This is a genomic window from Burkholderia sp. BKH01 (assembly GCF_025685725.1).
Taxonomy (GTDB): Bacteria; Pseudomonadota; Gammaproteobacteria; order Burkholderiales; family Burkholderiaceae; genus Burkholderia; species Burkholderia pyrrocinia_C.
Map to the genome: position 1 here is coordinate 1 of NZ_JAOTQT010000010.1, position 57514 is coordinate 57514.

The following is a 57514-nucleotide window of genomic DNA, read 5'->3' on the forward strand; positions in this document are numbered from 1 at the left end:
GGCACGGCGCGCCGCTGCCGCGCGACCACCGCGAGCGCGGCGAGGCCGCACACGGCGCCGCCCGCGCCGACGATCGTCAACACGGGGAACGCCAGCGTCGGCCCGGCCCACAGGAAGACCGCCGCCGCCAGCTTGACGTCGCCGCCGCCGATCCAGCCCGCGTGGCGCAAGACGCCGAACAGCAGCAGCATCGCCGCGGCGGTCGCGACGTGGCCGGCCAGCGGCGCGGGCCCTTCGCGCGCGAGCGCCGCCGCGACGAAATACAGCATCGCGAACGCCAGCACCGCGCGATTGGACAGGCGCCGGTCGCGCAGATCCTGCGCCGCGAGCGACGCCAGCACGACCGTGGCCACCGACTGCACGAGAGTGAGCATGGGAGAGCCATCCGTTGGCGGTTGGCGCACCCCCGGCTGGACACGTTCTACCGCTGCGGATCCGTGAGTGCGTCGGCGGCGCGCGGGTTCAGGGCATCAGATCAGGCTCGTCACCTTCGTGATCAGCGCCGTAAACACGCTCGGCAAGCCACCGCTAGTGCTGCTGAGGATCACGCCGACCGCCGCCAGCGCGACCACGACGATGCCGGCCAGCACCGCATATTCGAGCGAGCTGACGCCACGTTCATCACGCAGCAGGGACTTGACGTATTGCAGCATGGCAACCTCCGTGTGACGGGGTCGATGATCGACCGTTGAACGTAAAAACGCTGCATGGGTCCGGTGGCTGCATATGGCATTCGTCCATTGCGACTCATGCGGACGGCCCTGGCATGAGTCCGTTCGCATCCCCCGAAGTCCTCTCGATCGCTGCGACGCTCGGCATGCAACGACGACATCGATCGTTTCATTCGAATACTTGTTGTGCGGCCGCGCCGGCACGACGCCGACCACACCGATTCGTCTAGGGTATAGACAATTTTTTGGACGATTTCAAATTATTTGGCGTCGGATTGTATTTATGGATAGCACCCTGCAAGGATGAAATTCATACAGGTTGCCTGCCGCAATTCTTTCGCATGGCATTCCGCGTGATTCAGACGCCGAAGTAAGAATGTTAACTGTCGCGATGCGTCATTTCCCGTCCGGCGGATAACCCATTTCCGTGCGATTTTCCGGTATGCCGGATGGGGGCCGTGCGCACCGTTTCGCGCGGCGCTTCGCGTGTGCCGGCCGGTTATTCTTTCGCGCTCCGCCCGGCCGAACCGGCAAATATGACAGGTTCGGATCGTTTTTGTTGAATCGACCGATGCCGATTTAATTTCGCGAATTCGCATGCCGATCAGACGGCAAATCCGCGATTTCGCCATTTCAGGCATTTTCCAGTCGGCGTTTTCCTGATCGGCACGCGACGCCAACCGACATGATCGGAATCCTGAACGATTTACCGATACATGCGACTCCGCTGCCTGTCGGCGGAAAACCGCGCGCCCGGCCCCGCAACCCGCCAGGCGGCGATAAGCATAGTTCAAATCGTTGTTTGTCCCGCGCCGGAAGCGTCCACCAGAATGGCGCGACGCCTCCCGGCCCGACTTCATTTTCTCGCTACCCGACGCACCATGACCGATCGACTCCCGTTTCCCCTGCGCCTGCTGCGAGCGCTGCTGGCGGCCACGCTGATGACGCTGGCGGCCGCCGCGCACGCCGACAGGCCCGCCACCGTCCGCATCGGCGTCGCCCAGCAAGGCGCCGGCGATCCGCCGACCTTCGGCGGCTCGAGCGCGGCGACCGTGCAACTCCAGCAATTGTTCGAAAAGGAATTCGCGGCCGACGGCATCAAGGTGCAGTGGCTGTTCTTCAAGGGCGCGGGGCCGGCCGTCAACGAGGCGATCGCCAACAAGGCGCTCGACTTCGCGTACCAGGGCGACCTGCCCGCCGTGCTAGCGCGCGCGAACGGGATCAAGACGCACCTGCTGCTTGCCGCAAGCGTGCGCTCGGGCGTGAAGATCGCGGTGCCGCCCGACTCCGGCATCCGTTCGATCACCGACCTGAAGGACCGCCGCGTGTCGATCTTCCGCGGCACGAACCTGCAGCTCGTCGCCGACAACGCGCTCGCGAAGAACGGCCTCGGCGAACGCGACCTGCGCGTGATCAACCTCGACGCCGCGAGCTCGCTCGCCGCGCTCGCGTCGAAAGGCATCGACGCATCGGTGGGCGACTACCAGCTTTACAAGCTGCGCGACGCGGGGCTCGCGAAGATCATCTACGAATCGCAGAACGACGGCCCGCAGTACACGCGCCAGACCCACCTGCTCGTGCTCGACGATTTCGAACGCGCGCATCCGGACATCGTGCAGCGCGTCGTCAACGCGTTCGTGAAGGGCGCGCAATGGTCGTCCGACGAGGCGAACCGCGATGCGCTGTTCAAGCTGTGGGCGAAAAGCGGCGTCCCGTATTCGTCGTGGCAGGCCGATTATGCGAACCAGCGCCTGAAGGATCGCCTGTCGCCGCTGATCGATCCGTTCCTCGTCGCGCGCTACAAGGCCGTCGCGCAGGATGCGCTGAAGCTGAAGCTGATCCGCCAGCCGGTCGACGTCGACGGCTGGTTCGAGCCGAAGTATCTCGACAACGCGCTGCGCACGCTGAAGCTCGAAAACTACTGGCCGCGCTACGACGCGGCCGGCAAGCCCCTCTCCTGACCCGGACCGGCCCCGATGAGCGACACCGCGATCCCGATTCCGTCGTCCAAGCCGCACGCACTCGCCGCGCAGCCGCGCCGCGCGGCGGGCGTGAAGCGGCTGACGTGGCAGCTCGCGCCGTGGGTACTGCCCGCGCTGCTGTTCGCGCTGTGGAGCGTCGGCAGCGCGCGCGGCTGGATCGCGCCGCAGATCCTGCCGCCGCCCGAACGCGTGTACGACGCGCTCGCCGAGCTGGCGACGAGCGGCGATCTCGCGCGCCACACGCTGATCAGCCTGCAGCGCGTGCTGGTCGGCTTCGCGGCCGGCTCGCTGCTCGGTTTCGCGATCGGCGTCGCGCTCGGCCTGTCGCGCACGCTGGAAGCCTATGTGCTGCCGAGCTTCAACGCGCTCGTGCAGATCCCGGTGCTCGGCTGGCTGCCGTTCCTGCTGCTGCTCGTCGGCGTCGGCGAACCGCTCAAGTACCTGCTGATCGCGCATGCGGCACTCGTCCCCGTCACGATGAGCACGCTGCAGGGGTTTCGCCAGACGCCGCCCGCGCTCGACGAAGTCGCGCGCGGGTTCGGCTATACGCGCCGGCAACGCATCGTCCACGTCGTGCTGCCGGCCGCGATCCCGACGCTCGCGACCGGCGTGCGGCTCGCGTTCACGAAGTCGTGGCTCGCGCTCGTCGTCGTCGAGCTCGTCGCGTCCTCCGAAGGGCTCGGCTACCTGATCGTGTACGGGCGGCAACTGTTCCAGCTCGACCTCGTGATGGCGGCCGTGGTCGTGGTCGGCGCGGTCGGCCTGCTGATCAACCGGCTGCTCGACGCACTCGAAGCGCGCCTGCGCCGCGGCGTGCCGCCCGCGTTCCGCGGCTGAACCGGCCCGTCCGCGCAATCGAAGGAGACTATCCGATGCCGCACTCCATCACGCCGTCGCCCGTCGCAGCCGCCCGCCGCCTGCATGCGCCCGACTGGCGCGGCTTCGTGCTGCCGCTCGTCGCGTTCGCACTCTGGTGGGCGATCGCTTCCGCGCACGTCGTGAAAAGCGGGCTGCTCGTCGCCCCGGCCGACGTGCTGCACACCGCGTGGTCGCAGGTCACGAGCGGTGCGCTCGGCCGCGCACTGTCCGCGTCGCTCGCGCGCGAAGCCTGCGGTTTCGCGATCGGCGCGACGGGCGGGCTGCTGCTCGGCACCGCGCTCGGGCTGTCGCGCATCGCCGCGCGAATGGTCGGCCCGAGCTTCGACACGTTCAAGCAGATCTCGCTGTTCGCGTGGATTCCGCTGATCTCCGTATGGTTCGGCCTCGGCGACGTCGCCAAGGTCGTGTTCCTGTCGCTCGCCGCGCTGCTGCCCGTCGCCGCGCACACCTGCGACGGCATTCATGCGGTGCCGCGCGCGTATGTCGACGTCGCCCGCGCGCTGCGCTATTCGCGGCTCCAGCTCGTCCGCTACGTGATCCTGCCGGCCGCACTGCCGTCGATCTTCACCGGGCTGTACCTCGGCCTGATCTATTCGTGGCTCGCAACGCTCGGCGCCGAATACCTGCTCGTTGCCGGGAGCGGGATCGGCAACACGCTGATCGACGGCAGCGAGCAGTTCCGGATGGATCTCGTGCTGTTCGGGATCATCGTGGTCGGCGTGACCGGCTGGGCGCTGAACGCGGTCGCGCGTGCGATCGAACGCAAGGTGCTGGCCCGGCGCGGCGACCTGCCGCGATGAGCAGCGCCCCCCTTCCCCGTCGCATCCTTCCTCGCTCCGCCATGACGACCCTCACCTCCGACTCGCTCGACATCCTCCATGTAAGCAAGCAATACGCACAACGCGGCGCGGCGCTTGCCGTGCTCGACGACGTGTCGCTGCACGTGCGCGCCGGCGAATTCGTCACGATCGTCGGCGCGAGCGGCTGCGGCAAGTCGACTTTGCTGCGGCTGATCGCCGGGCTCGATAGCGACTATGCGGGCGAGATCCGTGCCGGCGACGAACGCATACGCGACACGTCGCTGCAGCGCGGGATCGTGTTCCAGGACCACCGGCTGTTCCCGTGGCTCACCGTCGAGCAGAACATCGGCGCCGCGCTGCGCAACGCACCGCTCGACGCGGCAGCGAAGCGGCGAGCGGTAGCGGACCACATCGCGCTCGTCGGGCTGAACGGCTTCGAGCACGCGTTTCCGAACCAGTTGTCGGGCGGGATGGCGCAGCGCGTCGCGATCGCGCGCGGCCTCGTGAACCGGCCGCGCGTGCTGCTGCTCGACGAGCCGTTCGGCGCGCTCGATGCGCAGACGCGCGCGCGGATGCAGAACGAACTGCTGCGCATCTGGGAACAGGAGCGCATCACGATGATGCTCGTCACGCACGACGTCGACGAAGCCGTCTATCTCGGCGACCGCGTCGTCACGATGGCACCGCGCCCGGGTCGCATCGAACGCATCGTCGATGTCGCGCTGCCGCGGCCGCGCCGGCGCGATTCGCCGGAATTCGCACGGTTGCGCGATACGGTGCTCGCGGATTTCGACGATAGCGACCCGCCGCGCGACGACGGCGCGGGCGGCAAGCGCATCGACACGCCACATGCGCACCGGATCGGTGAATGGCGGCTCGCGTGGTAGGCGTAAGTCGCGGCCGTATTGCTCAGCATGACGACACATATCGATCATCGCGGCACGCACGCTAAGGTTGTGACGATTCATCGGTTCCGGTTCCGTGCGGTCCCTGCTTGAATGGAGACTCGACCGACCCGACTCCAGGAGACTCCCGATGTCCGAAGTCCAGCACGCCGCCCACCCGTCTTCGCATGCCTCGCACGCCGCGCCGCGCACGGCTGCCGCCCCGCTCCAGCTTCGCCAGGTTGCCGGCCGGATCGGCGCCGAGATCGCCGGCGTCCGGCTATCGGCCACGCTCGACGACGCGATATTCGACGCGATCCAGGCCGCGCTGCTGCGCCACAAGGTGCTGTTCTTCCGTGGCCAGCACCATCTCGACGACACCGCGCAGGAAGCATTCGCGCGCCGCTTCGGCGACACGGTCGCGCATCCGACCGTGCCGTCCGTCGACGGCAGCGCGCATCTGCTCGAACTCGATTCCGCGCACGGCGCCCGGGCGAATTCGTGGCACACCGACGTGACGTTCGTCGATGCGTACCCGAAGATCTCGATCCTGCGCGCGGTCGTGATTCCGCCGTTCGGCGGCGATACGGTATGGGCCAACACGGCCGCCGCGTACACGCATCTTCCCAACCCGCTGCGTGCGCTCGCCGACACGCTGTGGGCGATCCATACGAACGCCTACGACTACGCGTCGACGCACGTGCATGCCGACGACACGCAACTGAAGCGCTACCGCGAGGTGTTCACGTCGACCGTCTACGAAACCGAGCACCCGGTCGTGCGCGTGCATCCGGAAACCGGCGAACGCACGCTCGTGCTCGGGCACTTCGTGCAGCGGCTCAAAGGGCTGTCCGCGCAGGATTCCGCACACCTGCTGCAGGTCTTCCACGAGCACGTGACGCGTCTCGAGAACACCGTGCGCTGGAACTGGCAGGAAGGCGACGTCGCGATCTGGGACAACCGCGCGACGCAGCATTACGCGATCAACGACTACGGCGATGCACGCCGCGTCGTGCGCCGCGCGACCGTTCACGGCGATGTGCCGGTCGGCATCGACGGCCGCCAAAGCGTCGTGCTGAAGGGGCCGGGCGCGACGCTGCAATAACGTCCGAGTACCGCGGCGGCGCCGTTCCATGCGCGCCGCCGCGTGTTCCCCGCCATTCGCCACCGGACACACCACCATGAACCTCCCGCCACATGACCGACGCTTGCACGCGCAACGATGTCGGCCATCCGCCCCGTTCACTTCCGCCAGGAGCGTCGCATGAGCGCCCTACCCGAACCCGCTGCCCAGCCGGTCGACGTGATCCCGCTGTCCGCCCATATCGGTGCGGAAATTCGCGGCGTCGATCTCACGCAACCGTTGACCACGCCGCAGATCGCGGCCATCCGCACCGCGCTGCTGAAATGGCGCGTCGTCTTCTTCCGCGAACAATTCCTCACGCACGACCAGCACGTCGCGTTCTCCGCGCAGTTCGGCGAGCCGACGGTCGGCCACCCGGTGTTCGGGCATGTCGACGGTCATCCGGCCGTCTATTCGATCGCGAAGCATCGCAAGGCGACGCGCTTCGAGGGCGAACCGGTGCGTCGGCCGTGGACGGGCTGGCATACCGACGTGACGGCCGCCGTGAACCCGCCGTGGGCGTCGATCCTGCGCGGCGTGACGATCCCGCCGTACGGCGGCGACACGCACTGGACCAATCTCGTACGCGCGTATGAAACGCTGTCCGCGCCGCTGCGCGGTTTCGTCGACGGCTTGCGCGGCATCCACCGCTTCACGCCGCCGGCCGGTGCGCGCGCCACCGGTGTGTTCGACGACGCGGTCGAGCGCCGCCCGCTCGTGACCGAGCATCCGCTCGTCCGCGTGCATCCGGAGACCGGCGAACGCGCGCTGTACGTGAGCCCGAGCTTCCTGAAATCGATCGTCGGGCTGACGCCGCGCGAGAGCCAGGCGCTGCTCGAACTGCTGTGGGAACACGTGACGCGGCCGGAATTCACGATCCGCTTCAAGTGGGAACCGCGCAGCATCGCGTTCTGGGACAACCGCGCGACCGCGCATCTCGCGCCCGTCGACATCTTCGATCTCGACTTCGACCGCCAGCTCTATCGCACGACGCTCACCGGCGACGTGCCGGTCGGCCCCGACGGCAGGCCATCGGTCGCGCTCGAAGGCTCGCCGGTCGAAACGGCGGCGGCCGTCGCGCTCGACTGACCGCCATCGGCACCGGCGCGCGCGAGCGCGCCGGCGCTTCGTCCATCGATCTCCGTCAATCCAGCCACACGCCGTCGAACCGGTGCCCGCCGAGCGGCGAGAACGTCAGCCCGTGTACACGCTTGGACACCGGCAGCGACACGATCGACGTCGCGATCGGCGTGAACGGCACCTGATCCTTGAACACCACCTGCGCCTGTTCGTACAGCGCCGTACGCTTCGCGACGTCCGCATTCGAGCGCGCCGCGCTCACCAGCTTTTCGAAATCCCGATTGCACCACTTCGCGAGGTTGCTGCCGTGCACCGCGTCGCAGCCGAGCAGCGTGCCAAGCCAGTTGTCGGGATCGCCGTTGTCGCCCGACCAGCCGTACAGGATCGCGTCGTGCTGCCCGTCGTGCTTCGCGCGGCGGTTGTATTCGCCCCATTCGTAGCTGACGATCTTCGCGCGCACGCCGATCTTCGCCCAGTCCTGCTGGATCAGTTGCGCCATCAACTGCGCATTCGGGTTGTACGGGCGCTGCACGGGCATCGCCCACAGCGTCAGGTCGAAGCCGTTCGGAAAGCCGGCCTGCGCGAGCAGCGCCTTCGCGGCGGCCGGATCGCGCGGCGCATCCTTCAGGCGCGGGTTGTACGACCATTGCGCGGGCGGCATCGGGTTCGTCGCGATCTTCGCGTCGCCGTTGAAGACGGTCTTCACGATCGCCGTCTTGTCGATCGCGATGTCGAGCGCGCGCCGCACGTCGACGCGATCGAGCGGCGCATGCTGCGTGTTGTACGCGACGAAACCGACGTTGAAGCCCATTCCCGAGAACAGTTCCAGCTTCGGGTCGCGCCGCACCGTGTCGAGATCTGCCGGCCGCGGGAACGCCGATACCTGGCACTCGCCGGCCACCAGCTTCTGCAGGCGCGCGGCCGGATCGGGCGTGATCGCGAACACGAGCCGCGCGAGCTTCACGTCGTCCGGCTTCCAGTAGTCGGGGTTCGCTTCGTAGCGGATCAGCGCATCCTTCTGGTACGTGCGAAGCAGGAACGGCCCGGTGCCGACCGGGAACTGGTTGATGTCGGCCTCGCGATGGCGTGCCGCGAGCTGCGACGCATATTCGGCGGACAGGACCGACGCGAACGCCATCGCGAGGTTGCGCACGAACACGACGTCGGGCGTCTTCAGCACGAAGCGCACCGTGTAGTCGTCGGCCTTCTCGATGCGCTCGACGTTGCGGTCGAAGCCGAGATCGCTGAAGTACGGGAAGGTGACCGGGTAGGCCTTGCGGAACGGATCGTCGGGGTCGAGCATCCGGCGGAACGTGAACACGACGTCGTCGGCCTGGAACGGCCGCGTCGGCTTGAACCATGCGGTCGTCTGGAATTTCACGCCACGCCGCAGGTGGAACGTGATCGTGCGCTGGTCGGGCGACACGTCCCAGCTCGTCGCGAGCGACGGTTCGAGATCGAGCGTGCCGCGCCTGAACTGCACGAGCCCGTTGTAGATCGTGTACGTGCTTGCGTCGAAATCGGTGCTCGTCGTGTGCTGGCCCGGATCGAAGCCGGCCGGGCTGCCTTCGGTGCAGTACACGAGCGTCTTGCCGGCCGGCGCGGCGAGCGCCTGCGTGGCCGCGCCGGCGAGCAGCAGCGACGCGGCCACGCAACGAAGTGCGACAACGGCATGCGGTGCGCGACGCACACGACGTGCGGCTGACGAAACGAAAGAATGCTTCATGGCGGCGGAGAGAAGGAATGAGTCATGCGAATGACGACTGCCGATCTTCGCGCGCCTCCCGCCGTTCGCTTACCAATTTATTCGGCGTTGCTTATCGTCGCAGGTGCATCCCGCTGCCAGTGCATGAATATGTCCGCACGAGCGCCGGGGCATCGCCCGGCAGCCTTGCCGCACCGCCGCCTTCCGGCCCCCTGCAAATTCTCCGGAATTGGCGCATCGTATCGGCTGGCAAACGCCGGCACGGGCGCGCCGGGACCCTCCCGGCGCCGCCGCGCCGCCGCTTCCTGGAGGACCCACGATGTCGACCAGCTCCGATACGCCCTCTCGTCCCGTGAAGTCGCCGGGCCCCGATCATCCGATCACGATCGAGCCGCATCCGTGGCGCGTGGTGGTCACGGTGGCCGGCAAGGTCATCGCCGATACGCGCCGCGCGCTGGCGCTGCGCGAGGCCAGCTATCCGGCCGTGCTCTACATCCCGCGCGAAGACGCCGACATGTCGCTGCTGCGCCGCACCGACCACGCGACGTACTGCCCGTACAAGGGCGACTGCGCGTATTACTCGATCCCGGCCGGCGGCGAACGCGCGACCAACGCGGTGTGGACCTACGAGCATCCGTATCCGGCCGTCGAAGCGATTCGCGGGCATCTCGCGTTCTATCCGGACCGAGTGGATTCGATCGACGAAAGCGCCGCCGACGCAGCCTGAGCGCCGCTGATTTGCATATGCGCATTCATTGGTTGGCCGCCGGCCCGCGCGGCCGTATCGTCCTGAATCCGGCGCGGGCCGGCCCGTTGCGAGCATCGCCCGCATCCGGCCCCGTCCTGCGCCGGCCGCGCCCCCTTTGCGCGCGCCCCGTGAACCCGCACGCAGGACACCCCAATGAGCGACACACAGCACGCAGACGTTGAAACGACCCCGGCGAACCCGCGCCGCCGCCAATGGCTGCACGGCGCGGCCGCCGGGCTTGCCGGGCTCGCGCTCGGGCCGCTCGCGACCCTGCCCGCGCAGGCCCAGGGCAACGGCACGCGGCTGCGCATCGGGTTCCAGAAATACGGCAACTTCGTCGTGCTGAAGGCACGCGGCACGCTCGAGAAACGTCTCGCGAGCCAGGGCGTCGCGGTGCAATGGCTCGAATTCCCGGCCGGCCCGCAACTGCTCGAAGGGCTGAACGCCGGCGCGATCGACGTCGGCACGGTCGGCGAAACGCCGCCGATCTTCGCGCAGGCGGCCGGCGTCGATTTCGTCTATATCGGCAACGAGCCGCCCGCGCCGCAGGGCGAAGCGATCGTCGTGCTGCCCGATTCGCCGATCCGCAACGTCGCGCAGTTGCGCGGCAAGAAGGTCGCGTTCAACAAGGGCTCCAACGTCCACTATCTGCTGGTGAAGGCGCTCGAACACGCGGGCCTCGCGTATGCGGACATCCAGCCGATCTACCTGACGCCCGCCGACGCGCGCGCCGCGTTCGTGCAGCGCAGCGTCGATGCGTGGGTGATCTGGGATCCGTATCTGGCGGCCGCCGAACGGCAGCTCGGCGCGCGCGTGATCGCGAACGGCGAAGGGCTCGTGCGCAACACGCAGTACTATCTCGCCGCGCGCAAGTACGCGGCGGCTCACCCGCAGGTGCTGCGCGCGCTGCTCGACGAAGTCGACGCGGTCGATCGCTGGGCGCGCGACCACGCGCCCGACGTCGCCGCGCAACTGTCGCCGCTCGTCGGCCTCGACGCGCCGACGCTCGAAGTCGCGCTCAAGCGCGCCGGCTACGGCGTGCAGCCCGTCACCGACGCGACGGTCGCGTATCAGCAGAACATCGCCGACACGTTCAGCACGCTGAAGCTGATTCCCGGAAAGCTGACGGTCGCCAGCGCGCGCTGATGCGCCGCCGATTCACGATGCGACGCGTTACGGCGCAGGCGCCGCGCCGATGCGCCGCCATTCGTCGTAGTCGGTGACGAGGCCGGCTTCGTCGATCGCGATGTCGGCCGCATACGTGCCGCTCTCGTAGCGATACACGTGTGGCGCCGTATGCGTATAACGCTGCTCGCCGCGCACGATGGCGAAATCCGGAAAGCGCAGCCATGCGGTATGGATCACCGCAGCGTCGCCGACGGCCAGCGCCAGCCGCCGGATCGGCAGCGTATTGGTCGACGGGCTGAAACCGAGATCGATATCGGTCGCGCCCGCGAGCGCTGGCGCGTCGACACCGTCGATCGTCCAGCGCCCTCCGTCGCATGCGAGGTCCAGTCGTTGCGGTGGCAACGTGCCGATCCAGCGTGTCACGCGCGCCGAGCGCGTAAGCCAGTCGGCGCCGCATGCGATCGCATAGTCGATGCGAAACGGCGTGCCGTCGATCGCGCCCGACACCGAACCCGACAGATCGATTCCCGCTCGCGTCTCGACGAGCCGGCACCATTCGGCCGCCTGCCACGTCTGCACGATCTGCCACGCGACGCATCGCGTGCGCACCGCTTCATCCTGTTGCGTCATGTCGCCGTCTCCCGTCGGTCGCGCGAATGCCGATTTTCGCTCATCGCGTCGATGAACGCGCGCGGCTTCGGCGACAGGATACGCCGGCGCCAGTCGTCCGCAGGACGTCAGGATTCTTCCGCGGAACGGGCTCCCCCGGCTTCGCGCTCGACGCGCCCGTGCATGCGCAGCGGCCGCTGCCGCCGCGTGCGCGTGCCGTCGTCGACCTGCGGCAGAAGAAAATCCCGCCGCTGTCGACGCCGCGTATCGGCCGGCAACGGCGGGCGTCGCCCTCACGCCTGCAGCGACTTCCCCGGCTCCTTCACGTGCGCGTCGACTTCCATCTGGTAGAAGCGCGCGCTGACGAAGCCGAACAGCGTCCAGCCCAGGAACACGCACAGGCCGCCGAGCATCAGCGCCTGCTCGCCCGAGCTGACGAGCGCATAGAAGCTGTACGCGGTGGCGACCATCGCAATCACGTTCGTCAGCAGCGCCTTGGCCGGCGGCACCTTCGCGACCTTCTGGATCGTGATCAGCGCGGCCATCGACATCACGTACGGCACGAGGTTCGTGACGACCGCGAGATCGACGATCTTCTGGAACTGGCTGCTCAGCTCCGGGCTGATCGTCATCAGCGCCAGCGCGACCTGCGCGACGAGCAGGATCACCATGCCGACGATCGGCGTGCCCGTGCGCGTCGCACGCGCGAACACCGGCAGGAAGTAGCCGACGTCCGCCGAGCTCTTGAACACCTGCGCGACCGTGAACTGCCAGCCGAGCAGCGAGCCAATGCACGCGATCACCATCAGCGCGGTGACGATCGTGCCCACCGTCGGCGTGAACATCGTCGCGAACGCGATGCCGAACGGCGCGTTCGATTTCGCGAGGATCGCGTTGGGCACGATCCCCGCGATCACGTTGGTCGACACGATGTAGAAGATCGCCGATGCGATCGTGCCGCCGAGCACGGCGATCGGCACGTTGCGCTCCGGGTTCTCCACCGCGTCCGAGTTCGCGCACGCCGATTCGAGCCCGAGGAACGCCCACAGCGTCACCGCGATCGAACTGCCGACGGCCGGCCCGAACGGCATGTCGTGCGGATTCCATGCGGCGCCCCAGGTCGCGCCGCTGAACCAGAACCAGCCGATCAGCGACACGATGACGACCGGAATGATCACGCCCCACACGGTCACCGCGCCGATCCGGCCGGTGATGCGCGAGCCGCCGAAGTTCGCGACCGTCGTGAGCACGAGCAGGAAGATCGTCCACAGGCCCGTCTGCAGCGGCGACAGCGTCGCGCCGAACAGCACGGTGCCGTAGCCGACCGCCGTGACGCCGATCGCGACGTTGGCGATCACGAGCGACAGCCCGTACGTGTAGTTCGCCATGTAGTTGCCGGCCTTGCCGAACGCGTATTCCGCGTAGCCGCCCATCCCGCCCGGCTTGCGGCTCAGCATCCCGCAGCGCGCGAACGCATAGGCCAGCGCGAGCGAGCCGCCGGCCGTGACGATCCACGACAGCAGCGAGATCGTGCCGACCTGCGCGAGCTTCGCCGGCAGCAGGATGATGCCGGAGCCCATCATGTTGACCGCCGTGAGGATGGTGAGCTGCCAGACATTCATCCGGTTCTTCGCCGCGGCCGCCGGGGCCGCGTCGGATATGCGCGCTGCGCTTTCCATGATGTCGATTCCTTCGATGTGATGCCGCCGCGCGGCCGGTCGCTCGTTCAGGCCGTCAGGCAGTACACGCGGTACGTGCCGTCCTCGACTTCCACGCCGTGCGTATCGTGCGCGAAGCCCGGAAAACGGCGGTCGTACGCTTCGAGCGCCTTCAGGTAGCCGAGCACCGGGCCGCCTGCCGGCCCCGCGTTCTCGCCCGGCATCAGCAGCGGAATGCCCGGCGGATACGGCACGACGCCGGTGGCGACCGTGCGCCCGGCCAGCTCGTCGAGCGTGACCTGCTCGACGCGGCCCTGCACGAGATGCTCGTATGCGCGCACCGGGCTCATCTCCGGCTTCGGCAGGATCGAGAACGCCTCCGACATCAGCCGCGTCGTGCCGAGCTGCTCCATCGCCGCGAACATCGTGTCGGCCAGGTCCTTCAGCCCCATGCCGGCGTAACGCGCGCCGTGTTCCTTCGCGAGCGACGGAATCGCCATGTCGAGCGGCAGGTTCGCGTCGTAGTCGCGCTTGAAGTCGCACAGCGCGCTGACGAGCGAGCCCCACTTGCCCTTCGTGATGCCGATCGAGAACAGGAACAGGATCGTGAAGTCGGTCGTCTTTTCGACGACGATCCCGCGCGCATCGAGATAGGCCGTGACGACGCTCGCCGGAATGCCGACCGGCATCAGGCCGCCGGCCGGCGCGACGCCCGGCGTGACGATCGACACCTTGATCGGATCGAGCATGCAGTAGCCGTCCTCGATATTGCCGAAGCCGTGCCATTGCGCGCCGGGGCGCAGCACCCAGCACGACGGATCGCTCGCGAGCAACTCGGGCGGCGCTTCGTGGAACGGCAGCGTGCGGCCCGTGCGTGCCTCGAGCACGGTGTCGGGCTGCCAGCATTCGAAGAACCAGTCGCCCTTCGCGTCGAACTCGTTGTTCATCCGCGCGATCATCTGCCGGAACGCGACGGCCTCCTCGATCGACTCATGCGTCAGCGCTTCGCCGCCGGGACCGTCCATCATCGCGGCCGCGACGTCGTTCGACGCGATGATCGCGTAGTTCGGCGACGTCGACGCGTGCATCATGAACGTTTCGTTAAACTGACCATGCGGAATCGGGCTGCGGCCGTCGCGCACGTGGATATACGACGCTTGCGACAGTGCGGTCAGCAGCTTGTGCGTCGACTGCGTCGCGAACACCGTGGGCCGGTCCGCACGATGGTCGCGCGGGTCGCCGTGCATCGCATGGCGGTCGCGGTAGATCGGGTTGAAGCGCGCGTAGCCGTACCATGCTTCGTCGAAGTGCAGGCGGTCGACGCTCGCGCCGAGCAGTTCTTCGACGCGCGCGACGTTGTAGCAGAGGCCGTCGTAGGTCGAGTTCGTGACGATCGCGTGTTTCGGCTGGCGATCGGCAAGCCCGGCCGCGAGCGGGTTCGATGAGATCGCCTCGCGGATCGCCGCCTGCGTGAGGCGCTCGGACGCGATCGGCCCGATGATCCCGTAGCGGTTGCGCGTCGGCACCAGGTAAGTCGGGATCGCGCCCGACATTGTCATCGCATGCTCGGCCGACTTGTGGCAGTTGCGGTCGCACAGCGCGATCTGGTCGCGGCTCACGCTCGCCATCAGGATGATGCGGTTCGACGTCGACGAGCCGTTCGTCACGTGATACGTGCGATGCGCGCCGAACACGCGCGCCGCGTAGCGCTCGCTTTCGCCGATCGGGCCCGAGTGGTCGAGCAGCGAGCCGAGTTCGCCGACCGAGATCGACAGGTCGGAGCGGAACAGCGATTCGCCGAAGTATTCGAAGAACGCGCGGCCGACCGGCGACTTCAGGAAACCCGTGCCGCCCGTGTGGCCGGGCGTATGCCACGAGTATTCGTAGACGCGCGAGAACTTCGCGAGCGCGCCGAACATCGGCGGCAGCACGGTCGCACGATAGCGTTCGATCGCCGCGTGGATGCGCCCGCCGATGAAATCGGCCGTGTCCTCGAGCAGCCACACGAAATCGTCGACGTGGCCCATGACCGTGGCCGGCACCGACGACGCGACGCTGCGGTCGGCCAGCAGGAAGATCGGCACGTTGGCATTGCGATGCCGAATCGCTTCGACCACGGCCTCGGACGGCCCATGGCCGTCCACGCCGAGATCCCAGTCGAGCAGCACGCACTGGATCGACGGATCGGAACGGATCAGCACGATCGCATCGTCGGCGGAGGTCGCCGTGAGCACGTCGATGTCGCGTTGCACGAGCTCCGCGCTCAGCGTGCGGACCGCGCGCCCGGCTGCCGTTTCCTGCGCGATTTCGTCGTCGACCAGCAGCGCGCGCATGCCGAGACGACGAACGCCTCCGGTGGATGTATTCATGATGTTGCCCTCGCTGTTCCGATGCTTCGTTGGTGTTGTTCGTCTCACGAGCACGCGGACAGCAGGCCACGGTCGGCGACATGAGACGCTCGCAATTCCGGTTTGATTCGCCATCCAATTCGGATGCCGACTATGCCATGGATGCCTTTCGATGAAAAGCCGACGATTCGGCGAAACCGTCTGCCCCTTTCAAATCGGATTTCATAATTGGATCATTTTTATGTGCATTGCAGCACGCCGATTCCAGATTATTTGATCCTACTCATATTTCAATGACATTGATGTTTCCGGTCGATTGAATTCGCCGGATTTTGTTGCTACGATCGGCTGCGTCGCGCACTGACTGGCGGCAGCCGTGCCCCGCTGCGCAAGGCTGCTTCGTGCGGTGCGCATTCGGCATTCAGCATTCGCGGGAGCGTTTCAATCGGCTGCAGCGCGTATCGGATTACGCGGATTGTGCGCCGGCGTGAATGCGGCTCCCGTTTCCGCACCTTTACGGGAGAATTCGCGTGAGCCTGTTGAAAATCGCAGTCGAGCCGGCGCTGATTGGCGCCTTCCTCACCACGCACGAACAGGTCGACGTATTTCAGACCGATTTCACGAATATCGCGGCAATCGTGGTCGGAATCGATTCGGCGCAAAAAATCCTGAAAGTCGTCGAAAGAACCGGCTTCGCGATTCCGTTCTTCGTCGCGGTCGAGCCCGACCAGGAAGTGCCGCCGTCGGTCCTGCCGAGCGCGAGCGGCGTGATCCAGCTCGGGCACGGCAGCCGCCACTATTACGGCCGGCAGATTTCAGCCGCCGCCGATATCTACAGCGAGAACCTGCTGCCGCCGTTCTTCAAGGTCATGCGCGAATACGTGCAGCGCGGCTACGTCGAGTTCGACTGCCCCGGCCACCAGGGCGGCCAGTTCTTCTCGAATCATCCGCTCGGCCGGATGTTCGTCGACTTTTTCGGCGAGACGCTGTTTCGCGCCGACCTCTGCAACGCGGACGTCCGGCTCGGCGACCTGCTGATCCACGAAGGCCCCGCGCTGGAAGCGCAGCGCAACGCCGCGCGGATCTATAACGCCGACAAGACCTGGTTCGTGCTGAACGGCACGTCGACGTCGAACAAAGTCGTCACGAGCGCGCTGCTCGCGCCCGACGACCTCGTGCTGTTCGATCGCAACAACCACAAGTCGGTGCACCTCGGCGCGCTCGTGGTGTCCGGCGCGAGGCCCGTCTACCTCGAGACCGCGCGCAACGCATGGGGCCTCATCGGCGGCGTCGACAGCGCGGCGCTCGACGAAATGCGCATTCGCGACGCGATCCGCGACGTCGCGCCCGAGCGCGCCGACCTGCCGCGCCCGTTCCGGCTCGCGGTGATCCAGCTCGGCACCTATGACGGCACGATCTACAACGCACGCGAGATCGTCGACCGGATCGGGCATCTGTGCGACTACATCCTGTTCGATTCGGCGTGGGTCGGCTACGAACAGTTCATCCCGATGATGCAGGACTGCTCGCCGCTGATGCTGACGCTCGGCCCCGACGATCCCGGCATCTTCGTCACGCAGTCGGTACACAAGCAGCAGGCCGGCTTCTCGCAGACGTCGCAGATCCACAAGAAGGACAGCCACATCGAAGGCCAGAAGCGTTTCTGCGATCATCGGCGCTTCAACAACGCGTACATGATCCATGCGTCGACGAGCCCGTTCTACCCGATGTTCGCGGCGCTCGACGTCAATGCGCAGATGCACGCGGGCCCGGCCGGCAAGCGCCTGTGGCGCGACTGCGTCGCGCACGGCGTCGATGCGCGCAAGCTGCTGCTGAAGACCTGCCGCCAGATCCGCCCGTTCGTTCCGCAGCATGTCGATGGCCGCCCGTGGGCCGACTACCCGACCGAGCAGATCGTCGACGACCTGCGCTTCTTCCGCTTCCATCCGGCCGACACGTGGCACGGTTTCGAAGGCTATGCGAACGACCAGTACTTCGTCGATCCGTGCAAGCTGCTGCTGACGACGCCCGGCATCGATCGCGACACGCACGAGTACGCACCGTTCGGCGCGCCGGCGCCGATCCTCGCGCGCTACCTGCGCGAGCACGGCGTCGTGCCCGAGAAGGCCGACCTGTATACGATCCTGTTCCTGCTCACGCCGTCGGAAAGCTTCGGCAAGCTGCAGCATCTGGTCGCGCACCTCGCGCAGTTCGAACGCCATCTCGACCAGGACACGCCGCTGCGCGAAGCGATCCCGTCGTTGTGCGAAGCGTATCCGGAGCTGTACGGCAACATGCGCCTGCGGCAGTTGTGCCAGCGCATGCACGATTTCTACCGCAGCCACGACATGAAGCATCTGCAGAAGCAGATGTTCCGGCGCGCGCAGTTCCCGAAGCAGGCGATGCTGCCGCACGCCGCGAATGCCGAGCTGATCCGCAACAACGTCGAGCTCGTCACGCTCGATCGCATCGAAGGCCGGATCGCGACCGAAGGCGCGCTGCCCTATCCGCCCGGCATCTTCTGCGTGGTGCCCGGCGAAGCGTGGGGCGGCCCGGCGCTCGACTACTTCCGCGCGCTCGAAGCCGGGATCAACGCGCTGCCGGGTTTCGAGCCGGAAATCCAGGGCGTTTATCTGCAGACGAAGCCGGACGGCACGAAGCAGGCATCGGCGTACGTGGTGGCCGGCGACACGCGCGCGTCGCTGGCCTGAGCGCGTCGGGGCCCGGCCCGCACTGGAAAACGCACGAGCATCGTGACGGTCGCCGCAGCGCTCCGGCCGGTCGAGCGCTTACGCCTGCCGCATCACCACGCCTGCCGATAGATCGCCAGCGCGTCGGCCGCCGTCACCTCGCGCGGATTGTTCACGAGCAGGCGCGTCTGCAGCATCGCGTCCGACGCCATCCTCGGCAGGTCGCCCTCGCCGATGCCGACTTCGCGCAGCGTGCGCGGGATGCCCGTCGCGACGATCAGCCGGTCGATCTCCGCGATCAGCGCATGCGTCCTCGCTTCGTCGCTGCCCGTCGCCGACGGCGCGACGATCGCCGCGAGTTCCGCATACAGCGGCGCGGCGGCCGGCGCGTTGAAGCGCAGCACGTGCGGCAGCACGAGCGCATTCGACAGCCCGTGCGGCACGTGGAAGATCCCGCCGACCGGATAGGCCAGCGCATGCACGGCCGCGACCGGCGCGTTCGCGAACGCCTGCCCGGCGAACATCGCACCGACCAGCATCGACTCGCGCGCGTGTCGGTTGTGGCCGTCGTCGCAGGCCGCGAGCAGGTTGCGCGACAGCAGCGTCAGCGCGTGCACGGCCAGCATGTCGGACACCGGATTCTTCAGCCGTGCGGACGTATAGGCTTCGATCGCGTGCACCATCGCGTCGATGCCCGTCGCGGCGGTCGCCACGCGCGGCAGGCCGAGCGTCAGCTCGGCGTCGAGGATCGCGACGTCCGCGAACAGGTGCGGCGACACGACGCCCATCTTGCGCGCCTCGCCGACCGTGACGATCGAAACGGCCGTCACCTCGGAGCCCGTGCCGGCCGTCGTCGGCATCTGCACGAGCGGCAGCCGCGCGCTCGCGACCTTGTCGACGCCATACATGTCGGCCAGCGCCTGCTGCCCCGGCGCAAGCACCGCGATCAGCTTCGCGACGTCCATCGACGAACCGCCGCCCAGGCCGAGCACGATCTCGGCATCGGCCGCGACGGCCCGCGCGGTCGCTTCGAGCACCACGTGCTCGGGCGGATCGGCGATCACGTCGTCGAGCACGGTGACCTGCCAGCCGTGCGCGGCGAGGCTCTCCAGCGCGGGTGCGAGCACGCCGCTGCGATGCAGGAACGCGTCGGTGACGACGCACAGCCGCACGAGCGCCGGAAAGCGATCGCGCAACAGCGCGCCGAGCCGGCGCGCGGCGCCGAATTCGACGATCTGCGTCGGAACGGTACGGAATTGAAACGGGTTCATCGGGTGCCTCCCGGAGGCGTCGCCGTGCCGGTGTCCGGCTGCACCATGTAGCGTGACACGTCGCGGCGATCGAGCAGCGGAAAGATTGCCCCGATCCCGATCCGCTGGAAATGCGGCGTTTCCCGATGCATGTCGAGGCCGCCCGCGTCGCTGTAACGCTCGAGGATCACGATGTGGTCGGGATCGACCGGCGAGCGGAAATACGCGTAGTCGAGATTCATCGGCTCGGCGCGCGTCGCGGGCGCGAGTTCCGCGAGCAGCTCGATCACGCGGTCGCCGTTGCCCGGCTTCGCGTAAAAATGTGCGATGACCTGCAGGTAAGGTTCATTCATGCGGGGCTCCGTGTTCGACAAACACCCGTCACGACGACGCACGCAATGCGCAGCGAACCGGATGGTTTCGAACGCGATGGCCCGACGCCGTGTCACTGACTCGGCGTCCATTGTATTGAATCGGCCATGCGTTCGCAGTGCCGCGCCCGGATCGCTGAAAACCGGTCGAATCCCGCCACACCGTCAGGGCGAGCCGGCGCACAACCGGCCGCGCCCCTCCACCCGCCGATACGCCGACGTCTACCACGGCACCGTCCGCCCCAGATAGTCGAGGTATTCGAGCCCGCGGCGCGCACGCTTTGCGATCAGCACGTCGACGAGGCTCGGCACGCTCTCGTCGATGGTCAGGCGCGCATCGGGTCCGCCCAGCTCCGTGCGGACCCAGCCGGGCGCCATCAGCGCCAGCGCACGCGGCGTGTCGGCCTGCCGCGCCGCGAAGCTGCGCATGAACTGGTTCAGCGCGGCCTTGCTGCCGCGATAGACCTCGCGCATCCCGCTGACGTTGTTCGCGACGCTGCCCTGCCCCGACGACATCGCGCCGATCAATCCGTCGGCGGTCACAAGATCCTGCAGCGCGTCGATCACGCGCATCGGTGCAAGCGCGTTCGTGATCATCACGCGCACGAACTCGTCGGTCGTCACTTCGCCGATCGTTTCGTTCGGGTCGTTGGTCGTCCCCGCATTCACGAACAGCATGTCGAAGCATCTGCCCGACAGGCGCTCGCGCAGCGCGGCCAGTTGCGCCGGCTCGCAGATGTCGAGCGTGTCGATCCCGAGCCGGCCGTCGAACCGGTCCGCCAGGTCGTGCAGCTTCGTGCGTCCCGATCCTTCACGCACGGTGCCCGTTACGTTCCAGCCCTTGTTCAGGAATTGCTCCGCCATCGCAAGCCCGAGGCCGCGCGAAGCCGCGACGAGCAGGATCGAGGGTGCGTTCGGGTTCGATACGGTCGATTGCATGGTTGCTGCCTTTGCCGGATTTCATGATGCGCCCACTATAGGCGTACACCGGACCATGCACCAGACGCACCGGATGCAATCGATAGTTGCATTGAACGACATGCCAAACCACGCAGTGGCGTATCCTGTCCGCATGGAAGACATCGACCTGAATCTCGTTACCGCGCTCGACGCGCTGCTGTCGGAAGGCAGCGTGACGGGCGCGGCGCGCCGGCTTGGCCTGAGCACGTCCGCCATGAGCCGCACGCTCACACGGCTGCGGCTCTCCACCGGCGACCCGTTGCTCGTGCGCGCCGGGCGCAAGCTCGTGCCGACGCCGCACGCGGCTGCATTGCGCGACCGCGTGCATGCGATCGCGAGCGACGCGCGCGCCGTGCTGCGGCCGGCGACGGCCGACGTTGACATGGCGACGCTCGCATCCACGTTCACCATTCGCGCGTCGGCGTCGTTCATGGAAATGCTGTCCGGCCCGGTGGTCGCCGCGATCGGCGAAGTCGCGCCGCACGTGCGCATCCGCTTCGTGCCCAAGCCCGACCGCGATCCGCAAGCGCTGCGCGACGGCACCGTCGATCTGGAAATCGGCAAGCGCGGCGACGACGCGCCGGAGCTGCACACGCGCATGCTCGGTCACGACTGGCACGTCGCGGTGGCGCGCGCCGGACACCCGCTGTTCGCGTCGGCCAGGATCACGCCTGCGCGCTATGCGGCCTGCCGTCACGTGATCGCATCGCAGCTCGGCGATTTCAGCGGACCGACCGACGCACCGACCGGCCCGTCCGGCCCGAGCCAGGCCGTGCACGTCGTCGTCCCCGGCTACCCCGATGCGATGCGTGTCGCGGCCAGCACCGACCTGATCGCACTGGTGCCGCGCTCGAGCCTCGGCAACGCGTTCTCGCCGGGGCTCGCGGAAGCCCTCGGGCTGCGCAGCTTCGAGATCCCGGTCCGCCTGCCCGCGATCCTCGTCTCCGCGCTATGGCATCCGCGCATGCACGCCGACCCCGTCCACCGCCGCCTGCGCGACGCGGTCATTGCGGTCTGCCAGCGCGCGTATCCCGATTCCCGCGCGCCACGCGCACCGGCGCGCAGCACGAAAACACGCACGGCCGGCTGACGCCGCGCGTACCCGAAGCCGGCCCGCACGACGCGCACGGCTCAGACCAGCCGGCCACCGCCGTCGATGTGCAGGATTTCGGCATTCATGAAACCGTTGCCCAGCAGGAACGCGATCGCCTCCCCGACTTCGTCGGCACGGCCGACACGGCCGCCCGGCAGCGCCGATGCGGCTCCCGCGAGGATCGCATCGCGCGCTTCCGGGCCGAACGCGTCGTACAGCGGCGTCTCGACGAAACCGGGCGCGACGACGTTGACGCGAATCGGCTTCAGTTCCAGCGCGAGCGATTGCGCCAGCGCTTCGACGCCCCGCACGGCGGCAGCAATCACGGACGTGCCTTGCGCGGACGGACGATCCGACAGTTGCCCGCCCGTCAGCACGATCGAGCCGGTCGCGGGCATCAGCGGCAACGCGGCCCGGATCGCGTAGACCGGCCCGGCGATGCGCTCCTGTACCGCGGCGAGCAGATGATCGGGATCGGTCTCGCTCAGCTTGCCGGCGATGAACCGGCCGGCCGTGACGACCAGGTGATCGACGCGCGTCATCGTATCGAATACGGCCTGCACCGCGTGCCTGTCCGCGATATCGGCCACCGCGAAACGCGCGCCGCCGATCGCTTGCGCGGCGGCCTCGAGCTTCGCGCGGGTCCGGCCGACCAGCGTGACGCCGGCGCCTCTCGCCTTCGCGGCCGCCGCGGCCGCGAGGCCAATTCCGGAGCTCGCGCCGAATATCACCACGTGCGCGCCGTCCAGTGTCGAAGATTGCAGTGCCTCGTTCATCTCGGTTCCTCATCAGGGAGTGAAGGTTTGCGAACGTTAGGTCATTCTCTATTACACGGGAACGTGGGACACTTGAATATGGTTCATTCCATAAGGGAATAAGATGGATTCGCTGCGATCCATGCGCGTGTTCGTCCGCGCCATCGAGCTGGGCAATTTTTCGGCGGTCGCTCGCGAGGAAGGCACCGGCCAGCCGACGATCAGCAAGATCGTCGCCGCGTTCGAACAGGAACTGGGCGTTCGCCTGCTCGAACGCTCGACAACCAGCCTCGCGCCGACCGACGAAGGCCGGCGATTCTACGATCGCTGCAAGCGCGTGCTCGACGAATACGAAAGCGCGGTGGCCGACGTGCGCGGGCAAACGCTGCGGCCGGTCGGCAAGCTGGTCGTCAACGCGCCGCTGGGGCTGGGCGAGTTGAGGCTGAACGCGCTCGTGCTCGAATTCCTCGCCGCGTGGCCGGAAATCGACGTCGAGCTTCATTTGACCGATCGCGTGATCGATCTGGTCGAGGAAGGCGTCGATGTCGCCATTCGCCTCGGCCACTTGCTGCCGCCGGATGTCGTCGCACGCAACATCGCGTCGTCGCCGCGCCTGCTGGTGGCCGCGCCGGCGTATCTGTCGCGGGCGCCGAGGATCCGCCGGCCGGAAGACCTGGCGAAGCACGAGTATGTCGGATACGCGCGCGCGGACATCATCGGCAGCGAACTGGAATTCGCGCGAGGCGACGAGAAGATCGCCGTTCCGGTACACGGCCGGTATCGCGTGAATAGCTCGATCGCGCTGCGGGAATGCTTCCTGGCCGGGAACGCGGTGGGCAGCGCGCCGGCGTGGCTCGTTCAGGACCTGATCGACACCGGGCAACTCGTCCGCTTGCTGCCGAAGTGGGACATGGTTCCGCCGCATGCGCTGCACCTCGTGTATGCGTCGCGCCGGTATCTGCCGCTCAGGACCCGCACGTTCCTGCAATTCATGGAGCAGCGGATTCCGGAATTGCCCGGGTTCAGCGCGACGACGACAGCCGCAATCGCATCGCGGCAAACCCGCTGACCGACGGCCGCCACGATCACGGCCGGCCGGGCGCCGATCCGTCGCCGTTTCCCCGCTCCGTCGAATCCCCGCTATTGCGGCGCGCACCGGCGGCGCCGGCGGGCCCTTCGGATAAAATGCCGCACTTTCCACCTTGTCCGGCCCGCTCGCCATGCAACCCGCCTCCCACGCCCAACCCGCCTCCCACGGCGCAGACGCCGCAGAATCGGCCCGCGACCTCGTCTACGGCCCGAACGACCGGCCGGCGCCGATGGTCGCCTTCGTCGCCGCGCTGCAGCACCTGCTGGCGATCATCGTTCCGATCGTCACGCCCGGCCTGCTGATCTGCCAGGCGCTCGGCGTGTCCAGCCGCGATACGACCCTGATCGTATCGATGTCGCTGGTGATTTCCGGCATCGCCACCTTCGTCCAGTGCAAGCGCTTCGGCCCGCTGGGCGCCGGCCTGCTGATCGTCCAGGGCACCAGCTTCAACTTCGTCGGCCCGCTGATCGCGGGCGGCAGCCTGATGGTCAAGCAGGGCACGCCGGTCGAGACCGTGATGGCCGCGATCTTCGGCGTCGTGATTGCCGGTTCGTTCGTCGAGATGAGCGTGTCGCGCATCCTGCCGTTCGTGAAGCGCCTGATCACGCCGCTCGTCACCGGCATCGTCGTGCTGCTGATCGGCCTCACGCTGATCAAGGTCGGCCTCGTCAGCATGGGCGGCGGCTATGGCGCGATGGCCAAGGGCACGTTCGCGAGCGCGGAGAACCTGACGCTGTCCGGCCTCGTGCTCGGCACGATCATCCTGCTGAACCGCGTGCCGATCGTCTGGGTGCGCAGCACCGCGCTCGTCATCGCGCTCGCGATCGGCTACCTCGCGGCCGCGTTCCTCGGCCGCCTCGACTTCACCGGCATGCAGCAGGCCGCGCTGTTCCAGGTTCCGACGCCGCTGCACTTCGGCATCGGCTTCTCGTGGTCGCTGTTCGTGCCGATGCTGATCATCTACCTCGTCACGTCGCTCGAAGCGATCGGCGACGTCACCGCCACCAGCAAGATCTCGAACGAGCCGGTCGAGGGGCCGGTGTGGATGCAACGAATCAAGGGCGGCGTGCTCGTCAACGGCGCGAACTCGCTGCTGGCCGGCGTGTTCAATACGTTCCCGAGCTCCGTGTTCGCGCAGAACAACGGCGTGATCCAGATCACCGGCGTCGCGAGCCGCCATGTCGGCATCTGGATCGCGGGGATGCTCGTGGTGCTCGGCCTGTTCCCGGTCGTCGCCGGCGTGCTGCAGGCCGTTCCGGAGCCGGTGCTGGGCGGCGCGGCGATGGTGATGTTCGGCGCGGTGGCCGCATCGGGCATCAACATTCTCGCGGGCGTGCAGCTCGACCGCCGCGCGCTGCTGATCATCGCGGTGTCGCTGGCGCTCGGCCTCGGCGTGTCGCAGGTGCCGGACATTCTGAACAGCCTGCCGCATGCGCTGAAGAACGTGCTGGAATCGGGTGTCGCAACGGGCGGCATCTGCGCGCTCGTGATGAACTGGTTCCTGCCGGAACAGAAGTAAGGACCGGACGCGTGGCAACCACGCGGTGTTTCAGGCACCGCGTCGGCCAGCCCGAACGCCGGTTCAACCCGACCGCGCCAGACAGCCACAGCCTCGCACCGGAGGCATTCCGCGTCGCCCGAAATAAGATGGCCACCCGAAGGGCGACGCGCGTATGATGAACTCATCCGGGCATTCGTGAGCCGTTCGACTGCTCGCCCTCCGTCTCCCTTCTTGCTGCATCGCGCTCACGTTCGCACGCAGCATTACGCTTTACGCCCCACCCCGTCGCGCCACACTGGCGATACTGGCCGGACGCGTTCGTCCCGCGAGTCGTCGCGACCGAACGTTCAGAAGCTCGTCATGAGCGTGCGTCTCCGTCTTGGATTCGAACGTTGCCCGCTCATGTTCCGTCATGTGCCGGCGCAGAACGACCGCGCGCGTGACGACGGCGCCGGCTTCGACGCAGCGGTCGGGATTTTGCCCGTGGGGCACTGAGAACAACATCGCTCGAAATTTGCCCGCGCGGCGGCTGTCGAGTGAAGTCAGACGCACTCGCCGTGCAGCAAGCCAAGAATCGAACCATAACCGGGAGTCGGCAAACATGAGCTGGTACTGCGATGTGGAGCGCGAACTGGCTCACATTAGGGGAGCGATCGGACTGCTCGAGCAAACACATGACGCCTTCATCAACCGATCGCCAGTGAGCGATCCGGCGTATTGGCGTGTCAAGCTCGACACACTCCGGACACGATTTGAGCGCAATAAGGTACTCGAACGCCAAATCAATGAACTGTTCGCTCGCCTCGATCGAATCCGGGATCCGAACTTCCGCAAATAAGAATCTGCCACGCGTGTCCGAGCATTCGATTGCGCTCGATTCGGGACCAGGCACATCTTGAATGCCGAATTGCAGGCTGCAGTATCGGCTCGGCGAACGCAGTATCAGCGGCGGCGGCCGTCGCGCGAGTCGCTTCAACCCGGCCACACTCGCGAATCGGTCCGTCATCCTTATCGATTTTTCCGGCATGTACGCAGCCCGGGAAGCAGCCAGACCGGGACCATGCCGGACTTCGGAGCAATATCATGACTGATGCCACCCCAAACAGCACCTTTCGGCACCTTCCACTGACACCCGAACAGGATGCGGAGATCCGCCACTACATCAAGAAAAAGGAACAACGCGGCGAACCGTGGGACACCCCGGAACTGGCGACGATGCTCAGAGACATGCTCGATCCTCCCCCCACCGACGATGAAGAGCCCGTCGCCGACGTCGAGGAAACGAAGCTGGCCTGCGAGTATGCATTGGCCTCGATCGACGAGGCCATGGAACCCGTTTCCGCGAGTGAGGAACGAAACGCGGCAATGGAAGCCGAGGAGATGAAACACCCCAGGGGGTAGTGCGCCCGTGGCCCGATACTCGAGCCGAAGCTGCAACGCCGCCCTGATCCTGATCGCCTTTGTATCGCCCTTCTGTATCGTTGCCGCTTGCGAAAGGTGGACCGAATGCCGTGCGCACGATCCTGACGCCGCAAGCTGCGTCGACATCGTGCCCGAAGACGGGTGATGTCGCGCAAGGCCCGGTTGACGAAAACGAACTCCGTGGAGACTCACCCCAGGCAAGCTTTGCGTTCGACCTGGACTGTCCAGCCGTGCGCCCACTTAGTCGCGTATGCAGCCGCATCGTCACGCACATCGAAGCCGGCCAGATCGCCGCCGGCGTGCGCTTGTCCCTGACTTCAGCCGGAAGAACCAGAATGATCCCCGCACTGGTTGATCGACCCCGCCCGCCTCGTTCGACAGGAAGATGCGATCGCTGCTTGCTTCCGACCTGATCGCAGGCATTGCACCCGAGTCGAGTGCGTCTCGCCATCCCGGCCGAATCCCGTTTCCACCAAACCGCGGCAGCGCAGGCCCTGTGCCGACGGCCGCTCAGAAGAAGTTCAGTGCGCCCATGGCTGGCCACGCCGCGCGATCGAGGCCACGACGATATTCAACACATGGCGGACGACGCCCTCATCCGTCATGCCCGCATCGAGGTACTGGCGCACCTTCATGATCCGTGGCTGATGGGAGCCGTCGTCATTGTCCATCACGAAAATACTGGCCGTTCCGGCATCGGTCATCAGCGCTACCTGAATGGTCTTGCCGCAAACGATCGTTTGCATGCTTAGGGTAGTCATTGCCGTGCCCGGTCTGGTTATTGGGGTCTCAAGTATGCGCCCCTATAGCCGGGCGAATCCTCCTGTAAACGCTCCCTTTCCAGCCGATTCGCCGGTAATTCGCACGCTGCGGGCAGCTTTGCCTTCCTGGCCCGATTGCGGTGCCGATCGGGCGAGCTTGTTTTGCGTCCAGCCCCGACGGTTCCGGGTGCTCGCATACGTCATCCTGCACATGACCCGTTTCCGCATGATTGAGCGGTTCCGGCCGATGCTGCCTTGGCACCGCGATCAACGGTGGCTAGAATCTCGCCAGTGCCTATGCCCTTGAGCCCATGAGTTCCCCACAATCGACCGCGGTACCCATCAAAGAACGGTCGACGATCGTCTGCTACCGCGACAGCCGGGTGTTGCTCGTCGCGCGCGCGTCGTCGCGCTGGGCCCTTCCGGGCGGCACGATCAAGCGCGGGGAAACACCGCTCGAAGCCGCGCATCGCGAGTTGTGCGAAGAAACCGGCATAACCGGCCAGAATCTCGTTTACTCGATGCATTTCACCGGGCTCGCGAAGGCACATCACGTGTTCTTCGCGGAAGTCGGCCCGGACCAGACACCGCAAGCGAACAACGAGATCGAGAAATGCAGGTGGTTTCCCATCAACGGCGTCGACGAATTGCGCGCGAGCATCCCGACGAAGCGAATCGTCGAACTCGTCTATAACCACGAAATCCGCAAGTCGTAGCCCGCACGAAACCCCGCGCGGCTCGCGCAGAGCGCACGCCCGAGCCGTCGCCGGCTCGAGTTGCTTTTCACGGGTCGGCGCCGCGCGATCGCTCAGTGCGCGCGCTTTCTTCGTAACTCGTGCGTGGAATAAACGACGAGGAAGATGCCCAGCATCGCGGCACCGGACGCCATGAAGTCGTTTGCGGTTCCCGATCCGTGCAGGGACGTCGGGAAGATGCCGAGACTCAGTCCTGCGGCGGCAAGAAGCAATCCTGCAGCCACACCCCAGATCGGTCCGGCGGTCTTTTCGATTTTATTTTTCATGCAGCACCCGTCTACAGTCATTACCTGGTCGGTATCGGCAAAAGGCGCCGCGCCTACCTCCAGTAATTTCACTATAGCCGGGAAATAATTCGCAAACTTTCAGTGCTTTTCCCGATCAAGTTTTCTCGTTTACGGCCGCTGTGCAGCGCCGGCGCCACGGCGAAAGTGCGCGCCGTCAAGCACGCCGATTCGCAAGAAAACGGGATGGCGGAAGGCAGCAGGAGTCGAACCTACCCGGGAGTGTCTGACACCCCCAACCGGATTTGAAGTCCAGCCGTACCACCGGATACGAATGCCTTCCGTGACGAGAAAAACCAAAAGAACAACGAGCGCCTACGCCTGAATACCCACCCAACCGCTGTCAGGCCGCAGGAAGTGAAGATCGCGGCGGAAGCGAGTATACCCAACCCGATCGAAGAACTCGAGAATCTGGATCGCGCGCTTGCGGCCGAGCCCCGTCGCGTCGCGAAACGTCGCGGCATCGAGCCCGCCTCCCTGCGAAGGCGCGAGATGCGCGACCAGTTCCGCCAGCTCGCGTACGACATCCGCGTGATAGAACAGGTCGCGCACGACCTGGTGCACGTCGCCGCGCCGCGCGAGCTTGCGCAGCAGCGTGCGCACCGCGTCCTCGGCCGCGCCCGTGTCGCGGGCCAGGTCGCGTACCCACGGCGGATCGAAGCGCCTCGCATGAATCAGCGGCAACAGTTGCCGCGCCAGCGCTTCCTCGCGCGAATCGAGGTTCACCGAATGCGACGGCAGATGCAGCCACGGACCGCTTCGCGCGACTTCGCCGCCGCCCACCAGCGCATCGACGAGCGCGCGCCACAGCGCATCGCCGGCGAGCGGCGCCGCCATCCGCCGCAGGCGCGCGGCGTCGAGCCCCTGCTCGTCGGGCATGCGCTCGTGATACGCGCGCAGCGTCTCGATCGCCCGCGTCTGCAGCGCGCGCCAGTGCGCATGCGAAATCACCGCGCCGTCGTTCGACGCGGCATCGCGCTGCCCGATCGCCAGCGCGTCGTCGGGCAACGCGAGCGCGCCCGACGCAAAACCGGTGAGATGCGTGAGCATCGCGCGCGGGATGCCGAGCGGCGCCTGCGCGAGCAGCGCATCGAGGCGCCCCGCGTCGAGCCACTCGGCGAGCGCATCGAGCCACGCGCGGCGCGCGGGCGTGCGGCGCTTGCGCGCCGGCCCGAACGGATCGAGCACGCGACCGCCGCCGACGGTGCGCGTCGCCTGCGGATTGCGGACGATGAACCGGTCGCCCGGCAGCGCGAACACCGGTTCGTCGAATACCAGTTGCACGCGCATGCGCTGGCCGGCCGCGAGCGTGTCGCCGTCGAGCAGCGCGACATGCGCGACGCGATGCAGCGTGCCGAGATGCACGTGCAGCGGCGCCCAGTGCGTCAGCGTCAGCCCCGCGTCCGCGAGCAGCGTCAACTCGACGTCCACGCGCGGCGACGTCGCGGCGAGCCGCGCATCGGCGACGGTATCGCCGCGCTCGACGTCGGCCTTGTCGACGCTGGCCAGGTTCAGTGCGCAACGCTCGCCCGCGCGGCCGGACTCGACCGGCCGGTTCTGCGCATGGATGCTGCGCACGCGCGCCGCGCCGCCCGTGCGCACGATCGCGAGCGTGTCGCCCGTCGCGACGCGGCCCGCGAACGCGGTGCCCGTCACGACGGTCCCCTGCCCCGCGAGCGTAAACACGCGATCGACCGCGAGCCGGAACAGGCCGTCGTCGCGGCGCGCGCGCCATGCGATCGCCGCGTCGGCCAGGTGACGCTTCAACGCGGCGACGCCCGGATCGTCCACGGCCGTCGCACGGGTTTCGAAGATCGGCGCGTCGGCCAGCGTCGAGTCGTGCAGCCATGCGGCGATCTCGTCGCGCACCTGGGCGACCCGCGCGGCGTCGACACGATCGCACTTCGTCAGCGCGACCGCGCCGTGCGTGACGCCGAGCAATTGCAGGATCGCGAGATGCTCGCGCGTCTGCGGCATCACGCCGTCGTCGGCGGCGATCACGAGCAGCGCGAAGTCGATCCCGCACGCGCCGGCCGCCATCGTGTGAATCAGCTTCTCGTGGCCCGGCACGTCGATCAGGCCGAGCACGTCGCCGTTCTCGAGCGGCGTATACGCGTAGCCGAGCTCGATCGAGATGCCGCGCGCCTTCTCTTCCTTCAGCCGGTCGGTATCGACGCCCGTCAGCGCGCGCACAAGCGTCGTCTTGCCGTGGTCGATGTGCCCCGCGGTACCGACGATCATGCGGCGGGCTCCGCGGGCGGCACGCATTGCGCGACGAATGCCGCTTCGTCGGCGGCTTCGAGGCAGCGCAGGTCGAGCCGCAGCGCGTTGTCAGCGATGCGGCCGATCACCGGGCGCGGCCATTCGCGCAGCCGCTTCTCGAGCTGCGCAAGCGCGCGGCCGCCGCGCTTACCGTCCGGCGTGCGCACGACGAGCCCCGCGCTCGGCAACTGGTCGACCGGCAGCGCGCCGCTGCCGATCTGGCTGAACATCGGTTCGACCGTCACGTCGAAACCATTGCCGAGCGCGGCCTGCAGCGCCGGGCGCACGCGCTCGGCGGCCTCGGCGATCTCGCGCTGCGGACGCGTCAGCAGGCGCAGCGTCGTGAGCCGCTCCCGCAGGAACTCGGGTGCCTGGTAGAGCCGCAGCACGGGCTCGAGCGCCGCGAGCGTCAGCTTGCCGACGCGCAGCGCGCGCTTGAGCGGATGTTTCTTGATCTTCGCGATCAGTGCGCGATCGCCGACGATCAGGCCGGCCTGCGGCCCGCCGAGCAGCTTGTCGCCGCTGAATGTGACAACGTTTGCGCCGGCGGCGACGGTTTCCTGCACGGTCGTCTCGTGCGGCAGCCCCCATAACGACAGGTCGGCGAGCGTGCCGCTGCCGAGGTCGACTGCGACCGGCAGCCCGTGCTCGCGCGCGAGCGCCGCGAGTTCGGCGAGCGTCGTCTCCTTCGTGAAGCCGCTGATCGCATAGTTGCTGCAGTGCACCTTCATCAGCAGCGCGGTGCGGGGGCCGATCGCGTCCGCGTAGTCGCGCAGATGGGTGCGGTTGGTCGTGCCGACCTCGCGCAACCTGGCGCCGGCGCGACTCATGATGTCGGGAATCCTGAAGGCGCCGCCGATCTCGACCAGCTCGCCGCGCGACACGACGACTTCGCGCTTCGTCGCGAGCGCCGACAGCGTCAGCAGCACCGCCGCCGCATTGTTGTTGACGACGGTCGCCGCTTCCGCCCCCGTCAGTTCGCACAACAGATCGTCGATCAGGTCGTCGCGATCGCCGCGACGGCCGGTGGCGAGATCGAATTCGAGGTTGACGGGCCGCGTAAGCACGTCGATCACCGTGCGCACCGCGTCGTCGGGCAACAGCGCGCGCCCGAGGTTCGTATGCAGCACGGTGCCGGTCAGGTTGAACACCGTGCGCACGGCGCCGGCGCTCTGCGTGGCCAGCGTGCGCGCGACGGCCGCGGCGATGCGCGGCTCGTCGAGCGGCTCGGCCGCCGCCGGATCGTGCTGCGCGGCGGTACGCCAGCGTTCGAGTTCGGCGCGCACGGCGTTCAGCACGCGCGTGCGGCCATGGTCAGCAAGCAGCGGTTGCAGCGGTGCCGACGACAGCACGCGCTCGACCGACGGCACACGCGCCAGTACTGCATTCAGTTCATTCACACCCGGTTCGGTCACGTGGTAGTGGCTCCAGTCTCAGCTTCGCAGTCGGCCGAGGCCGGCGCTCGCGCACCGCCCCCGGCTCCGGCCCCGTGCCGTCAATCCGCTTCCCGCGAGACATCCGGCCACAGCAGCGGGTTCGGCGAACTGCGCTGGTATCCGGCCTCGTTCATCAGCAGGTCGAGCGTGAGACTCGCGAGATCGTCCGCCAGCGGCTCGAACTCGTAGTCCTTCTCCTGATAGCCGATCTTGCGGTAGGTCTTGCACTCGTCGCACGATTCGGCCTTGACGGCTTCGCTGCCGCCCTCGATCCCGTGGTATGCGATGCCCTTCGTCGAATCGCAGTGCGTGCACTTGGTGCGCACCATGTGCCACTCGGTCGTGCACAGCCCGCACTGCAGGAAGCGGTAGCCCTGGAACTGGCCGCCCACCCGCACGACGCTCGCGACCGGATACGAGCCGCACACCGGGCACAGCCCCGGCTGGTCGAGATACGGAACGTCGGCCGGCGTCACGCGGCTGGCGAGATCGGTCCACACGACCTGCAGCGCGGCCATCAGGAACGGCGCGGTGGCCGGGTCGACCTCGGCGAAACGCAGCGCGAGGATCGCGTCGGCCTGCGCGTCGAGTTCGGCGGGCGCCATCAGGCGCAGCCGGTCGAGCAGCTTCGCGAGCGGCGGATTGATGAGCCCCGCGCCTTCGACGCGATCGAGCAGTTCGTACAGCACGGCGCGCCAGCGCGGATCGCGCTCGCCGTCGAGCGCCGGCACGAGCGGCATCGAATGCTGCTGCGCACGCGCGATCGCTTCCTGCGACGGCAGCGGCAGCTCCAGCGTCTGCAGCGTCGCGTGCTGCGCATCGGCGACGGTGGCCATCAGCCGCAGGTAGCCGCTGATCGGGTTCAGGTCGGCAAGCTTGCGCAGCCGCGCGGCGCGCGCCGAAAACACGGTGGCGCGCTCCGGCAGGCGAAAGCGCGGAATGGCCGAATGATCGAGTGCCGAGATCTCGGTCGGTTCGAGAATGCGTTGTGTCACAGAAATGTATTCCAAATAAACAAGCGCCGACGGATCGGCGCTTCGGGCGGTTCCGACGGCTGACGGAGCGGCCCGCCGCGATCGGCGAGCCGCCCGCTCCGGTGCGTTATTTCACGCTTTCACGGAACCACTTCGGGTGATGCTTGCGAGCCCAGCCCAGCGTGACGGTGCCACGCACCATCGCGCCGATCGAGCCCTTCACCCACAACGCCGCGTAAATGTGCACGATGATGCTCGCGATCAGCACGAAGGCCGCCACGGCATGCACGACAGCGGCCGCGCGGATCACCCCGATCGGGAAGTAGAACGAGAAGTAGCGCCGCCAGATCACGATCCCCGACAGCAGGAGCAACAGCAGGCACACCACCAACGTAAAGAATAGCAGCTTCTGCCCAGCGTTATAGCGGCCGACGGGCGGCAGCTTGTCTTCCTGGTTGGTCAGCACGTCGCCGATCTGCTTCAGCCACTGCCGGTCGTCTGCGTCGAGCGCGTTGTGGTGCCAGAAGCGCACCACCAGGATCACGAACGACACGAACATCACGAGGCCGACGAACGGATGCAGGATCCGCGTCCACTGGCCGCCGCCGAACAGCGCGGTCAGCCAGAACATCGACGGATGGAACAGCGCGAGCCCGGACAGCGCAAGCAGCACGAACGTGATCGCGGTGATCCAGTGGTTCGTGCGCTCGTTCGCCGAGTAGCGGACGATCAGGTTGGGGTCGTCGTGCTTCATTTCGCGTCCTCCTTGATGCGTCGCGCCTCGTCGCGCGCGGCCGATTCCTCGTCGTCGCTCACCTCGTTCGGACCGACCCGGACATAGTGGAAGAACCCGGCAAGCGCCGTCAGCGCGATGCCGGCGACCGCGAGCGGCTTCGCGATGCCCTTCCACAGCTTCACCATCGGGCTGATCGACGGATTGTCGGGCAGCCCGTGGTACAGCGACGGTTTGTCGGCATGGTGCAGCACGTACATCACGTGCGTGCCGCCGACGCCCTGCGGGTCGTACAGCCCCGCATGCTCGAAGCCGCGCTCCTTCAGGTCCTCGATCCGCTCGGCCGCGTGCTGCTTCATGTCCTCCTTGGTGCCGAACACGATCGCGCCCGTCGGGCAGGTCTTCACGCAGGCCGGTTCCTGGCCGACCGCGACGCGGTCGGAACAGAGCGTGCACTTGTACGCGCGATGATCCTTCTTCGAGATCCGCGGAACGTTGAACGGGCAGCCGGTCACGCAATAGCCGCAACCGATGCAGTTCTCCTCGTGGAAATCGACGATCCCGTTGTTGTACTGCACGATAGCGCCCGGCGACGGACACGCCTTCAGGCAGCCCGGATCCTCGCAGTGCATGCAGCCGTCCTTGCGGATCAGCCATTCGAGGTCGCCGGCCGGGTTCTCGTATTCGGAAAACCGCATGACCGTCCAGGAGTGCTCGGTCAGGTCGGCCGGGTTGTCGTACACGCCGACGTTGGTGCCGACCTCGTCGCGCAGGTCGTTCCACTCCATGCACGCCGTCTGGCATGCCTTGCAGCCGATGCACTTCGATACGTCGATCAGCTTCGCGACGCTCCCGGTCACCGGTTCGCGCACCGTGGGCGGTGGCGTCGTGGTGGCCGAGACGCGCTTGATATCCAGCGATTGCAATGCCATCTCTTTCCCCTTACGCCTTTTCGACCTTCACCAGGAACGACTTGAATTCCGGTGTGTACGAGTTGCCGTCACCCACGGACGGAGTCAGGGTATTGGCGAGATAGCCGGGCTTCGTCAGACCCTTGAAGCCCCAATGCAACGGGATGCCGACCGTCTGGACCTTCTTGCCGTCGACCGTCAGCGGCTTGATCCGCTTCGTGACGAGTGCGACCGCGATGATGTAGCCGCGCTTGGACGACACCTTCACGCGTTCGCCATGCGCGACGCCGACTTCCTTCGCGAGGTCTTCGCCGATCTCGACGAATTGCTCGGGCTGGATGATCGAGTTCAGCCGCGCATGCTTGGTCCAGTAGTGGAAGTGCTCGGTCAGCCGGTAAGTCGTCGCGGCGTGCGGGAACTCCGGTGCCTTGCCGAACGACGCGCGGTCGTCCGGGAACACGCGGGCGGCCGGGTTGTTCAGCGCCTGCGGGTTGTTCGGGTGCAGCGGGTTCGTGCCGATCGGCGTCTCGAACGGCTCGTAGTGCTCGGGGAACGGACCTTCGTTCATCCCCGCACGCGCAAAGAAGCGCGCGACGCCTTCCGGGTTCATGATGAACGGCCCCATCCCGTTCTCGGGCGGTTCGTCCGCCTTGAAGTCCGGTATGTCGGGGCCCGCCCACGCCTTGCCGTTCCAGCCGATCAGCTTGCGGGTCGGGTCGAACGGCTTGCCGCTCACGTCGCACGATGCGCGGTTGTACAGAATCCGCCGGTTCGCCGGCCAGGCCCACGCCCAGTTCAGCGTCTGGCCGATGCCGGTCGGATCCGAGTTGTCGCGCCGCCCCATCTGGTTGCCGGCCTGCGTCCAAGCGCCGCAGAAGATCCAGCAGCCGCTCGCGGTCGTGCCGTCGTCCTTCAGCTGCGCGAACGCGGCGAGCTGCTCGCCCTTCTTCACGAGCGTCTTGGCCGGATCCTTCGGGTCGGGCAGATCGGCGAGCGCACGCCCGTTGAACTCCATCGCGAGCTCTTCGGGCGTCGGGCTTTCCGGATTCGCGTACGGCCAGGTCAGGTTCACGATCGGGTCCGGGTACTTGCCGCCGTCCGCCTGGTACATCTTGCGCATGCGCAGGAACAGCCCCGACATGATCTCGAGATCGCTCTTCGCTTCGCCCGGCGGCTCCGCGCCCTTCCAGTGCCATTGCAGCACGCGGCTCGAACTCACGAGCGAGCCGTTTTCCTCCGCAAAGCACGTGGTCGGCAGACGGAACACCTCGGTCTGGATCTTCGACGCATCGACGTCGTTGTAGTCGCCGTGATGCCTCCAGAACTCGGATGTCTCGGTCGCGAGCGGATCCATGATCACGAGCCACTTCAGCTTCGCGAGCCCCGCGGCCGTCTTCACCTTCGACGGCGCCGCCGCGAGCGGGTTGAAGCCCTGGCAGATGTAGCCGTTCATCTTGCCGGCATTCATCAGCTCGATCGCCTGCAGCAGGTCGTACTGCTTGTCCAGCTTCGGCAGGTAGTCGTAGCCCCAGTTGTTCTCGGCGGTCGCCGCATCGCCCCACCACGACTTCATGAAGCTGACGTGGAACGCCTTGTAGTTCTTCCAGTAGCTCAACTGGTTCGGCCGCAGCGGCAACTGCACGCGCTTCTTGATGTAGCCGTCGAAATCCTGCTCGGACTGCATCGGCAGCGTCATGTAGCCCGGCAGCAGGTTCGACATCAGCCCGAGGTCGGTCAACCCCTGGATGTTCGAGTGGCCGCGCAGCGCGTTCATCCCGCCGCCGGCAATGCCGATGTTGCCGAGCAGCAGCTGCACCATCGCGCCGGTGCGGATGATCTGCGAGCCGATCGAGTGGTGCGTCCAGCCGAGCGCGTACAGCACCGTGCCGGCGCGGCCGGGAACGGCCGTCGTAGCGAGCATCTCGCACACCTTCAGGAACTTCTCCTTCGGCGTGCCGCAGGTCTGCTGGACCATGTCCGGCGTATAACGCGCGTAGTGCTGCTTCAGCATGTTGTACACGCAGCGCGGATGCTGCAGCGTCGGGTCGACCTTCACGAAACCGTCGTCGCCGCGCTCGTAGTCCCAGCTCGATTTGTCCGGGTACGCGTGTTTCTCCGCGTCGTAGCCGGAATAGATGCCGTCGTTGAACGCGAAATCCTCGCGCACGATGAACGTGAAGTCCGTGTAGTTCTTCACGTACTCATGCTGGATCTTGTCGTTCGTCAGCAGATAGTTGATGACGCCGCCCAGGAAGACGATGTCGGTGCCGGTGCGAATCGGCGCGTAATAGTCGGCCACCGAGGCCGTACGCGTAAAGCGCGGGTCGACGACGATCAGCCGCGCCTTGCGGTGCGCCTTCGCCTCCGTTACCCACTTGAAACCGCACGGATGGGCCTCGGCAGCATTGCCGCCCATCACGAGAATCACATCCGCGTTCTTGATGTCGACCCAATGGTTCGTCATCGCTCCACGGCCAAACGTCGGGGCAAGACCTGCCACCGTCGGGCCATGTCAGACACGCGCCTGATTGTCGAATACGAGCATTCCCAGGCTGCGGACAGCCTTGTGCGTCAGGTAACCGACCTCGTTGCTGCTCGCCGACGCGGCCAGCATGCCGGTCGTGAGCCAGCGGTTGACCTTCGCGCCGTCTTCCGCCGTCTCGACGAAGTTCGCGTCGCGGTCGGCCTTCATCAGCTTCGCGATCCGGTCGAGCGCGTCGCTCCACGAGATGGGCTCCCACTTGTCCGAGCCCGGCGCCCGGTATTCGGGGTGCGTCAGGCGATTCGGGCTGTGGATGAAGTCGATCAGGCTCGCGCCCTTCGGGCACAGCGTGCCGCGATTGACGGGATGGTCGGGATCTCCCTCGATATGGATGATGCTCGGCTGCGCATTCTTCGCGCCGTCTCCGAGGCTGTACATGAGGATGCCGCAACCCACTGAACAGTAAGGGCAGGTGTTGCGCGTTTCGACGGTGCGCGCCAGCTTGTACTGTCGGACTTCGGCAAGCGCTTCGGATGGAGAAAAGCCCATCAGGGCAAGACTCGATCCGGCAAGCGACGTGGCCGTCACCTTCAGGAACTGGCGCCGGGACATTTGTAGCATGGTGGTCTCGGCGTTATTGTGGGGTGGAGGAAACTGAAAGGAATTATAGACAGTCCGCGCAACTATGTTCGAATCCTCGGATCAATACTGAATTGTCCGATTATCAACGGTGACCGCCGCACGGCATCTCGACCGAACCCTCATGAAACGACAGATCACCACCGACGCGACCCGTCTTGCCCAACGACAGGCCAACTGGGCCCTCACCGCGTTCAAGCGCTTCTCGTCCGACCGCTGCTCCGCGATGGCCGCGGGCATCGCGTTTTTCTCCGCGTTCTCGCTCGCGCCGACGCTCGTGATGGTGATCGCGGTGGCCGGCTGGTTCTACGGCGACGACGCCGCGCGCGGCCAGGTGTTCGAACAGGCGCACCAGTTGATCGGCAACGACGCGGCGGCCAGCATCCAGACGATCGTGCAGAACGCGCACCGCGCGGGAGAGCGCGGCGGGCTCGCGACGCTGATCTCGTTCGCCGCGCTCGCGATCGGCGCGTCGGCCACGTTCGCGTCGCTCAGCGCCGCGCTCAGCGTGATCTGGCCGGCCACCGAAAACCGCTGGTCGAGCATGCTCGGGCTCGTGCGCGTGCGGCTGATCTCGTTCGGGCTCGTGCTCGGCGTCGCGTTCCTGCTGATCGTGTCGCTCGTGCTCGACACCGCGATCACGTTCGTCGGCACCTGGCTGCTGGGCGATTCGCCGTATGTCGTCGTCACGAACATCGTGCAGTTCTTCGTCGGCATCGCGGTGCTCGCGGCCGCGTTCGCCGCGTTGATGAAGTTCCTGCCCGATGCACGCGTCGCGTGGCGCGACGCCGCGGTCGGCGGAGTGGTGTCCGCGATCCTGTTCTCCGGCGGCAAGAAGCTGTTCGCGCTGTACCTCGCGCATGCGGGCACCGCGAGTGCGTTCGGCGCGGCCGGATCGTTCGCGGTCCTGCTGATGTGGCTGTACTTCTCTGCAATCGTGCTGCTGCTCGGCGCGGAATTCGCGGCGGCCCGCGGCAACGCGCATCGACCCGCCGGCATCGCACCGACCGTATCCGCTCAAACCGTTCGCATGCGCGACGACTGATTCACCCGCCTGTTCCGCAAAGCGGCTGCGCGCCGGCATCGCGCGCGCCGCGAAATGACTTCCCGCACACCCGCCGACTTCTGGCAACCACGCCGTCCGCCGCGCATTCGCGCGGCGTCGACACGTTCCTTGCACGCCGGCGCGTTCGTCTCTGCAACCGCAAACGTTTGCAGCTACTCATTTCCTTGCTCCAACCGGCCGAAACGGGGCATCTGCCGCAATGTGCACCAAGTACTGAAACAATCGCACCGCAGCAACTGTCAACTATTTCAAAAACAGGAACGGTCGTTGATGTGCTTGATATATATAGACTTTTTTATGCTGTTACCTTTTCGAGACACTTTATTTTTTAAGCTTTCTTGCGTCGATGGCACTGAGCTATTCTCCAATCCGCAACAAATAACGATGAATCACTTGCGTGGAGAATCTCAACGATGAAGAAACTTGCTCTCTCGACCCTCTCGCTCGCCCTGCTGGGCGCCGCCGGCGCTGCTCAGGCTCAATCGAGCGTGACGCTGTACGGCGTGATCGATACGTCGATCACCTATGTTCACGGTAACGACGGTCAAGGCAACAATTCGTGGTCGATGGGTAGCGGCAACCTGCAAGGCGCCCGTTTCGGCCTGAAGGGTGCCGAGGACCTCGGTGGCGGCCTGAAGGCGATCTTCCAGTTGGAAAACGGCTTCAACTCGGCATCGGGTGCACTGGGCCAAGGCAAACGCATGTTCGGTCGCCAGGCTTTCGTCGGCCTGGAAAGCAACCAATACGGTACGCTGACGCTGGGTCGCCAGTATGACCCGATCGTCGACCTGGTCCAGGGCGTGACGGCTGACAACTATTTCGGCAGCGTCTTCGCAACGCCGGGCGACGTCGACAACAACGACAACAGCCTGCGCGTCAGCAACGCGATCAAGTACACGTCGCCGGTGTTCGCCGGCTTCCAGGTCGAAGGCATGTACGCCCTCGGCGGTGTTGCAGGCAAGACGGGCTCCGGCCAAACGTGGTCGGTCGCAGCTGCTTACAACAACGGCCCGGTCGGCGTTGCTGCCGGCTACTTCTACGCGAACAACCCGACGCCGGCTTCGGGCTTCCGTAACGACTGGACGTCGACGACGTCGGACAACATCGTCGACGGCCCGATCAACGCGGGTTACGTATCGGCGAAGTCGATCGGCATCGCGCAAGTCGCAGGCCAGTACGCAATCGGCCCGGTGACGCTCGGCCTCGGCTACAGCAACGCACAGTACAAGCCGGACGCATCGTCGGGCTTCGGTTCGACCGAGAAGTACAACACGGGCCGCGCGTTCGTGACGTACCAGGTCACGCCGCCGGTGCTGCTGGGCCTCGGCTACTCGTACACGAAGGCGAGCGGCAACACGGACGCCAAGTACCATCAGGTTTCGCTGGGCGCGGACTACTCGCTGTCGAAGCGCACGGACATCTACCTGGTCGGCGCTTACCAGCACGCGAGCGGTACGCAACTCAATGCGGACGGCACGACGTCGGCAGCGCAAGCATCGGTCGGCTCGTATGGCATCGCCGGCACGAAGACGCAGGAAATCGTCGCACTCGGCCTGCGCCACAAGTTCTAAAAACGATGTATCCGGCGTGCATGGCGTCTCCGACGCCTTGCCGCCGAACTGGAAAGCCAGCCCCGGTTTCGGCCGCGGCTGGCTTTTTTTCGTCCATCTCCCGCGTGCCTGCGGCGCCAGCACGGGCCGGCGAACGAAGCCGGCGCCGACGCACGCCGGCGGGCCGGCAACGGCACCTGGCGGCTGTAAAGCGCACGCTAACGCCGCTTCCGGATGTCCGGGCAAGTCGCCGTCTTCCCTCCCGGCGACTACCATCCGCACTGTCGGCGCCGCTCGTCCGGCGCGACGGATTCGCCCCCGCGTGTCGAATTCGGCGGCCGTCGTCCGTCGTATCGAAGGCGGCACGCGGTTTGCGGCCGGCCACTACAGACAGGAGATTCGCCATGACGATTCAGAAGATCACGCCTTTTCTCTGGTACTCGACGGAAGCCGAAGAAGCAGCGGCCTTCTATGCAGGCATCTTTCCGGATTCGCGCATCGTGCGCGTCACGTCGGTGTCCGGCACCGACGGTACGCGGATGGTCGAGTTCGAGCTGTTCGGGCAGCCGTTCATCGCGATGAGCCACACGCGCACGGAGACGTTCAATCACGCGATCTCGCTGCTGGTCAACTGCGCCGACCAGGCGGAACTCGACCGCTACTGGAGCGCCCTGCTCGACAACGGCGGCACGGCCGACGGCTGCGGCTGGCTCAGGGACCGCTACGGCGTGTCGTGGCAGATCGTTCCGGAAGCGCTCATCCCGATGATGGCTGATCCCGACGCGGTCAAGGCGGCACGCGTGGCCGCGGCGATGATGCAGATGACCAAGTTCGACGACGCCGCGCTGAAGGCTGCCTATGCGGGCACGGCGGGTTGACGCAGCACGTCGTGCCTTGAATGCGTGACGGCGCGCCGGTCGAGCGGCGTCGCGAATCGCCGGCGAGCGTCCGGATCGGCTGCTTGTGCGTACGGCGGCGGCGAAAGCGCTGATGATCCGTGAGGCGCCGGCCCGCGAGCCGATCGCGCGCACCGCGGCAACCGCCGCTATGCCGACAGCACCGATTCGACGGTCCGCCGCGCGTAGCCGATGAACGCGGCGAACGGTTCACCCGACAGGATCGCAGCACCCGCTTCGCCGCCGAGATAAGCGGCGCGCGCAGCCGCTACAACCGGCCGGCAAGCGTCCGGCAGGCGCTCCAGCACCCATGCCGCCGCGACGTCCTTGGGCGCGATCCTGCCGGTTTCCACGGTGTACCAGATGCGCGCGAGCGCGAGCACCACGTTGCACTCGTCGCCGCGTCAGTCCGGTTCGGTTCGGTTCGGTTCGGCATTCCACTGCGCAACGGTCGCGAGAAGCGCGGCGGCGAAGTCGCGCGCCGGCACCGGCTCGAACAGCGCGGCCGCCGGCGGACCGGCCAGCGCGACACCGTGCTGCCGCGCCTTCGTCAACAGGATCGCCAGATCGTGATCGGCGAGCGCCGGTTCGACGATGCCGGCTTCGAGGTCGCGGCGCAGCCACTCGCCGAACTGCAGTTCGCGTCGCGCCGGATGACGCCACGGCACCACGTCGCCGCGCGCGACGACGGTGACCTCGAGCGCGTGCATGCCGCCTGCGCAACCGGGCGGCGCCGACGCGGCGAGCAGGTCGAACATCAGCGCGCGCCGCGTCGTTTCGTCGGGCCGTGCGGCCACCGTCACCAGCAGGTCGATGTCGCTGCGCGGTTTCAGGCCGCCGTCGAGTGCCGAGCCGAACAGGTGGATCGCATCCAGCGTCGCACCGAGATGCCGCTCGATCGCGGCGCACGCGGCGGCAACCTGCCCGGCGATTTCGGGCGGGACGAATTCAGTCACGATGCGCGGGCCTCACGATGCGCACGCAACTGGCGCAGCGGGAGCGGCGAGGTAACGAGAGCGACGGGCTGAGGCAGTACAACGGCACGTGCGGATGACGATTGCCGTCCGGCATTGCGCAAGCGCGGCACGCGGCACGCGGCACGCGGCACGCATCGAACCGCACATTGCAGCCGTTTCGCGTTTTCGCTGCCGCACGATTTGCGCGGCGCAATAAAAATCCCCGCACGCTTTCGCGTGCGGGGATCTCAGGACATCGCAACGGCTGCCGACATGCATTCGGCGCCGTTGCGCGGCATTACGCCGCCGCGTCCTTCAGCTTCTTCAGCGCACGTGCCTTCACGCGCACGCTGGCCGGCTTCGCCGGGAACCAACGCTCTTCGCCCGTGAACGGATCCTTGCCGAAGCGCTTCTTCTTCGCCGGCACGACTTGTGCCGTGATCTTCAGCAGACCCGGCAGCGTGAACTCGCCTGCGCCCTTCTTGTGGACCGAGCCCAGCACGACGTTCTCGAGTGCGACGAGCACTGCCTTGACCGCCTTCACTTCCACGGCTGCGCGCTCAGCGATGTGCGTTGCGAGCGATGCCTTCGTGAACTTGTCCTTCAGCGGCGTCGGAGCAGCGGGCGCCTTCGCGACGGCGGCCTTCTTGGCCACTACTTTCTTCGCGGGCGCTACTTTCTTAGCAGCCACTTTCTTGGCCGGTGCGGCGGCAGCCTTCTTGGCCACCTTTTTTGCGGAAGTCGCCATGTTTCTCCTACCAGGTGTGGTCGTTCGTTGGATACACGAAGCGTGCAATGCGCGCGCTTCAACGCCGGATTCTACAAGCGCCTTGACGCTTCGTGCAGTACTTTTATGCGTTTTCGCGGGGTTTCCCGCAGGTTTTGTTGCGCGCGACCGACTTCATCGACGCTCGAGCGTCAAAAAACACCTTCACGTATGTGCCCGACCGCGAATTACGTTCGATATTTGCGCACCTATACTGGGCTCGCTCAATGCCCGGATGCCTCCATGCGCGAAGTCAGATACGTCAAAGGACTCGACGGCCTGCGAGCCATCGCCGTCATCCTCGTTTTCCTGTCCCACAAGGGCCACGTCCTTGCCGTCGACGTCGGCAAGCTTGGCGTGTGGACGTTTTTCTTCATCAGCGGATTCCTGATCGTCGGCGAGCTGCATCGCAACCGCCAGGCAGTCGAATGCGGCGCCATGACGCGCCGCCATGCGCTCGCGCTGTTCCTCGCGAAGCGCGCGCTGCGGATCTTCCCCGTGTACTACCTGCTGCTCGCGGCGCTCGCGATCGCGCACGCGCTGTTCTACCAGCGCGGCGTCAACCTCGGGCTCGCGTGGCACGCGGCGTTCCTGTCGAATTACTGGATCGGCGCCGTCAAGGATGGCTGGCCGGGCTCCACGTCGCACTTCTGGAGCCTCGCGGTTGAACAGCAGTTCTATCTGATCGCGCCGCTCGCGCTGCTCGCGGTGCCCGCCGCGCGACACGTCGCGCTCGGCGTCGCGGCCGTCGCGCTGTGCGCGCTCGCGCATCTCGCGCTCTACCTGTCCGACGCGTCGCCGGTGCTGATCTACGCGTTTTCCCCATGGAATTTCGCGCTGATCGCGCTCGGCGGTGTCGGCGCGATCGCACTCGCCGATCACGGCCCGGCCGCCGTGCGCCGCATTCCGCCCGGCTGGCTCGGCGCGGCAGGCGTCGTGTTCTTCCTCGCGCTGCCCGCGTGCACGGCGCTGCCCGACGCGGTCGCGGGGCTCGCGGATCTCGGCCTGTCCGCGTCGCTCGGCGCGCTGATGCTGTGGATCGTCAGCGAACCCGAGCATCCCGTCGTGACGCTGCTCGACTGGGCACCGCTCGTCTATCTCGGCACGATCAGCTATGGCTTCTACCTGTTCCACAACCTGATTCCGACGCGCTTCGGCGCGATGCCCGCGCTCTTCGCGCACGTGCCGATGCCGGAAATCGTCCGCGAAGCGCTGCCCGAGATGCTGCAGTTCGCGCTCGCCGTGCTGCTCGCGCACCTGTCCTGGCGCTATCTCGAAAAAAGGCTGCTCGACTTCAAGAAGCCGATTGCCGCGATGCTGGCCCGGCACTTCGTCGCGCGGCCGGGCACGTCGGCGCGTTGAGCGCCGCGCGGAAGCGGAAAACACCGGACGGGAAAGGCGCGGGAAGACCGCGAGACAAGTAGCGCCGGGAAACTGACACGCAGCGGCGCCGCGTCATGAACCGACATCGACGAAACCGGCGCCGGCGCGAACGTCGACGCGCATCGCGTAACGACAACACCGCCCCGTTCGCCCGGCAAGTGCTTCGGCTCCGGTTTCAAGCATGACGCCAGAGCGCGCCGAAGCGCCTCGCTCCGCACACGCCACGCACTCCCTTCGAACACGACGACACGACAAGCCGGCCGCACGCGCCACGATCGCGCACCGGCAAATGCAAAAAAGCCCCGGCGCCTGAGCGGCCGGGGCCAACGGAACAACCACCACCTGAAACAATGAAGCGCGCGGCTGCTTACGCGACAGCAGCCAGCGCGGGCAAGCAGGTACGCAGGTACGCCTCGAATTCGCGGCTCACTTCCGGATGCTGGAGCGCCAGCTCGACGGTTGCCTTGAGATAGCCGATCTTGCTGCCGCAGTCGAAACGCGTGCCGTAGTAGCGGTACGCGAGCACCTGCTCGTTCGCGAGCAGCGTCTGGACCGCATCGGTCAGTTGCAGTTCGCCGCCTGCACCCGGCTTGAGCTTGCGCAGGTGATCGAAGATCGTCGGCATGAACACGTAACGGCCGACCACGCCGAGGTTCGACGGCGCATCCTCCGGCGCGGGCTTCTCGATGATCCCCGACAGCTTGATGATGTCCTCTTCCCATTCGCGGCCTTCGACGACGCCGTACGAGCGGCTGTCCTCGCGCGGGATCGTCTCGACCCCGATCACCGAGCTGTGATAGTGGTCGAACACGTCGACGAGCTGCTTGAGCACCGGCTGCTCGCCGTGCAGCAGGTCGTCGGCGAGAATCACCGCGAACGGCTCGCCGTGCACGAGCTTTTCCGCGCACAGTACCGCATGGCCGAGGCCGAGTGCTTCCGGCTGGCGCACGTAGAAGCAGTTGACGTGGCTCGGCTTGATGCCGCGCACGAGTTCGAGCAGCTTTTCCTTGCCGCGCGCCTCGAGTTCGGCCTCGATCTCGTACGACTTGTCGAAGTGATCCTCGATCGCGCGCTTGCTGCGCCCGGTGACGAAGATCATCTCGGTGATACCGGCGTTGATCGCTTCCTCGACCGCGTACTGAATCAGCGGCTTGTCGACGACGGGCAACATTTCCTTCGGGCTCGCCTTCGTTGCCGGGAGGAACCGCGTGCCGAGACCGGCAACGGGGAACACGGCCTTGGTGACTTTCAACATGTTCGCATCCTGATTGCGTTGACTGCGCCGCGTCGACCTGCTGCGACCCGGCGCGATTGTGTTCCGAACGGCATATCGAGAATCGACGGCACTGCCAATTCCACTCCGCTCATTTTCGATATGGACTGATTGCCCAATTATTCCGAAAAAAATATAATCTCTTCAATCCGGTCGATATTTCCGGACCGTGTGCCGAAGCAGAAACAAATTACCGATTTTCCAGATACAAATTCTTACGATTCGAATTCCTCGATATAGGGCACGCCGCCCCGTTCGAGGCCCGGGCGAATCGGCTCGTTCTTCAGCGCTTCGCGGTACGCCGACAGCACGGCCATGACCAGCAGTACTGCAGCGCTCGCGATCCAATGCATGTCCATCTTGCCGCTCCTTGCATCAATCAACTGGAGCTTCAAACTATCAGAAAAAAATCGGCAAATAATTGACGCGCCTGCGGAACCGCTTTCAGAACCCGATAAAACCATCATGTGGAATCCCGATATTTCCGGGCGAGATTTTTTTATTCATTGATCGAATTCTTGCGCATTACGATGAGACTTTCCGTTCGTCCGCCTTCCACTCACCCGTCGCAAGGAATCGAATCGCATGCAAGCTTTCAGCGGATCGTCTCTGACCGCGCCGCCCGTCGCCGATCGCAAGGAACACGTAATCGACGCGATGCGCGGCTTCGCGGCGCTGCTCGTCGCCTATTTCCACTGCCGCCAGGTCGTCTGGGTCGGCATGCAGACCTTCCATCACGCTTACGGTCGCGCACTCGACCCGAGCGTGATCGTCGGCTACCTGACCTTCCCGTTCGCGTGGGGCTCCGCCGGCGTGCCGATCTTCTTCGTGATCAGCGGCTACTGCATCCACCGCAACGCGGCGCTCAAGCTCGCGGCCGATCCCGCCTACCGGCTCGACGCGCCCAACTTCTGGGCCCGCCGGTTCGCGCGCATCTACCCGGTGCTGCTCGCCGCGCTGCTGTTCACGCTCGCGCTCGACGCGGTCAGCCTGCAGATCGAGCCCGTCAGCCACAAGATCCGCGACATCGGCCTCACGGCATTCCTCGTGAACCTGTTCTCGCTGCAGGGCGTCGCCGGCTACACGTACGGGTCGAACGGCGCGCTGTGGACGCTGTCGCTCGAAGTGCAGTTCTACGCGATCTATCCGCTGCTGTTCGCGCTGCGCCGGCGCATCGGCATGCCGGCCGTCGTGGCCGCGGTCGCGCTGGTCAACGTCGCGTCGGCGTGGCTGCTCGAACGGCACGACCTGCAGTTCTTCACGTCGTACTGGCTGTCCTGGACGATCGGCGCATGGATCGCCGACGTGCGTGCCCAGCAGGCGCGCGGCCCGGCCACCGTGCCGTCGCGCGCGTGGTACGTCGCGGCCGCCGTGCTGCTGGCCGCCGGCTGCGGCGCATTCCGTTTCGGCCAGTACGGTGCGTTCCAGCTGTGGTCGGCCGGTTTCGCGTGCTTCCTGTATCGCGCGCTCGCGCGCCCGCCGCGCTCGACGCCGCCGCTGCGCGTGCTCGGCTGGTTCGGCGACTTCAGCTATTCGCTGTACTTGATCCACCTGCCGCTGTTCGTCTGCCTCGGCTCCGTGCTGTTCCACTCCGAACTGCAACTGTCGATCTGGCCGTCGATCGCGTTCATGGCCGCTGCGATTCCGGTCGCGTACATCTTCTACCGGCTGTTCGAGCGGCCCGCGATGACGTGGTCGGCCAGCTTCAAGCCGACGCGCCCCGCCCGCGCCGTTGCGCCGGCGCCCGAACGGGCCGCCTGATCCGGCCGGAGCGGTTCCGAAGCCCCCGTGCGGCGTCTCGCTGCGCGGGGGTTTTTTCATGCCGAAGCGCGTTTGCATGGCGGGTCGGGTGGGTATGCAACCAACCCTGCATGCCGGCGCCTGACGGCTGCCTGTCCGGCTGCGATGCCACTGCCCTGAGCGCCCTATCGGATTCGTTCCGGCGCCCCCCTGGCCGCCTTGCAGCGCCGTCAGCAGCACGATCCAGATCGAACCGGCAACCGGGCGAGCCCGCGCCCGACATGGCACGCAACAACCGATCCGCCGCTCGCCCGACCCAACACGCCCGCTGAAAAACGAAGCCCCCACGCAGCGAACGCCGCATGAGGGCTCGTTTCCCGCCGGCCGGCGCCGTCGGCTACGCCTGCTTCCTCGCCTTCGCGGCCTTCGCCGTATCCGCGAGGATCTTCTCGACCCGCTCCACGTAGGTCTCGGTGCCGAACCGGCGCACCGCCGTCGCGCGCCCGCTCGCGACGAGCCGCTCGCGCAGCGCGCCGTCGCGCTTCAGCGTGTCCAGCGCGTTGGCCAGTGCGGTCGCATCGCCCGGCTCGCAGAGCAGCCCGTTGTCGCCGTCCTCGATGATCTCGACGACGCCGCCCGCGCGGGCCGCGACGACCGGCCGGCGCGCGAGCATCCCTTCGACGATCACGCGCCCGAACGGCTCGGGCGTGATCGACGTGTGCGCGACGACGTCGACCGCCGTCATGCACGCGGCCACGTCGCGCTGGAACCCGAGGAAATGCACGCGCGCGTCCATCCCGTGCCGCGCGACGTATTCGTGCAGTTGCGCCGCGTATTCGTCCTCGCCGAACAGCGGTGCGCCGACCAGCACCACGTGCATGTCGGGATGCTGCGCGGCGGCCTCCAGCAGCAGGTGCTGCCCCTTCCAGCGCGCGAGGCGGCTGAACGAGCCGACGAGCCACGCATCCTGCGGCAACCCGAGGCGCGCGCGCAGCGCGGCCTGGCTGACGCCTTCCAGCGCATCGAACGGCTCGGCCGAAATGCCGTTGAACACGACGTCGACGTGCTGCGGCGTGAAACCCGTCAGCGTGCGAAACGCCTGCGCGGATGCGTCGGAGTTCGCGATCACGCGCGTGACGCCGAGCCGCGCGCAGTACTTGATCGCCAGCAACTGCTTGCTGCCGAAATGGTCGGTGCTGACGATGTCGCGCAGATGCCAGACCACCGGCTTGCGCGCGAGCCGCCCGGCGAGCGCGGCGACCACCATCGCGCGCTGCGTGTTCGCGTAGATCACCTCGGCGCGGCGCGCGCGCCGCGCGACGTCGCGCACGAGCCGCACGAGCTGCTTCAATGCGCCGACCGACACGCCGCCCTGCTTGCGCACGCCCGCGAGCGCGCCCTGGTCGACCACGTCGACGCGTGCGCCGATCTCGTCGAGCGCCGCGCGGAACGGGCCATCGTCGAACAGCAGCACGTCGGCGTTCGCGCGCATGTGCTTCATGATCTCGAGCAGCGACAGCTCGGCGCCGCCGAGCACACCGCTCTGGTCGAGCACGAGCGTCGCCGGGCCGCGCGCGGCCGGCATCGGCGCGACGGCCGTGCCGCGTTGCGCGGTCGAGCCGGGCAGCGCGGTTTCCACATAGTCGAGAAAGCGCCGCCGGAACGTATCGGCGGAAAACCGCTCCGCGTTCGCGCGGCATGCGTTCGGTGTGAAGCGCTGCGGCGCGCGCTCGAAATCGTCGACGGCCGCGACGATCGCGTGCGGCGTCTGCTCGTCGAAGAACAGCCCGGTCGGGTTCGCGCCCGATTGCGGGTCGAGCACGGTTTCGAGCGCACCGCCCTTGCCGTATGCGATCACCGGCGTGCCGCAGGCCTGCGCCTCGACGACCGAGATCCCGAAATCCTCCTCGGCCGCGAACACGAACGCCTTCGCGCGCCGCATCCGGTCGTGCAGCACCGCGAACGGCTGGTAGCCCATGATCTCGACGTTCGGGCCGGCCTTCGCGCGGATCTTCTGCATCTCGGGGCCGTCGCCGATCACGACCAGCTTGCGCTCCGGCGTCTTCGAGAACGCCTCGACGATCAGGTCGATCTTCTTGTACGGCACCATCCGCGACGCGGTCAGGTAGAAATCGTCCTTGACCGCATTCAGCGAGAAACCGTCGACGTCGACCGGCGGGAAGATCACCGCCGCGTCGCGGTGGTAGACCTTCTTGATGCGCCGCGCGATGAACGCGGAGTTCGCGACGAAGCCGTCCACCGCGTTCGCGGTGCGCGTGTCCCAGTTTCGGATGTAGTGAAGAATCATCCGCGCGAGCAGCGATTTCGGCCCGTGCGTGAGGTTCGACTGCTCCAGGTACTGGTGCTGCAGGTCCCACGCATAGCGGATCGGCGAATGCACGTAGCTGATGTGCACCTGGTCCGGTCCCGTCAGCACGCCCTTCGCGACCGCGTGGCTGCTCGAGATCACGAGGTCGTACTCGGACACGTCGAGCTGCTCGATCGCGAGCGGCATCAGCGGCAGGTAGCTGCGGTACTTGGTGCGCGCGAACGGCAGTTTCTGGATGAACGACGTCGTCACCCGCTTGCCGCGCACGAACGCGCGGTCGTCGAGAAAATCGACGAGGCTGAACAGGTCCGCGTCGGGAAAGCACGCGACGATCTGTTCGAGCACGCGCTCGGCGCCCGCATAGGTGACGAGCCAGTCGTGGACGATCGCCACGCGCAGCGCGCGCGCCGGCTGCCGCGCGCTGGCCCGCTCGGTCGGCATGGTCCGGCGCAGCGCGGCGGCGTCGCCCGCTTCGGCCACGGCCGCATCGGCGGTGGCGAGATTCAAAACGGCGTGTTCCGCCAGATCGCGATTCATACGGTTTTCCTCGCATTGAGACGGACAAACAGGTCACGCACGAGCGCGCGCAGCCCCGGCGTCATCGTGAGCGACCACGCGACGTTCAGCACCAGCACGATCGCGCACATGCCGATCGACTCGCCGAGCCCCGGCCACGCCTGCGCGAGAAACAGGCTCGCGAGCAGGAAGGCCAGGTGCGCCAGCATGTCGAGCACGATCGCGCGCATCCGGATCGCCGACAGGTACAGCAGCACGCCGTAGTCGACGAACGCGCGCGCCGCGACGACCACCGCCGCGCCGATCAGCCCGAAGTGATGAATGCCGAACCACAGGCCGCCGACGAAGAACGGCATCTCGACGAGCCCGGCGAACGCCGCGCGGGCCGGGTTGACCTGCGACTGGATCAGGATGCGCGTCACGCTCGCCTGGCCGACGAGCCACACGCTGATCACCAGCACGCGGCCGACCGGTGCCGAATGCGCGGCGAGATCGGCGCCGACCCACAGCGTGAGGAACGGCGCGAGCGCGAAGATCGCGACGATGCCGACCGGCGTGAACACGCCGTTCAGGAATTCGAGCGACTGGCGTGCGAGCGTGTCCGCGTGATCGCGGCCGACCGCCGACAGGCGCGGGAACAGCGTGCGCACGAGCGCGTTCGGCAGCATGTTCAGGCGCGTGACGAGGTTCTGCGGCACCGTGTAGTAGGTGACGAACTTCGCGCCCATGCCGGCGCCGAGCATCACGCGGTCGAGCGTGTCCGCGATCATGCTCGTCGTGCTCGCGATCAGCATCCAGCCGCCGAAGTTGAACAGCCCCTTCGCGGTGCCCCACTGCGGCGGATCGATGCGCCGGATGCCGAGCACCTTGATGCTGGCGTGGCCGAGCATCACCGCCGCGATCAGGCGCGCGACGACTGCCGCGGCGAGCACCGTCTGCAGGTTCGGCGCGATCCACCATGCGGCGCCGAGCGGCAGCAACTGGAACAGGAACGTGCCGATCGTCTGATTCGTGTTGAACACGCCGAAGCGTTCGGCGCCGTTGATCGCGCCGGCGAACACCCACGACACGTTCGCCAGCGGAATCGCGAGCGCGAGCCACGGCAGCGCGAGATACACCTCGTGCTGCATCGCGGCCGACACCTTCGTGAAATACGCGGTGTAGACGAACGCGCCGAAATAGATCAGCAGCCCGCCCACGACGCCGGTGCCGAGATTCAGCCAGAACGCGCTCCAGAACACGCGCGCGCTTTCGTCGTCGTTGCCGCTCGCGAGCGCCTTCGAGATGTGGTTCTGCGCGGCCATGCTCATCCCGAGATCGAGGATCCCGAAATAGCCGATCAGCGTCCACACGAGGCTGACGACGCCATAGCGTTCGACGCCGAGCGCGTGGATATACGCGGGCACCGTCACCAGCGACACGAAGGTCGGCAGGATCAGCCCGATGAAATTGATCGAAACGTTCTTGAGTATGCCTTTGTCCATGCTTCTGCCTTGTGTGACGTCGACGACGGCGCGCCGCCCGTCACGGTTTCCAGCGATACATCAGCACCTTGCCGCGCGCGTCTTCCTCGACGAACACGAGGTATTCGCCGTTCTCGCGCCGGAACGCACTGATGCCGAACGGCACGTCGACCCAGCCGGATGCCTTGCCGACCTCGGTGCCCGGGTTCATCACGCCCACTTCCTTGCCGGTGTCCTTGTCGTACACGTGGATCTTGCCGACCGGCTCCACGGTGAAGATGTAGCGGCCCTCGACCGTGATCCCGATCAGGTCCAGGATCGGCTTCGCGTCGAGCTGCCACGGCAGCGCGACCGTGTAGCGCACGACAGGCGAGCCGGTCGACCACTTGTCGAAGCGCACCAGCACGCGGCCGACTTCCTTGTTGATGCCCGGCTGCGGCGGCGCGTCGGCCGTGTAGCCGGTCACGTACAGCGTGTCGGCTTGCGCGTCGTAGATCGAGCGGCGCAGCTGCGTGAACGGCTGCGGCATCGGGTAGGTCGTGACCTTGTCGTACGAGTAGACCGGGTTGCCGGCCTTGTCGACGCCGCCATAACTGAACCGGTGGATGCCGCGCACGTCGCTCGTGCGCCAGATGTCGCCCTTCGTGTCGACCCACCAGCCCCAGCCGCCCGCCTTCGCCTTGCCGGTCGTGTTGATCTCGAACTCGTCGGCGTCGAGCCGGCCGTTGCCGTTCGCATCGCGCCACAGCCAGTCGCCGCCGGGCGGCTTGTTCGGCACCTTGTCGACCGGCCGCGCGCGGCCCGCGATCAGGCCCGACGGAATCGCGACCTCGCCGTCGCGCTTCGCGTCGAAGCGGTAGATCTTCAGGTGATCGGCGTACATGTCGGTCAGGTACAGGAACGTGCGGCCGTCGACGCGGCGCGCGATCGGCATGCCCGGCCACTGGTCCGTATGGAACACGGGGTCGTCCGGATACTTGAAGCGGTTCGACAGGAAGCCGACGTATTTCCAGTCCTGGCCCGGCGGCTTCGACAGGTCGAGCTCGAAGCGCTTGTTGCCCGTGTACACGCTGTTCGGCCGCGCGGGGTCGAGCCACGCGCCGTCGACGAACAGCAGCCCCTGCACCTGCCAGCGCGGCTTGCCGTCCGGCGTGTAGCTTTCGAGCACCGCGCCGAGCCCCGCGCCGATCGTGTCGTGGCGCGGCCCGATGCCGTTCATCGCGACATACACGTTGCCCGCGCGATCGACGCCGACGCCCGTCAGCCCGTTGAAGCGCTGCGGCCCCGGCCGCCCCGGCACCGGGCCGGCGAAGATGCCGCCGCGCTCGCCGAGCGAGCCGGATTGCGCATAACCCTTGCCGCCTTTGGAGAAGATCAGGATCTGCTGGCGCGGCCCGTTGTCCGCGACGAGCACGCGCCCTTTCGCGTCGACCGCGACATCCACCGCGTCGGTGCCTTCGGGCAGCGCGGGCGCGTCGTCGAGCTTGCGGCCGTCCGCGCGCACGTGCACGAGGTGCGCGGGGCCGTTGAGCGTGTCCGTGAGCAGCCACAGCGTGCCGTCGCCCGCGAGCGCGATGCGGCCCGGCTCGTGCGCGCTCCACGTGCCCTTCTGCTGCATCGTCTCCGCGTCGTACACGTCCACTACGTCGTGTGACGGATTGGTCGCGAACAGCGTCTTGTCGTCGGCCGCGAGGCCGCCCACTTCCGCCTTCACCTCGCCTACTTCCGAGCGCGCGGGGGCCGGCACCTCGTTCATCATCATGAAGCTCGCGGCCATGCGCGCGCGGCCGGCGTCGGCGCGTCCGCCCGGCGCGACCTGCGGCGCCGCGCGAAACGGCGCGGGCTGCTTCATGTCGCCGATCGTGCGCCGCGAGATGCCGAACCACTGCTTGCCCTTGTCCGGCCAGATGCCGGGCGACTGCAGGTGGCCGCGCTCGTTGCCGACGCCGATCGCGACATACGCGTACTTGCTGTTCACGGCGATCGCGTTGCCGCCGAGATTGCCCCAGCCATGCGTGCCGCCGGCGAAGCCGAGCATCTTCCCGTCCTGGTAGACGCTCGCCTCGGCCCCGCTTTCATCCCACGGCGCATTCGTATACACCTTGCCTTCGGGCGTCACCGCGATCGCGCGGATGTCGATCTGCGTCCAGCTGCCGTCGCCATAGCCGAACGTGTTGCCGATCCACGACGTCGTCGCGGGCAACACCGTTTCGGCCGGCGCGACGCTCGTCAGCAGCGTCGCGCATACCGTCATGCCTACCAGAATCAGACGTCGCAATGCGCTTCTCCAGACTCGATGCAACAGCGACCGGCACCGCCGCGGACTACCGCCGGTGCACCCTGTCGCTAAATAGGTTTCAAACGTCGCGATGCAGGTTACAAGCAAAAATAATCACAAGAAATTTGGAAATATTTGGGGATGTTTCCGCCTGAAATATCGAACCGGAACAAGCGCGAAATGGCACCTGAAAACGGCAATAACGACCGCCCCTCGCGCGTCGCCACGTAGAAAATGCCGCTCCGCGCCGCCTGTCGCGGCTGCCCGGGCGTCAACCTTTCATCTCGCGAACGGAATAATCGGCATTTGAATGTTTGTCGTCAGATAAATGGCGTGCGTTTTTTTGCCGATTTCTTTTCCCTAGAATCGTTTTCGATTCGATATTTCATTTAAAGGCATGCATTACGTTCACGCATCGGATGTGCGACACGCCGCGGCCCCCGCCGCGCGTCGCGAAGGAGCGGCGCGATGACAGGCATTTCGCGACCCGCCGACCTGGCCCCGCCGCAACACGGCCGCATCGTGCAGCTCGACGGACTGCGCGCGATCGCGGTCGGCGCCGTGTTCCTGCAGCACGCGCTGAAGGCGCCGCTGTGGATGGGTGTCGACCTGTTCTTCGTGCTGAGCGGCCTGCTGATCACCGGCATCCTGCTCGAGCGCAAGGCGCGCGGGCAGTCGTACTTCAGCCACTTCTACGCGCGCCGAGTGCGCCGCATCCTGCCGCCGTACGTGCTGCTGCTGGTGGTGTCGACGATCCTGTTCGGCGCGAGCTGGCTGCCGCACTGGCCGTGGTTCGCGTTCTTCTCGACCAATATCGGGCTGTCGCTCGGCAGCATCGGCCACGACAGCCTGAACGTGCTGTGGTCGCTCGCGGTCGAGGAGCAGTTCTATATCTTCTGGCCGTTCGTCGTGCTGTGGTGCTCGGAGCGCGCGCTGCTGTGGGTCGCCGCCGCGCTGATCGTCGCGGCGCCGGTGCTGCGCGCGATCGCGACGCCGTGGTTCGACTCGTTCTGGCCGATCTACTACCTGACGCCGTTCCGGATGGACCTGCTCGCCGCGGGCGCGCTGCTCGCGATCGTGCTGCGCCGCGACCGGCGCGCGCTGGAGCCGTTCTACCCGCTCGCGATCGTCGGCGCGCTCGTGTCGCTCGCGATCCTCGGCTGGCTGCACCTGTCGTTCCCGCGCTTTCGCGCCGCGAACACGCCGCTGTCGAATGCGGCGCTCTACAGCATCTCGCTGCTGCTTTGCACGTCGATCGTCGTGATCGCGCTGCGCGGCCGCGGCATCGTGCAGCGCGTGCTGACGAACCCGATGCTCGTCTACGTGGGCACCGTCAGCTACACCGTGTACCTGATCCACCTGAGCGTGCTGTACGCGCTGTGGCCGCTGCACCTGAACCGCTTCGTCACGGCCGCGCTCGCGCTCGCGATCACGCTCGCCTACGCGACCCTGAGCTGGTACGGCTTCGAACGGCGCCTGACGCGCGGCCCCGCACGCCGCACGCTGCCGGCTGCCGCCACCAGCACGACCGCCTGATTTTCCCTTTCGCTTCTACCAGGACAACGCCATGAGCCAAACTCGCAAAAAGGCCATCATTACCGGGATCTCGGGGCAAGACGGCGCCTACCTGACCAAACTGCTGCTCGACAAGGGCTACGAGGTCACGGGCACCTATCGCCGCACCAGTTCGGTGAATTTCTGGCGCATCGCCGAGCTCGGCGTCGACACGCACCCGAACCTCACGCTCGTCGAACACGATCTGACCGATGCCGGCTCGAGCCTGCGCCTGCTCGAACGCACGCAGCCCGACGAGCTGTACAACCTGGCCGCGCAGAGCTTCGTCGGTGTGTCGTTCGACCAGCCGACGACGACTGCCGAAGTGACTGGCCTCGGCCCGTTGAACCTGCTCGAGGCGATCCGCGTCGTGAGTCCGAAGACGCGCTTCTACCAGGCGTCGACGTCCGAGATGTTCGGCAAGGTGCAGGCGATTCCGCAGACCGAAACGACCGCGTTCTATCCGCGCAGCCCCTACGGCGTCGCGAAGCTGTACGCGCACTGGATGACCGTGAACTACCGCGAGTCGTACGGCCTGTTCGGCAGCAGCGGCATCCTGTTCAATCACGAATCGCCGCTGCGCGGCCGCGAGTTCGTCACGCGCAAGATCACCGACACCATTGCGAAGATCAAGCTCGGCAAGGCGACCCGCCTCGAGCTCGGCAACCTCGACGCGAAGCGCGACTGGGGCTTCGCGCTCGAATACGTCGAGGGAATGTGGCGCATGCTGCAGGCCGACGAGCCCGACACCTACGTGCTCGCGACCAATCGCACCGAGACCGTGCGCGACTTCGTGCAGATGGCATTCGCGGCTGCCGGCTACCAGATCGAATGGACCGGCAAGGGCGAGCAGGAACGCGGCCTCGACGCGTCGAACGGCAACGTGCTGGTCGAAGTGAACCCGAAGTTCTACCGCCCCGCCGAGGTCGACCTGCTGATCGGCTGCGCGGACAAGGCTAAATCCAAGCTCGGCTGGGTGCCGAAGACGACGCTCGAACAACTTTGCCAGATGATGGTCGAAGCGGATTTGACGCGGAACCAGCACCATGACACGTTCTGAAGCCGGACGCCCGTCGCGCCGTGCGTTCGTCACGGGCCTGACGGGCTTCACGGGCCGCTACATGCTCGAACGCCTGCAGGCGGCCGGCTATGACGTCTGGGGCACCATCGCGCCCGGCGCGCCGCGCCCCGACGATCCAGCCTTCGCGCACTGCACGCTGCTGCCCGTCGACCTGCTCGACGCGGACGCGGTGCGTGCGGCGGCCGCCGATGCGCGGCCCGATGCGGTCGTGCATCTCGCCGCGCGCGCGCATGTCGCGCAGGACGAGCCGTCGCAGACCTACGCGGTCAATATCGTCGGCACACGCAACCTGCTGGCCGCGCTCGCGGGCCTCGATCGCCGCCCGTCGGCCGTGCTGCTCGCGAGCAGTGCGAACATCTACGGCAATTCGACGGCCGGCGTGCTCGACGAGACCGTCGCGCCCGCCCCCGCCAACGACTACGCGGTCAGCAAGCTCGCGATGGAATACGCGGCGAAGTTGTGGGCCGACCGGCTGCCGATCGTGATCGCGCGGCCGTTCAACTACACGGGCGTCGGTCAGGGCGAAGCGTATCTGCTGCCGAAGCTTGCCGCGCACTACGCGCGCAACGAACCGCGCATCTCGCTCGGCAATCTCGACGTGAGCCGCGACTTCTCCGACGTACGCGACGTGACGGCCGCCTATCTGAAGCTGATCGAAGCGGCGCCGGCCGGCGAGACG

Annotated in this window: 48 protein-coding genes, 1 tRNA gene and 1 pseudogene (1 of these 50 cut by a window edge); 24 read left to right on the forward strand and 26 right to left on the reverse strand. The window is 66.8% G+C overall.

What is annotated here, in order from left to right:
* Both OEJ37_RS16685 and OEJ37_RS16690 read right to left on the reverse strand, forming a co-directional pair.
* Positions 1–374, reverse strand: a 374-nt coding sequence (locus tag OEJ37_RS16685) for a prepilin peptidase (RefSeq protein WP_263344887.1), incomplete at its 3' end; no start/stop codon positions are given.
* Between the two features lie 96 nt (positions 375–470).
* Positions 471–653, reverse strand: coding sequence for a Flp family type IVb pilin (locus tag OEJ37_RS16690; RefSeq protein ID WP_034179896.1), 183 nt, complete (start codon positions 651–653; stop codon positions 471–473).
* Between the two features lie 899 nt (positions 654–1552).
* Here OEJ37_RS16690 and OEJ37_RS16695 point away from each other — a divergent pair.
* The 6 genes from OEJ37_RS16695 to OEJ37_RS16720 all read left to right on the forward strand — a co-directional run bounded on the left by OEJ37_RS16695 (position 1553) and on the right by OEJ37_RS16720 (position 7428).
* Positions 1553–2632, forward strand: coding sequence for an ABC transporter substrate-binding protein (locus OEJ37_RS16695; protein ID WP_174422186.1), 1080 nt, complete (start codon positions 1553–1555; stop codon positions 2630–2632).
* 15 nt (positions 2633–2647) lie between these two features.
* Complete coding sequence (locus tag OEJ37_RS16700; RefSeq protein WP_263344888.1) at positions 2648–3490, forward strand: ABC transporter permease; 843 nt, start codon at positions 2648–2650, stop codon at positions 3488–3490.
* 35 nt (positions 3491–3525) lie between these two features.
* On the forward strand, positions 3526–4332 hold the full coding sequence (locus OEJ37_RS16705; protein WP_263344889.1) for an ABC transporter permease: 807 nt from the start codon (positions 3526–3528) through the stop codon (positions 4330–4332).
* A 41-nt stretch (positions 4333–4373) separates the two neighbouring features.
* On the forward strand, positions 4374–5219 hold the full coding sequence (locus tag OEJ37_RS16710) for an ABC transporter ATP-binding protein (RefSeq protein WP_174422183.1): 846 nt from the start codon (positions 4374–4376) through the stop codon (positions 5217–5219).
* A gap of 148 nt (positions 5220–5367) precedes the next feature.
* A complete protein-coding gene (locus OEJ37_RS16715) occupies positions 5368–6321 on the forward strand; it encodes a TauD/TfdA dioxygenase family protein (RefSeq protein ID WP_263344890.1) in 954 nt (317 codons plus the stop codon).
* Between the two features lie 159 nt (positions 6322–6480).
* Positions 6481–7428, forward strand: coding sequence for a TauD/TfdA dioxygenase family protein (locus tag OEJ37_RS16720; RefSeq protein WP_174422181.1), 948 nt, complete (start codon positions 6481–6483; stop codon positions 7426–7428).
* A 55-nt stretch (positions 7429–7483) separates the two neighbouring features.
* On the opposite strand, the gene OEJ37_RS16725 is transcribed toward OEJ37_RS16720, so the two are convergent.
* Entirely contained in the window at positions 7484–9145 is a 1662-nt protein-coding gene (locus OEJ37_RS16725) for an ABC transporter substrate-binding protein (RefSeq protein ID WP_263344891.1), read from the reverse strand.
* A 298-nt stretch (positions 9146–9443) separates the two neighbouring features.
* Here OEJ37_RS16725 and OEJ37_RS16730 point away from each other — a divergent pair, with 298 nt between their 5' ends.
* Complete coding sequence (locus tag OEJ37_RS16730) at positions 9444–9851, forward strand: DUF427 domain-containing protein (protein WP_263344892.1); 408 nt, start codon at positions 9444–9446, stop codon at positions 9849–9851.
* A gap of 174 nt (positions 9852–10025) precedes the next feature.
* Positions 10026–11018: a sulfonate ABC transporter substrate-binding protein gene (locus OEJ37_RS16735; protein ID WP_263344894.1), complete on the forward strand. Its 993-nt coding sequence runs from the start codon at positions 10026–10028 to the stop codon at positions 11016–11018.
* A 27-nt stretch (positions 11019–11045) separates the two neighbouring features.
* Here the strand turns inward: OEJ37_RS16735 and OEJ37_RS16740 are convergent, their stop codons facing one another.
* From OEJ37_RS16740 to OEJ37_RS16750, 3 genes are all read right to left on the reverse strand, one after another.
* Positions 11046–11630, reverse strand: coding sequence for a putative glycolipid-binding domain-containing protein (locus OEJ37_RS16740; protein ID WP_263344895.1), 585 nt, complete (start codon positions 11628–11630; stop codon positions 11046–11048).
* A 272-nt stretch (positions 11631–11902) separates the two neighbouring features.
* Entirely contained in the window at positions 11903–13288 is a 1386-nt protein-coding gene (potE, locus tag OEJ37_RS16745) for a putrescine-ornithine antiporter (protein WP_174422176.1), read from the reverse strand.
* 47 nt (positions 13289–13335) lie between these two features.
* A complete protein-coding gene (locus tag OEJ37_RS16750; protein WP_263344896.1) occupies positions 13336–15636 on the reverse strand; it encodes an Orn/Lys/Arg decarboxylase N-terminal domain-containing protein in 2301 nt (766 codons plus the stop codon).
* 509 nt (positions 15637–16145) lie between these two features.
* Between OEJ37_RS16750 and OEJ37_RS16755 the strand changes: the two genes are divergently transcribed.
* The gene (locus OEJ37_RS16755; RefSeq protein ID WP_263344897.1) at positions 16146–18326 is read left to right on the forward strand and encodes an ornithine decarboxylase; all 2181 of its coding nucleotides are present in this window, start codon (positions 16146–16148) and stop codon (positions 18324–18326) included.
* A 92-nt stretch (positions 18327–18418) separates the two neighbouring features.
* On the opposite strand, the gene OEJ37_RS16760 is transcribed toward OEJ37_RS16755, so the two are convergent.
* From OEJ37_RS16760 to OEJ37_RS16770, 3 genes are all read right to left on the reverse strand, one after another.
* Positions 18419–19576, reverse strand: coding sequence for an iron-containing alcohol dehydrogenase (locus OEJ37_RS16760; protein WP_263344899.1), 1158 nt, complete (start codon positions 19574–19576; stop codon positions 18419–18421).
* Positions 19573–19908 carry a putative quinol monooxygenase gene (locus tag OEJ37_RS16765; RefSeq protein ID WP_263344900.1) on the reverse strand — a complete coding sequence of 112 codons (336 nt, stop codon included), beginning with the start codon at positions 19906–19908 and terminating at the stop codon, positions 19573–19575. The genes OEJ37_RS16760 and OEJ37_RS16765 overlap by 4 nt, the downstream gene beginning before the upstream one ends.
* A 240-nt stretch (positions 19909–20148) precedes the next feature.
* Complete coding sequence (locus tag OEJ37_RS16770; RefSeq protein WP_263344901.1) at positions 20149–20865, reverse strand: SDR family oxidoreductase; 717 nt, start codon at positions 20863–20865, stop codon at positions 20149–20151.
* A 133-nt stretch (positions 20866–20998) separates the two neighbouring features.
* Between OEJ37_RS16770 and OEJ37_RS16775 the strand changes: the two genes are divergently transcribed.
* Entirely contained in the window at positions 20999–21976 is a 978-nt protein-coding gene (locus OEJ37_RS16775; RefSeq protein ID WP_174420572.1) for a LysR family transcriptional regulator, read from the forward strand.
* Positions 21977–22017: 41 nt separating this feature from the next.
* Here OEJ37_RS16775 and OEJ37_RS16780 read toward each other — a convergent pair whose 3' ends face one another.
* Positions 22018–22755: an SDR family oxidoreductase gene (locus tag OEJ37_RS16780; RefSeq protein WP_174420525.1), complete on the reverse strand. Its 738-nt coding sequence runs from the start codon at positions 22753–22755 to the stop codon at positions 22018–22020.
* Between the two features lie 103 nt (positions 22756–22858).
* On the opposite strand from OEJ37_RS16780, the gene OEJ37_RS16785 reads away from it, so the two are divergent.
* The 5 genes from OEJ37_RS16785 (at position 22859) to OEJ37_RS16805 (ending at position 26726) form a co-directional block, all read left to right on the forward strand.
* A complete protein-coding gene (locus OEJ37_RS16785; protein WP_263344903.1) occupies positions 22859–23803 on the forward strand; it encodes a LysR family transcriptional regulator in 945 nt (314 codons plus the stop codon).
* A 151-nt stretch (positions 23804–23954) separates the two neighbouring features.
* Positions 23955–25343, forward strand: coding sequence for a nucleobase:cation symporter-2 family protein (locus OEJ37_RS16790; protein WP_174420527.1), 1389 nt, complete (start codon positions 23955–23957; stop codon positions 25341–25343).
* A gap of 342 nt (positions 25344–25685) precedes the next feature.
* Positions 25686–25820, forward strand: coding sequence for a hypothetical protein (locus tag OEJ37_RS16795; RefSeq protein WP_263344904.1), 135 nt, complete (start codon positions 25686–25688; stop codon positions 25818–25820).
* Positions 25821–25926: 106 nt separating this feature from the next.
* Positions 25927–26163 carry a hypothetical protein gene (locus OEJ37_RS16800; protein ID WP_174420528.1) on the forward strand — a complete coding sequence of 79 codons (237 nt, stop codon included), beginning with the start codon at positions 25927–25929 and terminating at the stop codon, positions 26161–26163.
* Between the two features lie 245 nt (positions 26164–26408).
* A complete protein-coding gene (locus OEJ37_RS16805; RefSeq protein ID WP_174420529.1) occupies positions 26409–26726 on the forward strand; it encodes a hypothetical protein in 318 nt (105 codons plus the stop codon).
* A 542-nt stretch (positions 26727–27268) separates the two neighbouring features.
* Here OEJ37_RS16805 and OEJ37_RS16810 read toward each other — a convergent pair.
* Complete coding sequence (locus tag OEJ37_RS16810) at positions 27269–27493, reverse strand: hypothetical protein (RefSeq protein WP_254624665.1); 225 nt, start codon at positions 27491–27493, stop codon at positions 27269–27271.
* Positions 27494–27819: 326 nt separating this feature from the next.
* Between OEJ37_RS16810 and OEJ37_RS16815 the strand changes: the two genes are divergently transcribed.
* Positions 27820–28224 (forward strand): NUDIX hydrolase, encoded by a 405-nt coding sequence (locus tag OEJ37_RS16815; protein ID WP_263344906.1) that lies wholly within the window; start codon positions 27820–27822, stop codon positions 28222–28224.
* Between the two features lie 92 nt (positions 28225–28316).
* Here OEJ37_RS16815 and OEJ37_RS16820 read toward each other — a convergent pair whose 3' ends face one another.
* The 8 genes from OEJ37_RS16820 to fdnG all read right to left on the reverse strand — a co-directional run bounded on the left by OEJ37_RS16820 (position 28317) and on the right by fdnG (position 37966).
* A complete protein-coding gene (locus OEJ37_RS16820) occupies positions 28317–28529 on the reverse strand; it encodes a hypothetical protein (RefSeq protein ID WP_175917727.1) in 213 nt (70 codons plus the stop codon).
* A gap of 205 nt (positions 28530–28734) precedes the next feature.
* Positions 28735–28830, reverse strand: a tRNA-Sec gene (locus tag OEJ37_RS16825).
* 32 nt (positions 28831–28862) lie between these two features.
* A complete protein-coding gene (gene selB / locus OEJ37_RS16830) occupies positions 28863–30788 on the reverse strand; it encodes a selenocysteine-specific translation elongation factor (RefSeq protein ID WP_263344907.1) in 1926 nt (641 codons plus the stop codon).
* Positions 30785–32224, reverse strand: coding sequence for an L-seryl-tRNA(Sec) selenium transferase (gene selA / locus OEJ37_RS16835; RefSeq protein ID WP_263344909.1), 1440 nt, complete (start codon positions 32222–32224; stop codon positions 30785–30787). Before selA ends, selB begins: the two co-directional genes overlap by 4 nt.
* Positions 32225–32304: 80 nt before the next feature.
* Complete coding sequence (gene fdhE / locus OEJ37_RS16840) at positions 32305–33240, reverse strand: formate dehydrogenase accessory protein FdhE (protein ID WP_263344910.1); 936 nt, start codon at positions 33238–33240, stop codon at positions 32305–32307.
* A 106-nt stretch (positions 33241–33346) separates the two neighbouring features.
* Positions 33347–33973 carry a formate dehydrogenase subunit gamma gene (locus OEJ37_RS16845; RefSeq protein ID WP_263344912.1) on the reverse strand — a complete coding sequence of 209 codons (627 nt, stop codon included), beginning with the start codon at positions 33971–33973 and terminating at the stop codon, positions 33347–33349.
* Positions 33970–34884: a formate dehydrogenase subunit beta gene (gene fdxH / locus OEJ37_RS16850; RefSeq protein WP_034179967.1), complete on the reverse strand. Its 915-nt coding sequence runs from the start codon at positions 34882–34884 to the stop codon at positions 33970–33972. The genes OEJ37_RS16845 and fdxH overlap by 4 nt, the downstream gene beginning before the upstream one ends.
* A 10-nt stretch (positions 34885–34894) precedes the next feature.
* Positions 34895–37966 (reverse strand): formate dehydrogenase-N subunit alpha, encoded by a 3072-nt coding sequence (gene fdnG, locus OEJ37_RS16855; RefSeq protein ID WP_175941659.1) that lies wholly within the window; start codon positions 37964–37966, stop codon positions 34895–34897.
* 142 nt (positions 37967–38108) lie between these two features.
* Between fdnG and OEJ37_RS16860 the strand changes: the two genes are divergently transcribed.
* The 3 genes from OEJ37_RS16860 to OEJ37_RS16870 all read left to right on the forward strand — a co-directional run bounded on the left by OEJ37_RS16860 (position 38109) and on the right by OEJ37_RS16870 (position 41478).
* Positions 38109–39029 (forward strand): YihY/virulence factor BrkB family protein, encoded by a 921-nt coding sequence (locus OEJ37_RS16860; RefSeq protein ID WP_263344915.1) that lies wholly within the window; start codon positions 38109–38111, stop codon positions 39027–39029.
* A 434-nt stretch (positions 39030–39463) separates the two neighbouring features.
* Positions 39464–40621 (forward strand): porin, encoded by a 1158-nt coding sequence (locus OEJ37_RS16865; protein WP_263344916.1) that lies wholly within the window; start codon positions 39464–39466, stop codon positions 40619–40621.
* 383 nt (positions 40622–41004) lie between these two features.
* On the forward strand, positions 41005–41478 hold the full coding sequence (locus OEJ37_RS16870) for a VOC family protein (RefSeq protein WP_263344919.1): 474 nt from the start codon (positions 41005–41007) through the stop codon (positions 41476–41478).
* A 167-nt stretch (positions 41479–41645) separates the two neighbouring features.
* Here the strand turns inward: OEJ37_RS16870 and OEJ37_RS16875 are convergent.
* Positions 41646–42452: pseudogene (locus tag OEJ37_RS16875) on the reverse strand (AadA family aminoglycoside 3''-O-nucleotidyltransferase).
* Positions 42453–42750: 298 nt separating this feature from the next.
* Complete coding sequence (locus OEJ37_RS16880) at positions 42751–43200, reverse strand: HU family DNA-binding protein (protein ID WP_034179973.1); 450 nt, start codon at positions 43198–43200, stop codon at positions 42751–42753.
* A gap of 261 nt (positions 43201–43461) precedes the next feature.
* On the opposite strand from OEJ37_RS16880, the gene OEJ37_RS16885 reads away from it, so the two are divergent.
* A complete protein-coding gene (locus tag OEJ37_RS16885) occupies positions 43462–44580 on the forward strand; it encodes an acyltransferase family protein (RefSeq protein WP_175941650.1) in 1119 nt (372 codons plus the stop codon).
* Positions 44581–44968: 388 nt separating this feature from the next.
* On the opposite strand, the gene galU is transcribed toward OEJ37_RS16885, so the two are convergent.
* Positions 44969–45856 carry a UTP--glucose-1-phosphate uridylyltransferase GalU gene (gene galU, locus OEJ37_RS16890; RefSeq protein ID WP_034179975.1) on the reverse strand — a complete coding sequence of 296 codons (888 nt, stop codon included), beginning with the start codon at positions 45854–45856 and terminating at the stop codon, positions 44969–44971.
* A gap of 233 nt (positions 45857–46089) precedes the next feature.
* A complete protein-coding gene (locus OEJ37_RS16895; RefSeq protein ID WP_006479318.1) occupies positions 46090–46233 on the reverse strand; it encodes a hypothetical protein in 144 nt (47 codons plus the stop codon).
* 226 nt (positions 46234–46459) lie between these two features.
* Here OEJ37_RS16895 and OEJ37_RS16900 point away from each other — a divergent pair, with 226 nt between their 5' ends.
* Entirely contained in the window at positions 46460–47635 is a 1176-nt protein-coding gene (locus OEJ37_RS16900; protein WP_174420542.1) for an acyltransferase family protein, read from the forward strand.
* A 376-nt stretch (positions 47636–48011) separates the two neighbouring features.
* On the opposite strand, the gene OEJ37_RS16905 is transcribed toward OEJ37_RS16900, so the two are convergent.
* From OEJ37_RS16905 to OEJ37_RS16915, 3 genes are read right to left on the reverse strand one after another with little or no spacing between them, the layout of a single operon-like run.
* Positions 48012–50480 (reverse strand): glycosyltransferase family 4 protein, encoded by a 2469-nt coding sequence (locus OEJ37_RS16905; protein ID WP_263344921.1) that lies wholly within the window; start codon positions 50478–50480, stop codon positions 48012–48014.
* Positions 50477–51943 carry a flippase gene (locus tag OEJ37_RS16910; protein ID WP_072444086.1) on the reverse strand — a complete coding sequence of 489 codons (1467 nt, stop codon included), beginning with the start codon at positions 51941–51943 and terminating at the stop codon, positions 50477–50479. Before OEJ37_RS16910 ends, OEJ37_RS16905 begins: the two co-directional genes overlap by 4 nt.
* 40 nt (positions 51944–51983) lie before the next feature.
* On the reverse strand, positions 51984–54176 hold the full coding sequence (locus tag OEJ37_RS16915; RefSeq protein WP_175918676.1) for a hypothetical protein: 2193 nt from the start codon (positions 54174–54176) through the stop codon (positions 51984–51986).
* 492 nt (positions 54177–54668) lie between these two features.
* Between OEJ37_RS16915 and OEJ37_RS16920 the strand changes: the two genes are divergently transcribed.
* The 3 genes in view from OEJ37_RS16920 to OEJ37_RS16930 are tightly spaced (at most 31 nt apart) and all read left to right on the forward strand, a layout consistent with a single transcriptional unit that may run on beyond the window.
* Positions 54669–55736: an acyltransferase family protein gene (locus OEJ37_RS16920; RefSeq protein ID WP_174420545.1), complete on the forward strand. Its 1068-nt coding sequence runs from the start codon at positions 54669–54671 to the stop codon at positions 55734–55736.
* 31 nt (positions 55737–55767) lie between these two features.
* Entirely contained in the window at positions 55768–56814 is a 1047-nt protein-coding gene (gene gmd, locus OEJ37_RS16925) for a GDP-mannose 4,6-dehydratase (protein ID WP_263344922.1), read from the forward strand.
* Positions 56801–57514, forward strand: the 5' portion of a protein-coding gene (locus OEJ37_RS16930; RefSeq protein ID WP_263344924.1) for an NAD-dependent epimerase/dehydratase family protein. The gene runs 249 nt beyond the window's last position; the window shows 714 of its 963 coding nt (coding positions 1–714); it begins with the start codon at positions 56801–56803; the stop codon falls past the right edge of the window. Before gmd ends, OEJ37_RS16930 begins: the two co-directional genes overlap by 14 nt.

What these genes read in the sequence shown, in the direction of transcription:
- OEJ37_RS16690 (WP_034179896.1), bottom strand. Translation starts at nt 653, where the DNA reads ATGCTGCAATACGTCAAGTCCCTGCTGCGTGATGAACGTGGCGTCAGC.
- OEJ37_RS16695 (WP_174422186.1), top strand. Translation starts at nt 1,553, where the DNA reads ATGACCGATCGACTCCCGTTTCCCCTGCGCCTGCTGCGAGCGCTGCTG.
- OEJ37_RS16700 (WP_263344888.1), top strand. Translation starts at nt 2,648, where the DNA reads ATGAGCGACACCGCGATCCCGATTCCGTCGTCCAAGCCGCACGCACTC.
- OEJ37_RS16705 (WP_263344889.1), top strand. Translation starts at nt 3,526, where the DNA reads ATGCCGCACTCCATCACGCCGTCGCCCGTCGCAGCCGCCCGCCGCCTG.
- OEJ37_RS16710 (WP_174422183.1), top strand. Translation starts at nt 4,374, where the DNA reads ATGACGACCCTCACCTCCGACTCGCTCGACATCCTCCATGTAAGCAAG.
- OEJ37_RS16715 (WP_263344890.1), top strand. Translation starts at nt 5,368, where the DNA reads ATGTCCGAAGTCCAGCACGCCGCCCACCCGTCTTCGCATGCCTCGCAC.
- OEJ37_RS16720 (WP_174422181.1), top strand. Translation starts at nt 6,481, where the DNA reads ATGAGCGCCCTACCCGAACCCGCTGCCCAGCCGGTCGACGTGATCCCG.
- OEJ37_RS16725 (WP_263344891.1), bottom strand. Translation starts at nt 9,145, where the DNA reads ATGAAGCATTCTTTCGTTTCGTCAGCCGCACGTCGTGTGCGTCGCGCA.
- OEJ37_RS16730 (WP_263344892.1), top strand. Translation starts at nt 9,444, where the DNA reads ATGTCGACCAGCTCCGATACGCCCTCTCGTCCCGTGAAGTCGCCGGGC.
- OEJ37_RS16735 (WP_263344894.1), top strand. Translation starts at nt 10,026, where the DNA reads ATGAGCGACACACAGCACGCAGACGTTGAAACGACCCCGGCGAACCCG.
- OEJ37_RS16740 (WP_263344895.1), bottom strand. Translation starts at nt 11,630, where the DNA reads ATGACGCAACAGGATGAAGCGGTGCGCACGCGATGCGTCGCGTGGCAG.
- potE (WP_174422176.1), bottom strand. Translation starts at nt 13,288, where the DNA reads ATGGAAAGCGCAGCGCGCATATCCGACGCGGCCCCGGCGGCCGCGGCG.
- OEJ37_RS16750 (WP_263344896.1), bottom strand. Translation starts at nt 15,636, where the DNA reads ATGAATACATCCACCGGAGGCGTTCGTCGTCTCGGCATGCGCGCGCTG.
- OEJ37_RS16760 (WP_263344899.1), bottom strand. Translation starts at nt 19,576, where the DNA reads ATGAACCCGTTTCAATTCCGTACCGTTCCGACGCAGATCGTCGAATTC.
- OEJ37_RS16765 (WP_263344900.1), bottom strand. Translation starts at nt 19,908, where the DNA reads ATGAATGAACCTTACCTGCAGGTCATCGCACATTTTTACGCGAAGCCG.
- OEJ37_RS16770 (WP_263344901.1), bottom strand. Translation starts at nt 20,865, where the DNA reads ATGCAATCGACCGTATCGAACCCGAACGCACCCTCGATCCTGCTCGTC.
- OEJ37_RS16775 (WP_174420572.1), top strand. Translation starts at nt 20,999, where the DNA reads ATGGAAGACATCGACCTGAATCTCGTTACCGCGCTCGACGCGCTGCTG.
- OEJ37_RS16780 (WP_174420525.1), bottom strand. Translation starts at nt 22,755, where the DNA reads ATGAACGAGGCACTGCAATCTTCGACACTGGACGGCGCGCACGTGGTG.
- OEJ37_RS16785 (WP_263344903.1), top strand. Translation starts at nt 22,859, where the DNA reads ATGGATTCGCTGCGATCCATGCGCGTGTTCGTCCGCGCCATCGAGCTG.
- OEJ37_RS16790 (WP_174420527.1), top strand. Translation starts at nt 23,955, where the DNA reads ATGCAACCCGCCTCCCACGCCCAACCCGCCTCCCACGGCGCAGACGCC.
- OEJ37_RS16795 (WP_263344904.1), top strand. Translation starts at nt 25,686, where the DNA reads ATGAGCGTGCGTCTCCGTCTTGGATTCGAACGTTGCCCGCTCATGTTC.
- OEJ37_RS16800 (WP_174420528.1), top strand. Translation starts at nt 25,927, where the DNA reads ATGAGCTGGTACTGCGATGTGGAGCGCGAACTGGCTCACATTAGGGGA.
- OEJ37_RS16805 (WP_174420529.1), top strand. Translation starts at nt 26,409, where the DNA reads ATGACTGATGCCACCCCAAACAGCACCTTTCGGCACCTTCCACTGACA.
- OEJ37_RS16810 (WP_254624665.1), bottom strand. Translation starts at nt 27,493, where the DNA reads ATGCAAACGATCGTTTGCGGCAAGACCATTCAGGTAGCGCTGATGACC.
- OEJ37_RS16815 (WP_263344906.1), top strand. Translation starts at nt 27,820, where the DNA reads ATGAGTTCCCCACAATCGACCGCGGTACCCATCAAAGAACGGTCGACG.
- OEJ37_RS16820 (WP_175917727.1), bottom strand. Translation starts at nt 28,529, where the DNA reads ATGAAAAATAAAATCGAAAAGACCGCCGGACCGATCTGGGGTGTGGCT.
- selB (WP_263344907.1), bottom strand. Translation starts at nt 30,788, where the DNA reads ATGATCGTCGGTACCGCGGGGCACATCGACCACGGCAAGACGACGCTT.
- OEJ37_RS16845 (WP_263344912.1), bottom strand. Translation starts at nt 33,973, where the DNA reads ATGAAGCACGACGACCCCAACCTGATCGTCCGCTACTCGGCGAACGAG.
- fdxH (WP_034179967.1), bottom strand. Translation starts at nt 34,884, where the DNA reads ATGGCATTGCAATCGCTGGATATCAAGCGCGTCTCGGCCACCACGACG.
- OEJ37_RS16860 (WP_263344915.1), top strand. Translation starts at nt 38,109, where the DNA reads ATGAAACGACAGATCACCACCGACGCGACCCGTCTTGCCCAACGACAG.
- OEJ37_RS16865 (WP_263344916.1), top strand. Translation starts at nt 39,464, where the DNA reads ATGAAGAAACTTGCTCTCTCGACCCTCTCGCTCGCCCTGCTGGGCGCC.
- OEJ37_RS16870 (WP_263344919.1), top strand. Translation starts at nt 41,005, where the DNA reads ATGACGATTCAGAAGATCACGCCTTTTCTCTGGTACTCGACGGAAGCC.
- OEJ37_RS16880 (WP_034179973.1), bottom strand. Translation starts at nt 43,200, where the DNA reads ATGGCGACTTCCGCAAAAAAGGTGGCCAAGAAGGCTGCCGCCGCACCG.
- OEJ37_RS16885 (WP_175941650.1), top strand. Translation starts at nt 43,462, where the DNA reads ATGCGCGAAGTCAGATACGTCAAAGGACTCGACGGCCTGCGAGCCATC.
- galU (WP_034179975.1), bottom strand. Translation starts at nt 45,856, where the DNA reads ATGTTGAAAGTCACCAAGGCCGTGTTCCCCGTTGCCGGTCTCGGCACG.
- OEJ37_RS16895 (WP_006479318.1), bottom strand. Translation starts at nt 46,233, where the DNA reads ATGGACATGCATTGGATCGCGAGCGCTGCAGTACTGCTGGTCATGGCC.
- OEJ37_RS16900 (WP_174420542.1), top strand. Translation starts at nt 46,460, where the DNA reads ATGCAAGCTTTCAGCGGATCGTCTCTGACCGCGCCGCCCGTCGCCGAT.
- OEJ37_RS16905 (WP_263344921.1), bottom strand. Translation starts at nt 50,480, where the DNA reads ATGAATCGCGATCTGGCGGAACACGCCGTTTTGAATCTCGCCACCGCC.
- OEJ37_RS16910 (WP_072444086.1), bottom strand. Translation starts at nt 51,943, where the DNA reads ATGGACAAAGGCATACTCAAGAACGTTTCGATCAATTTCATCGGGCTG.
- OEJ37_RS16915 (WP_175918676.1), bottom strand. Translation starts at nt 54,176, where the DNA reads ATGACGGTATGCGCGACGCTGCTGACGAGCGTCGCGCCGGCCGAAACG.
- OEJ37_RS16920 (WP_174420545.1), top strand. Translation starts at nt 54,669, where the DNA reads ATGACAGGCATTTCGCGACCCGCCGACCTGGCCCCGCCGCAACACGGC.
- gmd (WP_263344922.1), top strand. Translation starts at nt 55,768, where the DNA reads ATGAGCCAAACTCGCAAAAAGGCCATCATTACCGGGATCTCGGGGCAA.